The organism is Tsuneonella deserti (assembly GCF_014644315.1).
GTDB classification, from domain to species: Bacteria; Pseudomonadota; Alphaproteobacteria; order Sphingomonadales; family Sphingomonadaceae; genus Tsuneonella; species Tsuneonella deserti.
On record NZ_BMKL01000001.1, the window covers coordinates 2,231,615 to 2,284,917 of the forward strand.

Sequence of the window (53,303 nt, forward strand, 5' to 3'; positions counted from 1 at the left end):
TGTCGGCCGAATTCTGGATTTCGAACCCGCCCGGATCGCTCGCGCCCAGCATGTGCAGCTTGTCGACCACCGCCTTGGTGCGGCCGACGAGGATCGGGGTTCCGTAGCCGAAGTCGCGAAACTGGATCGCCGCCCGCAGGACCACGTCCTCCTCCGCCTCGGCGAAGACGACCCGCTTGGGGCTGGCCTTGGCGTCCTCATACACCCGGGTCAGCACGGCGGTGGTCGGGTTGAGGCGTGATTTGAGACCAAGTCTGTAGGCCGCGAAGTCCTCGATCGGCGCCTTTGCCACGCCGGTATCCATCGCCGCTTTCGCGACTGCCGAAGAGACCACTTCCATCAGCCGCGGATCGAACGGAGCCGGGATGATGTAATCGGTTCCGAACTTGTGATTGACGCCGTAAGCGGCCGCGACTTCATCGGGCACCCGCTCGCGCGCGAGGCTGGCGATCGCATGGGCAGCGGCGATCTTCATTTCCTCGTTGATCGCGGTCGCCTGCACGTCGAGCGCGCCGCGAAAAATGAAGGGAAACCCCAGGACGTTATTGACCTGATTGGGATGATCGGAACGTCCGGTGGCGATGATCGCGTCCGGACGCACTGCCTTCGCGTCCTCGGGCGTGATCTCGGGGTCGGGATTGGCCATCGCGAAGATGATCGGCTTGTCGGCCATCCGCTTGACCCATTCGGGCTTCAGCGCACCCGCGGCTGACAGGCCGAGGAACACGTCGGCGCCGACCAGGGCCTCTTCCAGCGAGCGCGCCTCCGTCTCCACCGCATGTGCGCTCTTCCACTGGTCCACCCCGTCGCGGCCGGGATAGATCGGGCCCTTGCGGTCGCAGACTATGACGTTCTCGTGCGGGACGCCCACCGACTTGATCAGCGCGGTGCATGCGAGCGCCGAGGCGCCGGCGCCGTTGACCACCATCCGCACGTCCTTGAGTTCCCGGCCGGTAAGATAGCAGGCATTGATGAGACCGGCGGTGGCGATGATCGCGGTGCCGTGCTGGTCGTCGTGCATGACCGGAATGTTCATGCGTTCGCGGAGCGCCTGCTCGATGATGAAGCACTCGGGCGCGGCGATGTCTTCGAGGTTGATGCCTCCGAAGCTGGGCTCCATCAGCGCAACCGCCTCGATGAACTTGTCGGGATCTTCGGTGGCGAGTTCGATATCGATGGCGTCGACATCGGCGAAGCGTTTGAAGAGCACGGCCTTGCCCTCCATCACCGGCTTCGAAGCCAGCGCCCCCAGGTTGCCCATGCCAAGGATCGCCGTGCCGTTGGAGATCACCGCCACCAGGTTCGAGCGCGCAGTATACCTGGCCGCATTCGCCGGGTCGTCGGCAATCGCCTGCACGGGTGCGGCGACGCCGGGGGAATAGGCGAGGCTGAGGTCCCGCTGGGTTGCCATCGGCTTGCTGGCGATGATCTCGATCTTACCGGGACGGATCGTCTCATGGTAAAACAGCGCCTCGCGCGCGGTGAAGGCGGTGGGCTTCTCGTTGGCCAATTGGCACCCTTTCTGTTCGCTTGCACGGGCGCCGTAACGGAACTCGGCGCGGTGCAACAGGGGAAAGCGGGATTGCGCGCCGTTCCGAATCACGCCGCCCCCGTCTAGGCGTCGGGCGTGGCCGGCAGCGCAACTCCGATGATGGCGCAATACCTCGCGCTCAAGGCGCAGGCCGAAGGCTGCCTGCTGTTCTATCGCATGGGCGATTTCTTCGAGCTGTTCTTCGATGACGCGCGGATCGCGGCTTCGGTTCTCGACATCGCGCTGACCAGCCGCGGAGAGCATGACGGGGCGCCCATCCCGATGTGCGGCGTGCCCGTCCATTCGGCCGAAGGTTACCTCGCCCGGCTTATCCGCGCAGGCCAGCGGGTCGCGATTGCCGAGCAGGTGGAAACGCCCGAGGAGGCGAAGAAGCGCGGCGGGTCCAAGGCACTTGTGGCCCGCGACATCGTTCGCTTCGTCACCGCCGGTACCCTTACAGAGGATGCGCTGCTCGAGCCGCGCCGCGCCAATGTCCTGGCCGCAGTGTGCGAGCTTCGCGGCGTGTGCGGCATTGCCCATGTCGACATCTCAACCGGGTACATGGAACTGGAAGAATGTCCGGCGCACGATGTTACAGCCGCCCTTGCCCGGCTTGACGCGCGCGAGGTGGTCGTCCCCGAGGACTGGCTGGAAGCGCCGACGGACGCGATTGCCCGTCCCCGGGCCGGCTTTTCGAGCGATGGAGGAGGGGAGGACCTTCGCCGCATCCACGGGGTGGCCACGCTCGACGGTTTCGGGAGCTTCGGCCGGGCGATGCTCGCGGCGGCGGGCGGCCTCATCGCATATCTCGAACATGTCGGCCGCGGCACCATGCCTCTGCTCTTGCCGCCGGTGCCGCGTGAATGCGGCGATACGCTGGCGATGGATGCCGCCACTCGGTCCAGTCTCGAAATCATCGAGAGCAGCCAGGGCGGCCGGGCAGGCTCGTTGATCGATGCGGTCGATCGCTGCGTCACCGGCGCCGGTGCGCGCCAGCTTGCCGAAGACCTCTCGGCGCCGCTGACCCGGAAGGAGCTGATCGACGAGCGCCTCGCGCTGGTTGCCTGGCTGCACGACGATGCGATCCTGCGGGGCGATATCAGAAGTGCGCTGCGAGCCTTGCCTGACATCGGCCGCGCTTTGGGACGCATAGCCGCGGGGCGCGGGAGCCCGCGCGATCTCGGGCAGGTGCGCGACGGCCTGGAACAGGCGCGGGCCCTCCGCGACCGCTTACCGGGCTCGGCGGACCGGCCAGCGTTGCTCGATCGGCTGTTGCCGGCTCTCGGCGGACACGGAGCGTTGACCGATCTCCTCGGCCGCGCGCTGGTTCCCCAGCCGCCCACCGAACGCGGCCAGGGCGGCTTCATCGCAGAAGGGTACGATGCCGCGCTGGACGATTTGCGGCGCACTTCCGGAAGCGCGCGCCGGGCGATCGCCGCTCTGGAGGCGCGCTACCGGGTCGAAACCGGCGTTGCGGCGCTCAAGATCCGCCACAACGGCGTGCTCGGCTATTTCATCGAGGTGCCGGCCCGCCACGCCGACGCGCTCATGACGCCGGACAGCGGATTCACGCATCGTCAGACCATGGCGGGCGCAGTTCGTTTCAATTCGCTCGGCCTGCATGAAGAAGCAGGCCGCATCGCAGAGGCTGGCGGTCACGCTCTCGCGGCCGAGGAAGCGCATTTCGAGGAACTGGTCGAAGCCGTTATGGCGGCGCGCATGGCGATAGCAGCGACGGCTGCAGCACTCGCGCGCATCGACGTTGCTGCCGGCCAGGCCGAGCGGGCGGTCGAAGGTGGCTGGACACGCCCCCGGATCGTACTTGAATCCGTGCTCCAGGTGCAGGCCGGCCGCCATCCGGTGGTTGAGGCCGCGCTCATGGCAAATCGACGGAGCGGCGGAGCGGAGCGTTTCGTGGCAAACGACTGCATGCTGGCCGCTAACGATCGGCTGTGGCTTATCGGCGGGCCCAACATGGGCGGCAAGTCCACCTTCCTGAGGCAGAATGCGCTCATCGTGCTGCTCGCGCAGGCGGGTGGGTTCGTGCCCGCGGCAAGCGCCGTTATCGGGCTCACCGACCGCCTTTTCAGCCGGGTGGGGGCGAGCGACAACCTGGCCCGGGGGCGTTCCACCTTCATGGTCGAAATGGTGGAGACGGCGGCGATCCTGTCGCAGGCGACCGATCGTTCCTTCGTCATCCTGGACGAGGTGGGACGGGGAACCTCGACCTACGACGGACTCGCCCTCGCCTGGGCGGTTGTCGAAGCGGTTCACGAGACTAACCGGTGCCGGTGCCTGTTCGCCACCCATTATCACGAGCTAACCCGTCTCGCCGAAAGCTGCGACGCATTGTCGCTGCACCATGTCCGGGCACGCGAATGGAAAGGGGACCTCGTCCTGTTGCACGAGCTGGCGCCCGGGCCGGCGGACCGAAGCTATGGCATCGCCGTCGCCCGTCTGGCGGGTCTTCCACCCAAGGTCATCTCCCGTGCAAAGGCAGTGCTCGACAAGCTCGAAAAGGGGCGAGCGCAGACCGGGGGGCTTGCCGCGGGCCTTGGTGACTTGCCGTTGTTCGCCGCCGCAGCGGAAGCGGAGGAAGCGCAGTGCGATATCTTGCGCGACCGGCTGCAGGCGCTTGACGTCGATGCCCTTTCACCGCGCGAGGCGCTCGAAACGCTGTACGAACTCAAGCGCGAAGCAGGCTCAAGCGAGGCTTAACCATTCCCGGCTATGCTTGGCCGATGCGCGGATATATGTTTCGCAATCGCTGGGCGGCCTTGCTGTTCGTGGGCCTTACGCTCGCGAGCGTGACGACGCTCATCGGCACCGGCAACGGCGATGGCGCCATCGACAAGGCTACCGACCAGATCGCCCGCCAGAAAGCGGAAGCGGACCGACTGACCGGCTCATCTCAGGCGCCGAAATTGCCTGAAGCTACTACCAGCATCGAGGCGCCCTTCGCCGCGGACGAGGACCTGATCGACCCGGCAACCGGATACGATCCCACTCCGCCCGAGGAAATGCCAGCGGTCGATCCTGGCGATCCGCAGGACATTGCGGACCAGGTGGTCATCGTTTCCCGCGACGAGACGGGCGAGGCTGCGGCGCAAGCGCCCCAGTCTACTGCGGAACAGCCCGGGCAATAGTCTTCAGGAACCGTCGGAGGGCAGATCCGGATCGGGATTACGTTCGGCCCCGTAGAGGTCCTCGTTGTCGTCCATGTTCTCTTCGCCCTGGTAGGCGCTCATGTCGATTCTGCCCGAACTTTCCATGTCGCGCATGTGATCGACCAGATCCTGCACATCGCCGCCGCCGACTTTCACGCTCGAGGTAGGGTCTCCCTTGCGCAATGACTGTGCCTGGTCGGCGACTGTCTGCGCCTGAGCCTGCTCGTCATCCTGTTCGGAATTGTGAGCTTCGGGGGCAAGGTTGGGGTCGGTGGCCATCGAGGTGTTCTCCTTTGCCCGATCAACCCGCGCCGTAACGCGCCGTTCCCGGGTTCCTATCGAGTAGGAACGGGCGCCTCGCCCGAGTAGTCGTAGAATCCCTTGCCAGTCTTTCGGCCGAGCCAGCCAGCCTCGACATAGCGCATCAGCAAGGGCGCCGGGCGGTACTTGCTGTCCCCGGTGGTGGTGTAGAGCACCCGCACGATGTCGAGGCAGGTGTCGAGCCCGATGAAGTCGGCCAGCTCCAGCGGGCCCATCGGATGGTTGAGGCCGATCCGGCAACCCTTGTCGATGTCCTCGATGCTGGCAGTGCCCTGCCCGAGCACGAAGGCCGCCTCATTGAGCATCGGTATCAGGATGCGGTTGACCACGAACCCCGGCTCGTCCTGCACTTCGACCACTTCCTTACCGAGAGCCTTGGCCAGCGCGCGGGTGCGCGCAATCGTGTCGGGCGAGGTAGCCAGGCCCGGAATGACCTCGATCAGCCCCATCACGGGCACAGGGTTGAAGAAGTGAAGCCCGATGAACCGCGCCGGGTCGGGCGACCAGTTGGCCATGCGGGTGATCGGGATCGAGCTGGTGTTGCTGGCCATGATCGCGTCGCCGGCCAGAACTTTGCCAACCGACTGGAAGATCGCCTGCTTGATCGCCTCGTTCTCGGTGGCCGCCTCGATCACGAAGCGCGCCCCGGCCATCGGCGCCAGGTCGCCGACGGGCCGGATGCGGGCAAGCGCCGCATCCGCCTCGGCGGCTTCGATCTTGCCGCGACCGACCAGCCGGACGAGCGCCTTGTCGATATTCGCCTTGCCCCGTCCGGCCGCGGGCAGGTCGATGTCCGACAGCAGGACGTCGAACCCGTGCTGGGCGAGGGTCTGGGCGATGCCCGAACCCATCTGACCTGCGCCGATGACCCCGATTGTCTCCATGCCCTGTTTCCCTTCGCAACTGCAGCAAAGGCGGGTTAGCGAGAGCGGGCAGCTTTGGCTAGCTGCGGTTGGCTCCGGGAATCCATCTCACGTCGGTGCGTCCTTCGTCATTGAGCAGGCGGGCAAGCTGGAAGAGGTAATCCGAGAGCCGGTTGATGAATGCGAGTGCTGCGGGATTGACCGGCTCGTCACTGGCAAGCGCCGTCATCGCTCTCTCGGCTCGCCGGACGGCGGCTCTCGCCACATGCACCCGCGCCGCGCCCTCGCTACCCCCCGGAAGGACGAAGCTGGTGAGCGGCGCCAGGACTTCCCCGGCCTGGTCGATCCGTTCCTCGAGCCAGGTCACCTGCTCGGGTATTATCCGCAAGACCATTTCGGATGGCGTGAAATCGTCTCCCGGAGTGGCGATATCGGCGCCGAGGTCGAACAGGTCGTTCTGGATCCGCATCGCGAAATCGCGCAGCGGCCCGTCCAGTTCGACGATCGCCAGGCCAAGCGCCGAATTGGCCTCATCCACCGCGCCGATCGCCTCGATCCGCGCCGAATTCTTTGGACGGCGGGTGCCGTCCACCAAGCCCGTGGTGCCGGCATCGCCGGTGCGGGTGTAGATCTTGTTGAGCTTGACCATGCAGTTCGGCGATCAGGCTCGCGGCGTGGTCAGCGCGCAATCATCATGATCAGCGCCACGACGACGATCGCCAGGGCCTGGTACTTGATGCGGTTGAACATCATCCGGTTCTGGAGGAGCTGCATGTCCTTTTGCCGCTCGCCGCCCGCGTCGATCTCCGCCCGGTGCGATTGCAGGAATGCGACGATCCCGCGCACCAGCGAGTAAACGACGAGCGCCATGAGCACGACGAGGACGATGGCAAGGAATGTGGTCATGCCCCGTAATCTAGGGAGCCGCCCAGCGAAATGCCAGTGGGGAAGCGATGCATCCGCAGGGCGTGGGCAAGAGCGTGGCCGTCGTCGCCCCGAGCCCGTCGTTCGGCCAGCCCGAAGCCCGCTTCACCCGAGCCGCGCCGTTTGGCCAGCTTGCGAAAGCCGCCCCCGTTTTCGCCTGGCTCGACCAGCAACGGATGGTGATGCCAGGTTGGAACGGGCAGGCCGAGCAGGGCCTGCAGCAGCCGATGCACGTGGGTCGCATCAAACAAGTCCTGCCCCCGGGTCACAAGGGTGACGCCATCGGCCGCATCGTCAAGCGTGGCCGCCAGGTGGTAGCTTGCGGGCGCATCCTTGCGCATGAGAACAACGTCTCCCAGCAATTCGGGCTGCGCGTGCTGCAACCCGGCGAGCTCGTCCGTCCAGGTGAGCGGGCCAGCCAGCGCCATCGCCCGCGCAACGTCGAGCCGCCACGCCGCACCCGCCGGAACGCCGGTCCGGTTGCGGCAGGTACCTGGATAGATCGGCCCTTCCGGCCCCGCCTCGATCGAGGCGGCCGCGATCTCTGCCCGGGTACAATTGCAGGGGTATAGCAGGCCCATCGCCCGCAGCCGGTCCGCCGCATCGCGGTAAGCCGGGAGCCGGTCCGACTGGGGCAGAACGTCCTCCCACTCGAGCCCCAACCATTTGAGGTCGGCACGGAATTCGCCCGCCAATTCCGGGCGGCTGCGCGCACCGTCGATATCCTCGATCCTCAGCATGAACCGGCCGTCCCTCGCCCGCGCCAGGTCGTGCGCGACGATCGCGGAAAACGCGTGACCAAGGTGCAGCGGGCCGTTGGGGCTGGGGGCGAAGCGGGTCGTTTCCACCAATCTCTTGCCGTTCGCAGAAGGCTTGGGGGTCGCGATCGTTGTGGATGGCGTGCTTGTCACAGGGTTGACGCACAAATGGGCAAATGCTTGCCTGTGGTCAATCGGAGGGCACCGCGCACGTGTTCAATGCCGAACTCATCGAGCGGACCGCCCGCTTCCGCCTTGCCGAGGACGATCCCTCGCGCGCGCTGGAGAGCTGCCCGGCGCTGGTGCTCAACGCGGATTACACCCCCCTCTCCTATTATCCGCTGAGCCTGTGGCCATGGCAGACCGCGATCAAGGCGGTGTTCCTGGAACGGGTGGACATAGTCGCCAGCTACGAACGCTGCGTGCATTCGCCCAACCTCGACATGCAGATCCCCAGCGTGATCGCGCTGCGGCAATACGTTCGCCCAAGCGAGTTTCCCGCCTTCACCCGCTTCAACCTGTTCCTGCGCGACCGGTTCGCCTGCCAGTATTGCGGGTGCGAGAAGGATCTGACGTTCGATCATGTCATCCCGCGCCGTCTCGGCGGCCGGACGACGTGGGAGAACATCATCACCGCGTGCGCCCCCTGCAACCTGAAGAAAGGCGGCCGGACGCCCGCCCAGGCGCATATGCACCCCGCCGTGCGGCCGATCCGCCCGACCAGCTGGCAGCTTCACCAGCACGGCAAGGCGTTTCCGCCCAACTACCTCCATGAAACCTGGCGCGACTGGCTCTACTGGGACATCGAGCTCGAGGCCTGAGGCAGCGCGTGGACCGCCGACCGGGGGTCGTTTAAAAACTTGGACGCCCTGGGTTCGTGCGTATTTCCAATAACTTGCAGGAAATCCGCTCGTCTCGGTCCTCACCTTCGGGATTCGCAGGAATGCGGAGCGGAAACCGGCCATGAGGGCGACATTTCCACGCCGTGCCCCTTGTAGGACAGCTGAAATTGCCAATGAGCGGTATCTCCGCCGGCGGCTAGATCGCCGTCCGCACGCTCAGTAGCTCGGGAAAGAACACCTGCTTGAGCACGCTCTCGAGGTACGGCACCCCCGCCGTTCCCCCGGTTCCGCGCTTGAAGCCGATGATCCGCTCGACCGTCTTCAGGTGGCCGAAGCGCCAGCGCTGGAAGTGATATTCGAGATCGACCAGCTTTTCCGCGAGCTCATAGAGATCCCAGTGCGCTTCCGGATCGCGGTAGATCTCGGCCCAGGCCGCTTCGACCGCCGGCGAGGCCTGCCACGGCCCGGCGTGCTCGCGCTCGATCACCTCTGACGGGATCGCGAAGCCACGCCGCGCCAAGAGTCGCACCGTTTCGTCATAGAGGCTGGGACGGCTGAGTTCGGCGCGCAGAGCCGTCGCCACTTCAGGTGTCGCCTCGTGAACGGTGACCATGTCGGGGTTGCGCCCGCCAAGGAGGAACTCCATCAGCCGGTACTGCGCGCTCTGGAACCCGCTGGAGCTGGCGAGGTGCGGACGGATCAGCGAATAATCCGCCGGGGTCATGGTCGAGAGCACGTCCCAGGAGGAAATAAGCTGGCCCTGTGCGCGGGCGACGCGGGCGAGCATCTTGAATGCCGGCCGCAGGTCGTCGGCGGCGATTTCCGTTCGGGCCGCGCTCAGTTCGTGCAGGCACAGCTTGAGCCACAGCTCGCTCGCCTGGTGGATGATGATGAACAGCATCTCGTCATGCGCGCCCGAGGCGGGATGCTGGGCCGAAAGGATCCGGCCCAGATCGAGATAGCTGGAATATGTGACTTCACTCGCCATCCGCGCCGTCTAGGCGAAAGGACTGGCACAGGAAACCACTGCTCAGAGAGCCGCCTTCACGAAATCCGCACAGCGTTCGCCGATCATGATGCTGGGCGCGTTGGTGTTGCCCGACACCAGCCGCGGCATGATCGATGCGTCGGCCACCCAGAGACCATCGACACTCCGGGCCTTGAGGGTGGGATCGACCACGCTATCCGCATCACCCCCCATCCGGCAGGTGCCCACCGGGTGATAGACGGTGTCCGCGCGGCTGCGGATCAGGTCGTCGAGTGCATCGTCGTCATTTAGGTCGATCGGGTAGCGGTCCTTCGGCGCATAGTCCGACAAGGGCGGCGATTCGACAATGCGGTGCGACAGGCGCACGCCCGCGCGAAGCACGGCCATGTCCCGATCATCGTCGAGGAAGTTTGGATCGATCACGGGCGCGTCACTCGGAAGGGCGCTGCCCAGGCGAACGGTGCCGCGGCTTTCCGGCCGCAGCACGCAGGCATGGAGCGAGAAGCCGTGCCCCTTCACTTTCTCGCGTCCGTGATTTTCGAGCATCGCCGGGACGAAGTGCCACTGCACGTCAGGCGCGGGCGAATCCGGCATGACCGTCCAGAAGCCGCCGGCTTCAGCGAAGGGAGTGGTCATGATCCCGGTGCGCCGCCGCCGATGCTCGGCGATCGCCCTGACCATGCGCCAGGTGCCTGCCAGGCTGGAACCGAAGAAGTCGGTGCTCGCCGTCTCCCAGCTCGAAACGTAGTCCGGATGATCCTGCAGGTCGCTACCGACCGCCGGGACATCGGCGACAACCTCGATACCGTGCTCCTTGAGATGCGCGGCGGGGCCAATGCCGCTGAGCATCAGGACCTGCGGGCTGCCGAAGGCGCCTGCGCTGACGATCACGCCGCCGCGCGCCCGCAGCGTTTCGCGGCCCCGCCCGCTCATCACCTGCACGCCGGTCACCCGGCCATCCTCGATCACCAGCTTCTCGACCAGGGTTCCGGTGCGAATGGAGAAGTTGGGCTTGCCGCGCAGGGGCTCGACGTAGGCGCGCGCTGCCGACCAGCGCTCCCCCTTGTACTGGGTTACCTGGTAGAGGCCGAAGCCTGACTGCTTCGCGCCGTTGAAATCGTCGTTGACCGGCAACTGCAGCGCGGCCGCACTCTCGACGAAGGCCCGGCTGCCCGGATTCGGCCAGCGCTGGTCGGACACGTGCAGAGGACCCTTCCCGCCGTGGAAGTCGTTCGCTCCCCGCTCGTTGTCTTCGGAGCGGCGGAAGTAGGGCAACACGTCTTCATACGACCAGCCGGTGCACCCCAGCTCCGCCCAGTTGTCGTAATCCCATTGGTTGCCGCGAATGTAGACCATCGCGTTGATGGCGCTCGACCCGCCCAGGCCCCGGCCGCGCGGCTGATAGCCGGTGCGTCCCTTCAGCCCGGCCTGCGGTACGGTCTCGAAGCGGTAGTTCGATCCCCGCGGGATGAACGGCATGAATCCTGGGGTCTTGACCCGGACCGTGTCATTGCTCCCGCCCGTCTCAAGCAGGCACACCGTGCGCTTGCCATCTTCGGCGAGCCGTCCGGCCGCAGCGCTTCCCCCGCTGCCGCCGCCGATCACGATGATATCGAATTCCTGCATTTGCCCTCTCCTTGCAGGAGAAGGGTTAGGCAGCCTCGCGCGGCTCGGCAATCGGGTTTTCTGCCGCAACCGATTTCCGGCGCCCTTCCCAGCGGGCGCGGATCATCCCGCTGGTCTCGCGGCTGCCGTCGTGGCTCCAGCCAGGTTCGCGCAGGAGGTACGACAGCTTGTGCCGCCAGGGAGCCGCGCGCACGTCCCGCGCGATGGCGATCCATTCGTGAAAAACGCTGTGGAGAAGGTTGAAGGTGCCCAGCTGCCTGACGATGCCGTAACGTATCCGCTCGTCATCGCACTCCGGCTCGAAAGTGCCGAACAACCTGTCCCACACGATGAAGACGCCGGCATAGTTGCGGTCGAGGTATCGCGGATTCGTCGCGTGATGGACCCGGTGGTGCGAGGGCGTGTTCATCACCGCTTCGAACCAGCGCGGCATTCGCCCGATCGCTTCTGTGTGAATCCAGAACTGGTAGATGAGATTGAAGCCGCCGCAGATGGCGATCATCACCGGATGAAAGCCGAGCAGGACCAGCGGCAGCTTGAAAGCGAAACCGAGGGTCAGGAATCCCGTCCAGGTTTGCCGGAGGGCGGTCGACAGGTTGTAGTGCTGGCTCGAGTGGTGGTTCACGTGGCTGGCCCAGAACCACCGCACCCGGTGGCCGAACCGGTGGATCCAGTAATAAGCCAGATCGTCCAGCACGAAGCAGACGGGCCAGGTCCACCATTGCCAGCCGATATCGAACAGGCGGAACTGCCAGGCCCACAGGAACAGAGCGAGGAAAACACCCCCCGTGAGCAAGCCGGCAACCGTGCTGCCGAGCCCGAAGGCGAGGCTGGTGAGCGTATCGCGAGGCTCGTATGCTTCGCGCCGCATCTTCCTGGCCCAGAGCATCTCGATTAGCACGAGCAGCACGAAGCCGGGCACTGCGTATTCGGTTGGCGAGAAATCGGGCATCGCCATGACCTTATAACCGCCGCAGGCTCGCGGCCCAAGCCGGAGCTTTGTCGCCGAGGTCGAGGATCACCGTCCCGAAGCGCGTTTCCCCGGTGCCCACCGCCAGGAGATTGCGGTCCAGCCGCACGTGCAGATGGCTGTCCAACAGGCGCGAGGCGAAGTGCGAACCGTGCCGCCGCAGCAGCATCACCCGGCCCTGCGCGTCGCGGGCGAGCGCGCCTATTCCGGAACGGTCGATGGCGACGTCCACCGGCTCGAAACCGCATAGCGCTTCTTCCGCCAGCTCGCGCAAGTGGTACTCGTCACGAATGCGGGTGTCGCCGCCGAGGCCGAGCCGGTGCGCGGCCCACGCCAGCGCGAGGATCGCGAGCAGGGAGCCCCCGAACTGGAGCAACTGCCCGGTCATCATCGTCCGGCGGCGAGCGCGTCCATGGCCGGCCGCACCGGGGAGACGTCATAACCCGCTGCCGCGGCGGCGGCGGCCAATTCATCCGGGTCGTCCCCCAGGCTGGCGCGCGCCAGGGCCCAGAGCAGGGTCGACCGCGTGCCGGACCGGCAGTAGCCGAGAACCTGGCCATCCCGGGCGCTCAAAGCTTCGGCAAGGCGCGATACCTGGGGGTGACTGAAACCTGCGCCGCTGACCGGTATCGCCATGTAGTCGATCCCCGCAGCCCGCGCCGCAGCTTCGATTTCCGACCCCGGGGCCTGATCCGCGCTTTCGCCCTCGGGGCGGTTGTTGACGATCAGGGTCACCCCTTGCGCCTTCGCTTCCGCCAGGTCGGCGACGGTGATCTGCGGACTGGCAAGCATAGTGTCGGACAGGCGCCTGAACTGGCTCATGCGTTCTTCCTCCGCTGACGGCGCTGCCGCTGGACGATATTGAGCAATTCGACACCGACCGAAAAGCCCATCGCCGCGTAGATATAGCCTTTGGGCACATGAAAGCCGAAGCCGTCGGCAATGAGAACCAGCCCGATCATCACCAGGAATGCGAGAGCGAGCATGACCAGCGTGGGGTTATGCTCGATGAAGCGAGCCAGCGGGTCCGCGGCAACCATCATGATGCCGACCGTGATCACCACCGCGGCGACCATGATCGGCACTTCGTCGGTCATGCCTACCGCTGTGAGGATTGAATCGACGGAGAACACCAGGTCGATCGCGATGATCTGGGCGATCACTGCACCGAACGCGGCCTTCGCCGCATCCGCCGCCCCTGGCGTCTTGTCGAGCAGGTCGCCCGAGTCGTCTTCCGGCTCCATCGAATGGTGGATTTCCTTGGTCGCCTTCCACAACAGGAACAGGCCGCCGGCGAGCAGGATCAGGTCCCGCCCCGAAAACGCGGTTTCGAAAGCCGGCTCGCCGTGGTTTGTGGCAGACCCCGCGAGCCCAAGGTCGAAGATCGGCTGAGTGAGCGTCACGAGCCAGCCGATCAGCATGAGCAGGCCGATCCTCATCACCAGGGCAAGGGCCAGGCCGATCCGGCGGGCCTTGCTCTGCAAGTGCTCGGGCAGCTTGTTCGACAGGATCGCAATGAAAATGAGATTGTCGACACCGAGCACCACTTCGAGCGCGATGAGCGTGAACAAGGCAAGCCAGGCTGCCGGGTCCGAAACGAGTGCCATCAGGTCCATGGGGATCCAATGCCCACAGTAAAGCGGGCAAGCAAGCTCCTCTGATCTGTCCAAAATGGCACAATCATGCGCCTTGACCGGTAGGCTTGTTAAATCATTCGCACAGGAACGAGTCTTGCGCTATGAAAGCGGCCCAATCGACGGGGTTCGGCCGCGCAAGCGTTTGCCCGCCCCGTCCCGGTGCGCCCCGTCCGCGCTCCCGGGAGAGGCGAAACGGACGGCGAGGCAGGCGAAGGTACGATCTAAGGTATGGGTTACGATAAAGGGCGTCGGCGCGGCAAGGACAAGCGCGACGGTTTCGGCGAAGACAGCTTCGATCCCTTCGGCGGCGGCGGCGGCGATTTCGCTCCCCGCGAGAGTTTTGGCGGCGGAGACCGCTACGGCGGCGGGGGCGGCTACGGCGGCAATCGCGGTGGCGGCTATAGTGGCGGCGGCGGCGGCGGCCGTCCGGGCGGCTTCGGTGGCGGCGGTGGCGGCGGAGGCGGAGGCTTCAACCGCATGCCTCCCCAGGTTGTCGGTACCGGCAAGGGCACCGTCAAGTTCTTCAACAGCCAGAAAGGCTTCGGCTTCATCGCCCAGGAAGGCGGCGGCGAGGACGTGTTCGTGCACATCAGTGCGGTCGAACGCGCGGGCCTTGCCGGGCTTGGCGAAGGGCAGGAACTGGCCTTCAACCTGGTCGATCGCGGCGGCAAGGTGTCCGCGCAGGATCTCCAGATCGTCGGCGACGTGGTTCCGGTCACGGGCGGTGGCGAACGGCCCCCGCGCGATGGCGATCGCGGCGGTTTCGGCGGCGGCGCTGGTGCTCCACGCCGCGAGCTGACGGGCGAGAAGGCGACCGGCACGGTCAAGTTCTTCAACTCGATGAAGGGCTTCGGCTTCCTGGTCCGCGACGATGGCCAGCCGGATGCGTTCGTGCACATCAGCGCGGTCGAGCGTTCGGGCCTGAGCGGCCTCAACGAAGGCGAAAAATACGAATTCGACCTCGAGGTCGATCGGCGTGGCAAGCACTCGGCGGTCAACCTGGTGCCTGTCCAGGGCTGAGTCGTCGGCGGTTCCCGGTTGTTTGACCGGGTGGCCGCACAATACTAGACGGTGCGCAACGGCGGCCTTCCTTGCTCAGGCTGGGAGGCCGCCGTTGTCGTTTACATCCACCTGATCCAGCCGAGGTTCCGCCATGTCGATCACGCCGCTTATGCCCGTCTATCCCCGGTGCGGTGTGCGGCCGGTCCGAGGCGAGCATTGCCACCTGATTGACGAGGACGGCACCAGATACCTCGATTTTGCCAGCGGCATCGCGGTCAACCTGCTCGGCCACAGTCACGAAGGCCTGATAGGCGCGATCCAGCGGCAGGCGGCGACCCTGATGCATGTGTCCAACCTGTACGGCAGCCCGCAGGGAGAAGCGCTGGCGCAGCGTCTGGTCGACCTCACTTTCGCAGATACCGTGTTCTTCACCAACTCGGGCGCCGAAGCGGTCGAGTGCGCGATCAAGACTGCTCGCTCCTACCACCAGCATGTCGGGAACGAGGACAAGTACGAACTGATCACGTTCAAGAACGCGTTCCATGGCCGCACCATGGCGACGATCAGCGCCTCCAATCAGGATAAGATGCACAAGGGCTTCATGCCCCTGCTCGCCGGGTTCAAATATGCCGAGTTCGACGATCTGGAGAGCGCGCGGGCCCTGATGGGGCCAAACACTGCCGGCTTCCTTGTGGAGCCGATCCAGGGCGAAGGCGGGATTCGGCCGGCCTCCGAGGCTTTCATGCAGGGGCTGCGCAATCTCGCCGACGAGAACGACCTGATGCTGGTGCTTGATGAAGTGCAGTGCGGCGTCGCGCGCACCGGCACGTTCTATGCCTACGAGCAGTATGGCATCGAGCCCGACATTCTTGCCACGGCAAAGGGCATCGGCGGCGGCTTCCCGCTCGGTGCCTGCCTCGCGACGGAAAAGGCCGCGCGCGGCATGGTCATCGGTGCCCACGGCTCGACTTACGGCGGCAACCCCCTCGCCATGGCTGCCGGTTCGGCGGTGCTCGACGCTGTCGCCAACGACGAGTTCCTGGCGCAAGTGCGTAAGAAGGGCGAACGCCTGCGCAGCCGGCTCGAGCAATTCATCGGCAACTATCCCGAACTGTTCGATTGCGTCCGCGGGCGCGGGCTGATGCTGGGCTTGCGCATGAAGACCGAGAGCCGGCCGTTCTACGCGCACCTGCGCGACAAGCATCACCTGTTGACGGTCGCGGCGGGCGACAACACGCTGCGCATCCTGCCACCGCTGGTCGCCGGTGATGCCGAGTTCGACGAATTCTTCGACAAGTTGTCGGCGGGCGCGGCCGATTACCAGCCGGCGGAAGCAGCCTGATGGAAACCTGCGGCGGCACTGGCTCCGCGCCGCGTCACTTCCTCGACCTGCGCGATGCGGGATCGGAAGCGCTGCGCGCGATGCTGGCCGATGCGCACACGCGAAAGGCAGGGCGCGCCGGGTGGCCCAAAGGCAAGGCGGATGCGGATGCGCCGCTAGCGGGTCACGTGCTGGCGATGATCTTCGAAAAGAATTCGACACGCACGCGAGTGAGCTTCGACATGGCCATGCGGCAGCTCGGCGGATCGGCACTGGTCATGGATGCCGGCTCCACCCAGCTCGGACGCGGCGAATCGCTGGCCGATACGGCGCGCGTCCTGAGCCGGATGGTCGACGCAATCATGATCCGCACCGACGACCACGGCAAGATCGAGGAGCTGGCGCGTCACGCGTCCGTGCCGGTAATCAACGGCCTGACCGACCGGTCCCATCCGTGCCAGATCGTCGCCGACTTGTTGACGATCGAGGAGGGCGGCAAGCCGCTGAAAGGGCTTGAGCTTGCCTGGCTGGGGGATGGCAACAACGTCCTCAACTCGATTCTCGAGGCCGCCGGCCTGCTTGGCTTCAATGTCCGCGTCGGTACTGCGCGCGGTTATGAGCCGGCCGCCGCTTTCGTCGATCAGGCCCGGGCAGCTGGATCGACGGTCACGCTGACGCACGACGCGGCCACTGCCGTCCGCGATGCCGACGTCGTCGTCACCGACACCTGGATTTCGATGGGCCAGGACCATGCCGCCGAAAAGATGGCCGCCATGATGCCGTATCAGGTCAATGCCGACCTCATGTCACTCGCCAGGCCGGACGCCCGCTTTCTCCACTGCTTGCCTGCCCATGTGGGCGAGGAGGTCAGCGAAGAAGTGTTCGAAAGCCCGGCTTCGGTGGTTTTCGATGAAGCCGAGAACCGTATTCACGCGCAAAAGTCGGTGCTGCTCTGGAGCTTCGGCGCCATCTGAAGCATGCGATTGCGCTGCGCCGTGGCAACCCCATATGGCGCGCGATGAACCATCCGCTAGAAACCTATTCCGATCGACTTCTTGGCTTTTCGATCCCGTCACGTCATGCGCGCGGCCGCGCCGTGCGCCTGGACGGGGCGATCCATGAGATTCTTTCCGCCCATTCCTATCCGCCGGCGATCACTCATCTGCTCGCTGAGGCACTCGTCCTCACCACGCTGATCGGCGGTCTTCTGAAAGAGGATTCCGACCAATTAACGTTGCAAGCCCAGACCGAAGGCGGTGTGGTGCGCCTTCTGGTGTGCGACTGGCGGGGAGGCGAGCTTCGCGGCTACGTCGATTTCGACGCTGATCGCCTTGCCGCACTCGGCGCCAATCCTTCGCTGTTCGCGCTGTTTGGCAAAGGGTATCTCGCAATGACGTTCGATCTCTCGGGCGGGCGCGGCCGCTATCAGGGGATCGTCCCTCTCGAAGGCGAGTCGCTCGCCGAGGCATGCGAAAGCTATTTCACCCAGTCGGAACAGCTGCCCACCCTGATCCGGACCGCCGTGAGATCGGGTGGTGCCGGCACCGTCGCAGGTGGAATCCTGCTCCAGCACCTCGCCGAAGGCGAGGAAGGCCGCGAGCGTCTTCACGTCCGCATGGACCATCCCGAATGGGAGCACGTGGCTATCCTTGCCGGGAGTACGCGCCATGAAGAACTTGTCGGCTACGAGCTGTCGCTGGAGGCACTCATCTGGCGCCTGTTTCACGAGGAACGCGAAGTGCGCGTTGAGCCCGGTCCCGCTGTCAGACGCGGGTGTCGCTGCTCGATCGAGCATTATCAGGCCGTCCTGGACCGTTTCCCGGAAGACGAGCGGGTCGCCATGCGCAATGAAGACGGGCTCATCGTGGTCGACTGCGCATTTTGCTCCCGGGAATTCGCCATTGCGAGCTAACGCTTCATCCCGCGAACGGAACAGTTTATCGTGCAGTGCATTTATGCTAGAACGTGGCCAGGTCGACTTCGCGGGCGCACGCTGGAGTTTTCACACATGCGACTGAAGAAGCTTGCCGGCAAGCGGCCGGCGCGCATTGCCGCTGGTTTCATCGCGATGGGGCTGCTCAGTCCGGTGGCTGCGCAGGCCCCCTCGTTGGCGATGTTGGGGACGCTGGACGACGGCCAGTGGGAAGTCCGCCCGCGTGACGGTGGCTCGGTGCGGCGCCTCTGCGTACGCTCGGGAATGGAACTCATCCAGTTGCAGCACGGGAACAGCAACTGCAGCCGCTTCGTCGTCGAGGACGCGGCCAATGCGGTCACTGTTCAGTATACCTGCCGGGGGAATGGCTATGGCCGCACCAGCATCCGGCGGGAAACGACCAATCTCGTCCAGATCGACAGCCAGGGGATCGCCGGGGGCCTTCCCTTCCAGTTTTCCGCCGAAGCGCGCCGGGTGGGAGCGTGCCGCTGACACGATTGCCGCGCGGCTCCTGAACGCCTAGCGCGTTCGGATGGTCGCCGAACCCAAGATCGCCGTCGTACTGCTTTCGGGCGGGCTCGATTCCATGGTCGTCGCGGCAATTGCGCGCGAGCAAGGGTTTACGGTGCACGCGCTCACGGTCGACTACGGACAGCGGCATCGCTGCGAGCTGGAAGCGGCGCGCGCGATCGTTGAGGCGCAAGGGATCGCACATCACGTGGTGCTCCCGCTCGACCTGCGCGCATTCGGCGGCTCCGCGCTTACGGCGGACATTCCGGTGCCGAAATACGATGGTGGCGCGGGAATTCCCGTGACCTACGTCCCGGCGCGAAACCTGGTGTTCCTTGCCCTGACGGTCGCCTTCGCCGAGTCCGCGGGCGCGCACGATGTATTCATCGGGGTGAACGCGCTCGATTATTCGGGCTATCCTGATTGCCGACCGGAATTCATTGCCAGTTTCGCAGAGACGGCGCGGCTCGGCACGCGCGAAGGGGTCGAGGGCCGAGGGTTCCGGATCCATGCCCCGCTTCAGTATCTGAGCAAGGCGGATATAGCGCGCGAAGCAGTCCGCCTGGGTCTCGATACCGGGCTTTCCTGGTCCTGCTACGACCCAACGCCGGACGGACGCGCGTGCGGTGTGTGCGACAGTTGTGCGCTCCGGCGAAAGGGCTTCGCGGACGCGGGCTTGATGGATAGGGTGGATTATGCCGGCGCATGACCGGTTGGTGCTGGGAGAGACCTGTTGACTGAACTGAGCGGGTCCGACCCCGTCGCAACGCCGGAGGCACGCGTGCCGGCGTACAGCTGGTACGTTCTGGGCGTCCTTGTGCTGGTCTACATCCTCAACTTCATCGATCGGCAGATCGTCAGCATCCTGGCGGTCGATATCAAGGCCGACTTGAATCTGACTGACAGCGACATGGGCTTTCTTGGGGGAGCCGCATTTGCGGTCTTTTACGCGCTGTTCGGTATCCCCCTTGGGCGGCTGGCCGATAACTGGAACAGGGTGCGATTGTTGACGGTGGGGCTGGCGATCTGGTCGGTCATGACTGCGTTGTCCGGGCTGGCGCGGAACCAGGTTTCACTGTCGCTTGCCCGGATGGGCGTCGGCGTCGGAGAGGCGACCGCATCTCCCACTGCCTATTCACTCATTTCCGATTATTTTCCCAAGCGCCAGAGGGCGACCGCGATCGCAATCTACTCGTCGGGCTTGTACCTCGGGGGGGGCGTCTCCCTGTTTATCGGCGCTCTCATCGTTAAAGGCTGGAACAGCGCTTATCCAGACGGAGGCCCATTCGGACTGGTCGGCTGGCAAGCCGCCTTTCTTGTCGTGGGCATCCCGGGTCTCCTGCTCGCCCTGTGGGTTGCAACTCTTCGTGAGCCCGTGCGCGGAGCCATGGACGGGGCCCCGGCCGCACCGCGAAGCCCGAATCCGCTTCGCGCCTTCTTCTCCGATCTTTCTACGATCGTCCCGCCGTTCACCCTCATCGGTGCGTGGCAGCGCGGTCCTGCCGCTCTTGCGATCAACGTGGCTGTTGCCGCTGCAGTGATGGCCTTCACCTGGGCCATGATCCGCGTGACGGGAAACGTGCCGCAATGGTCCGCGGTCGGCTTGGGATATTACGCCGTGTTTTCCTGGGCCTCCACCTTGCGGGCGCGTGATCCGGCGACTTATCGGCTGATCTGGGGCACGCCGGCCTTCATCTGCACAACGCTCGGCTACGGGCTGGTGTCCCTCGCCGCCTACGCCTTGGCGTTCTGGTCGGCTCCTTACGCAGAAACCGTTCTCCGCCTCCCGAAACAGGAGTTGGCATTCATCCTTGGGGCCAACGGCGCACTGTCCGGTTTTCTCGGAGTGATTATCGGCGGTCGTCTGGCTGACTGGCTGCGGGCGCGTGACCCGGCTGGCCGAATACTCGTCATCATTTTCGGAGTGGTCGCACCGATCATCCCGATCTGGATTGGCTACACGACCGAGAATAGTACCCTGTTCTACGCCATGAATTTCCTCGCCGGGATGTTCGGAGCGACCGCCTTGGGCGCCGCAGCCGCGACTACCCAGGACCTCGTCCTGCCACCGATGCGGGGAACGGCCACCGCTGCGTTCTTCCTCGGCACCACGTTGGTCGGGCTTTCTTTCGGCCCGTACATGGTCGGTCTCATTTCGGACCTCTCGGGGACGGTGACGAACGGTAAGCTCGTCGGCGACTTGAGGACGGGCATCCTGTCGCTAATCGCGGTCGCACCGGTGGCTCTTGCGCTGCTGATCTACGCCTACCGCGCGCTGCCAGATGCCGAAGCATCCGTCGCGCAGCGCGCGGCTGGAGAGCGCTAGCCGCTGGTCAGAACTCCGCACGCTATCCGCGCGCCAGAGTTTCCTGAAGGATCGGTGCGATAATCGTCCGCATCGGCGTGAAGGACGATCGCCGTTCCGTCACGGTCGAACAGCCATTCCTGTACCTGTTCGGGTGTGCCCTGGAGTTCGGCCGTCAGCGCCCCGCTGCCGCCGGGCTGGACAACTAAGTTGGGCAGGTCGCCTTCATGCTTGCCGTCGGGCGCCAGAGAACCGTGACGCTTGCCAAGCGGATTTAGATGTCCGCCTGCCGTGGTGAAATCCGGGCCATTGCACTGCCCGGTCGTATGGAGGTGAATGCCGTGGGGCCCCGGCGCCACGCCGGTGACGCCGATTGCCAGCGTAACCGAATCGCCCATAGCCACCAGTTGCGCTGTTCCTGCGGGCTGCCCGTTCGCCAGCGTCAGGGAAGCGGCGCCAAGGCGCTGCGCAGGCAACTGGGAAACCGTGCTGCAACTGGCGAGAGCAGCGCATGAACCAGCAAGAAGTGCGGCAGCTAGTCTGAGGTGCATGACAGGTTTCCTCGTCGAGAAATGGAACGTCGCATAATTCAAAAAAAAGGGGCCGGATTTCTCCGGCCCCTCCATCGTGTATCGGCTGAGGCCGAAGCTTAGTAGCCCGAACCCGGACCGTAGGTGATTTCCACCCGGCGGTTCTGGAGTTCGCGTACGCCGTCGGCGGTCGGAACGCGCGGCTGCGTTTCGCCGAACGCTTCCGTCGAGATCCGGGTGTCCGGAATGCCGCGGGCGGTCATGTAGGAACGCACCGCATCGGCACGACGCTGCGAAAGACCGACGTTGTACTGGGCCGAACCCGAACGGTCCGCGTGGCCGGCAAGCATGACGGCCGCAGCACCGCAGTTGGCATAAGCCGACGCTGCGTTGTTGAGGATGGTCGCAGCTTCCGGAGTGATGTCCGAACGATCCCACTCGAAGAAGACGATGTACGGACCCTTGTTGCACTGGACAACCGGAGCCGGCGGCGGCGGCGGCGGCGGCGGCGGCACCGGACGAGCCGGGCAAGTCGCATCCATCGGCAGCTGCGTGCCGTCCCAGCAGGTCTGCATCGGAGCAGGCGCACCGCCGAAGTTGAAGGCGATGGTGCCGAGCAGCGAATGCGAACGCCACTTGCCGTTCACGTCGCGGCCGACGGTGTCGACCAGGTCGAGCGTGTCGGTGTTGAAGAAGCGATACTTCAGGCCAACATCGATGTTGTCGGTAAGCGGGGCGCGCACACCGGCGAGCAGCTGCCAGGCGAAACCGCTGTCGGAATCGTCCAGGAAGCCGGGGCCCGCGGTGTTCACCGTCACGCCGTCGAACTTGGTGCGGGCAACACCTACACCGCCGCCGACGAAGCCCTGGAGGCCATCATCGGGACCGAAGTCGGCCAATGCGTTGACCATGAAGCTGAGGACGCTGGCATCGCCGATCGCATCGTAAGTGTCGTTGCGAGCGAAGAAACCGGTGCGCGAAGTGACACCGGCCGAGCCGACCTGGATCTGGTCGAGGTCGGCAGCGCGATAGCTGCCTTCCGCCTCAAGGCGGATGAAGCCGAAATCGTAACCCACGATACCACCGAAGTCGTATCCGTAGTGGGTGTCGACGATGACATCGTTAGGCGCATTCGGAAGGTCGAATTCGATATCTTCGACAATCATCGGACCGCCGTCGAGTTCAACGTACCACGCGCCGTCGCGGGCGAGGACAGGCGATGCAATGGCCGTGGAGGCCAGCGCCATGCCAATGACGAGTTTCCGCATTATGTTATTCCCCTTTTTAAGCGAATTTCTTGAGCCATCGAGCGGCCCGATTTGTAACTTTTCCCTACCACGGAGGCAAGCAGGCTTTGACTCCAAACTGTTGCAGTTGGGCACCGGTTCGGCGGCAACATCAAAAAATCTTTGTTTCCAACCCTCCTGGTTCCCGCCGAACGAGGGCCTAGAGGATATGTTCCCGTCACTCCGGCGGAAGAATACCCATTCGGCTCAACAATTCCACAAGTGTTGCAATTGTGGCACGCGCTTCGACATCGACGACGTCTCCACCCTGCGGCTGCGCCGGCGCAGTTTCGCGTTGCCAGCCGCCCAGATAAGGCAGGAACTGGCTGGTCTGGCGGTCGAAAATGACCATCCCGTCGCAAGGTTTCGCGAAGACCCATGTGCCAGCCTGGTAGGAAGCGAGGCATTGCTCGCGACCCTCGAAAGCTCCCGATGCGCCGGTTCCCACAAGCCAGCATTGGCCGTCTGCAGGATCCGCAGGTGGGTCGGCCAGCTCACCTTCCACGGAAGGATGAAGCAGGATGTCGGCAAGCGCATGTGCGTCGTTCACCGAGGCCTCTTTCTGGGCTTGCCCAACGAACAGCAGGGGCAGGGAATGCCGCGGGGTTGCCGAGGTGTAGATGAGCGGGTCGGTCACCGGTTAACTCCTTCGATTGTCGAGAAACATCGTCAGGCGAGAAGCCCGAGGAACAGCGGAGGGGATTGCGCGAAGCGGCCGATCTGGCGAACCCACAGCGGCTCGCCATCATGGTCCGCTAGGAGCGCGGAGCGGGTCGCCCGGTCGATGAGAAGTTGCGGGGAACCCGTCTGCCATTCCATCGCTGGCGCGTCCCCGGTTCCGACTCCGACCCGGTAGGCCTCGGTTTCCTCGACGAGGGGCACCTCGACACCATCGCGCCAGGTCCAGGCGCCGCGCGCGCGGCGAACCCACCCAACCTCCAGCCCCCCGTCGCTTCGCGGTTGCCACCGCGGATGCACGGGAGAAAGCGGCGCACGGGAAAGACCGGGGTTAGCGAGCCCGGCGTAAACCGGTTCGGAATCGCCCACACCGATGGCGGCGATCGTCGAAGCGGCTTCGCCCGGTACCAGAGCGGGATTCAGGCCCACTATGCTGTCATCGATCAGGATCGCATCGGCCCCCGCGGCGTGACCCGCAAGGGCGGCCGCTTCGGTGCCGCCTCGGCCGCGCAACAGACCGGTCAGCCTCCAGGTCGTCGGACCGAGTTGCTGGACGCGTGCGAACTGCAGCACCTCACCGCCCACGAGGAGCCTGTTGGCGCCCATGAGGAGGCTCGACAGACCGACTGTGGGGAGCGACCCGCCGTCCGGAAGTTCGATGTCGATACAGGCTGTCGGCTCGAACAGCATCGCGGCGGATGGAGCCAGGGAGGCAGCAAGCCGGCCGATGGTGGCCGGCGTCCTTCCCGTGTGGCCGATCGGGACGAGTTCCCCCGCCCTGTCGAGAAAGAGCGCGGCCCCGTTCCAGTGGCCCCGACCAGCGGCGGCGGCGAAGGAGGTCGCCAGGCCTTCGGTCGTGTCGGCTGCCGGGAGTTCGAACGCGCGCAGGACAGTCGGGCCCAACATCAGGTCCGCCGGCGGCTGGCTGGCCCCCGGATCGCCCGGCGCGGTCAGCATGCCAGCGGGACTGCGGCGGACCAATTCCAGCTCGACGCCGCGCTCGCGCCATTCCCATGCCTGGATTATCCAGGTGCCAGGCTTGCCAGGCACCCGCACATGACTCCCCGGACCCAGCAGCGGATCCAGTTCGGCCACCCGCCATTGGAGCGCGTCCCGGCGCCAGCCGCTGCGGCGGTCAGCGGATTCGGTCAGCGAACGGGCATCGTCGGCAGACAAGGCACCGGGAAATTCGATGGTTTGCCCCCGCCCCTCCGCTCTGCTGCGGGATCGCTGGACACCCGCCTGGAAATCGCGCGCCACGTCGTAGTACCGCAGGGCCGCGATCCTTTCGCGCTTGCCTGCATCGCGGTCCTCCCGGCCCCCTCCATTCGCGCCAAAGTCATTTTCTTCCCAGCCTCGCGCCGGGGGTGGAAGCAGCGCAGCTGTGCCACCAGGGTCCTCGGCGGGCCTGATGACGAGGCCTTCTTCCCCCGTCGTTACGGACAGCGGAAAAAGGGTGCCGATTACCTCGATCGTCCCTCCAAGCGGGCCGCCTTCGTTGGCGAATCCTGCCAGCGGTCCGAGGTCTGCTGGCGTGGCTCCATCCGCTCCGGTAGGACCGACAAGGTCGGCCAGTGCTATGGCGCCATCATCGGCGATGATCTCGAAAGTCAGCGCGGGAACGCGGTTGCCGAAGTTCTCCAGCGCCAGATCCTCGAAAACGACGTACGCGCAGTCACGGAATGCGGGGCAGGACGCGCCTTCGGCAGCCGCAACGAGCGGGTCTGGCGACTGGTCACCATGCCCGGTGTGGACGCGAAGCACACCGCCCGCCTTCATGTCGCCCGCCGCGCCCCTGAGCAAGTTCCCGTCCGCCCAGATGCGCCCCACGCCGCGGATCGGACGGCTCGACAGCGCCACGGCAAACGAAGTGGTGTAGGCATAACTGGTTACGGAAGGCTGCCCCTTGCTTCCACCACTGCGATCCTTGTGTTCGACGAGATCGGTCGCCCAGATGACCGTCCCGGCCGCGCGCATGCGGCCGTGATGCCGGGGGATCGGCTGACCGTAGCTCGAGGTGGTGACGGCGAGGTCGCGCAGGCGAGGCCCTTCGCGCTTGCCTCCGCCGATGATCTGCGCATCGAGCGAGCGGCCCGCGAACGCGCCGATCGCGCCTCCCAGCGGCCCCCCGATCATCGTACCCACCGCGGTAAGGAGTAAGGTGGCCATAATCAGGACTCCTTGCTTGCAAGACGCCAGCGGCGCTCGAACCGCCAGGGCAGCGGGCCGGGCTGGAGGACCACCCGCCGCAGCCCCGCGTGGGCGTGCACGAACCGGTCTTCCCCGATCGCCACGAGAAGGTGGTGCTGCGCCGGACCTGGCCGGACGAGCAGTATGTCGCCGGCAATCAGGCTTCCGGTGGCGTCGGCGAGGCCGTTTTCCTGCGCGAGGGGGAGCCACCGATCGATGAAGCGATTGCGCAGGCCATAGCTCGACGGGGCGCTGACCCGGCGTCCGCAGGCGGCCAGTGCAGCGAGCACCACGCCTATGCAGTCAAGCCCGGTGGCAGGATCGCGGCCGTGGAGCCGGTAAGGGGCACCGACCAGGCCGCGGGCGGCGTTTGCGAGGTCAAGTCCGGTCACGCCGGGCTCGGATAACGGGTGAGGAGGTCGTTACCTGGAAGAAACGGCTCGCCGCGGAAGTTGACCGCGTTCCCGAACCGGGCCGCGCAGGTGGCCAGCGTATGATCGCATCCTTCGCGCAGGAGCACTTTGGTCCCGGGACGCAGCCCGTCGGGCAGCATTCCGTCCAGGATGACGGCGCCTTCCTCCGCCGCGAGGATGTCCATCAAGCCCCCGGCTGGTCCCTCGAGCCAGCGCACGGTCCCTCCGGCCAGCAGTTCAGCGTCCGGCCCGTCGAACGATGCCCGATTGGTTTCCGGATCGGCCCACAGGAGAGCGGCACGGTGGATGAAGCGCGCGGCGGACAACCCGCATCCCGGTCCGCAGAAGCGTGCCCGGCAGGTTGGGCTGGTGCGCGGGACCGGATCGTCCTCGAGCGCTGCCTTGGCCGAGCGCAACTCGGCGCTGAAGGCGCCGTCCTCACGCGCTACCGAACCGATCGTGCCGCTGTAGAGCGCGGCGTTTTCGCACGATTCCCAATCGACCGCCCCTACTTCGACGCGGGCCCCGTCGAAACGTCCGCTCGCCAGGTCGTCCTCCGCGATCGAGTCGTGCGCAAGCGCTCCATGCATCTCGGCGCTGTCGCCCGTTATCCCGGCGCTTCGCCGGACCGCGCTCGGCAAGACGCCCGGGGCGGCGCGGTGGAGCACGCCGCCGAAGAACAGGTCGCGGTCGTGGCTGGTGAAGCCCAGGGTGACCCCGTCGCGGCGGTGGATGCGCCAGAAGGTGGCGACACCCTCCAGCTCATTGGTGAAGAAAACCCTGCTCATACCGCCTCGCGCACTTCGATGAGGGGCACCGAGGGCGCCTCGCCGGCTGCGAAGGCTGCACCGGTCACGTCGAGCCGGTCTTCGGCAAAGCGCACGGGCACGTCGAACAGGAAACCTGCCCGCACCTCCGCGCCTTCGGGCGGGGCGACGGCCAGGGCGATCGTTCCGCCGGGCTCCAGCCTGAAATCGCCGGTTTCGGTTCCATCGACGCTGACCCGCAGGGTCTCGGGGCGCGGACGGGTGATCGGGCGCACTTGGGGTTCTTCCCCATCGCCGTAGATCTTTATGAGCCGAAACCGCGCGGTCAGCCCGTCGCCCACGCCGATCTTCTGGTCGAGCGGCCCGGGCAGGCCGGTCATCCCGTTCGAACTGTGATCGAACGGATCGCTCAGGCGGAACCCGCGCGCGGCGCCGCGGCGGGCGCGGAAGAAGGCGATCAGGGTGCCGAGCTCGGCTTCGGAACGGATACCCGGGCCGACATCGAACCGCAGCCGCGAATCGGACCACAACGAGTTGCGCCGTTCGTGGCCGGAAGCGGTGACCGCCACGCTGGTCGAGAATTCCGGCGAAACGCCGGCATCGCGCCCCAGCGCGAGCGGGTAGAGCACGTCGTCGAAAGCCTGCATGGTTTCCTCCTGGGGGGATGGGAGCCGGGTGTATCCGTCGCGCGAGACTTGCGGGCTCGCCCAGACGAATGTCCTCGCCACGCCGCGGGCGATGGCCTCGTCGATCCCGGCGTCGATCCGCGGCCACATCTGTTCGGCATCGGCGGGATCGAGCACGAATCCGGCCAGGTAATCCTGCGCATCCGGCGGATATCCCAGCCGCTCGTCGACCGTCTGATCCGCTTCTCGCGGATGATGGCGTGTTCCATCGTTGCGTGGGGTTCGAACCACACGAGGGCCGCGGTGCCATACTTGGCACTGAAGCCGCCGAGGGTGCCTTCCCGGTGCTGCGCGATGCGCTGCAGCAGGTTCGAGGTGACCCCGACATACAGGGTGCCGTTGCGCGCCCACGCCATAATCTAGACCATCGGGGAGATTTCGCGCGGCACAGCGGTGTCGCTACTGGATTGCCGCCTGCGCGGGAATGAAGAAGAGTTGTTCGCACACCTTTCAACTGCCGTGATCTCCGCGCAGGCGGCGATCCAGCGAACGCAAGATTCCCTCCATCACAACCCTCGTACCCGCGGCCCGGCCTTCCTCCCCAGCATCAACTCGCTCAGCGCCCATACGAGCGCGTCGGCCCGGTCGGGCGATCTTCCCGGCCCTTCGTAGCGCCCTGCCGCCATCAGGCCGCACATCTGGTCCTCCAGTATCGCGAACATCCCGGCGTGGCGCACGCGGCCGCTTTCGTAGAGCGCGGCGACGGGTTCGGCGCGGGCGGCCTTGCCCTTGCTCGCGTGGACCAGCGTCACCGGCAGCGCGTGGTCGGCGGCGTGGAGCACCGCTTTGACCATCGCGCCGCCCTGGTTGGCTTCGGCCACCACGCGGTCGGCACCCCAGTCGCGGGCCGCGCCGGCCACCGCGCGGGCCCAGCGTTCGGGGCTGGCTTTCTCGATACTGGCGTCGGCCAGGACCACCGCGTTGCCGTCTTCCAGCAGCGCGGCCACGACGATTCCGCAAGCATCGCCCCTTTCGCCCGCCGGCGGATCGACCGCGACTACCGTGCGCAACCTCTGGCAGCGCGGCATGACTTCCCGGCATCGTTCCAGCAGCGCCCGAGTCCACAGCGCGCCTTCGACATCCTCGACCAGCTCGCCGTCGAGCTCCTGCCGCCCGAAGCCCGAGCCCGCGAATTGCTCGATCATCGAGGCGAGGTAGTCCGCCGGCAGCACATCGGAATTGTCGGTCGTCCGCCCCCGCGCGACCACCACCTTGCCGCGCTTGGCCTCCAGCATCAGGCGATGCATCAGCGGCGCAAGGCGCGGCGTGGTGGTGGCGAGCACGCGGGGCACGTCACCCAGCCGCATCGTCAGCTGAAGGTTGTTCCAGGCCGCCATCGCCCGTTCATTGGCGTTGTCCCACTTGGCGATTTCGTCGCACCAGGCGTGGCTGTGCTGGGGTCCACGAAGGCTCTCAGGTTCGCCCGCCGAATAAAGCCAGGCGATCGCGCCGTTTTCCCACGTCAGCTTGCGCAAGCTCGGCTCGAATACCGGTGCCAGCGCCCCGGGCGCGGCTGCGAGCACGCCGCTATCGCCTTCGACCATGACATTGCGCACTTCGTTCAGGCTTGCGCCGACCAGCGCGATCCTCGCGTTTCCATCGTTGCGAGCGACATCGCGCACCCATTCGGCCCCGGCACGGGTCTTGCCGAACCCGCGCCCGGCGCAGATCAGCCAGGTGCGCCACGCCTCGCGCGGGGGCAGCTGGGCATCGCGGGCCCAGCCTTCCCAGTAATAGCTGCCGAGGGCGGCGAGCTCGTGCGGGGCGAGCTGGCGGGCCAGCTCCTCGCGCTCCGCGTCGGCCTGCGGTCCCGGGCGGCGAAGCCACGCACCGCGGGAGGGCTCGCGCTTGGTCCTACCCATCGGTGCCGCCCCCCGGCGCCCCGGCCTTGTTGGCAACGACCTTATCCGAAACCGGCTTATCCGCGATGACCCTGTCCGCGATGGCCCGGCGCGCCGCGCGGATCGCGGCGTCGCTTTCCTTCGCCCGGGCGCGCATCGCATCGATCTTGGCGTTGATCGCCGCGATCGTCGCCGCCTCGTCGGCCAGGGTGCGGCGGCCTTTCTCGCGGGCCACGCTTTCGCGGTGAGCGGTCAGGCAGCGCAGCGCGGCGGCCGTGTCGAACTTGGCCTTGCCCGTTTCGGCAGACCCGGCGGACTCTCCTCCCGCGCTGGCCGAACGCAAGTGGCGGAGCAGCTCCATCTCGAGGTTGTCGTATCCTTCGGCCAGCGCGGCGTACCATCGGCGCGCAAAATCCGGGTCGGTACGGCGCAGCCGGTAGATCCGGCTCACCGGCAGGTCGGCGACCGCGGCTGCGGCAGCGACATTGGAGGTTGCGGCGAGCTCGTCGAGGAAGCGTTCAACTCGGGTTGCGTCGCGTTGGGGAGCCGGCCCCTGGCGGCGCTTCCGGCGTGCGTCGACCGGCTGGATCGCGTCCCACGCCTCGCGGAAGTCTTCGTGCTTGTCGCGCCGGTTGTAGGGGGTGGAACTGGTTACTCCCGCGATGCGCGATGCTTCGCGCACGCCTTCCCCGGAGCGCAGAGCTTCGAGGAAACGCGCCACCCAGGCGGGCGCGGGCTTTCCTTTCGTGTCGGTCATGTGGCTTCCCCGTCCCCGGCGACAGCGGACGCAAGAACGGGCGGCGCCGGAAAAAACCGGCCCGCCCGTTTCGAATCACACTTTCGCGATGTTCCGCTTCTCTAACCAGAGAGCGTCACGATGTCAACCAGAAATAACCGTATTGGTTAGAAACTGCTGTTAGCTGGGGTCGTGTCCATGATCGCTAACAAGACGCGGATGCCGTTCGCCGCGGCAGTCAGAAGAACGAGTGCAATCCCCCAAGCCTCCCACGAAGTACCGCGCCGGGTAGTCTCCCCATTCAGTCCAGAGCGCAGCAAGTCTTATTCGCAGGAAAAACGGACCGGGCCGATTTCCATCAGGTCCGGCGGCGTGTTCGTCCAGCCGATCGCTTCAAGCGGATTGGCAAATGCAATCGATAGATCCTCGTCCGCACGGCTGATCTTGATCTGCTCTGTCGACATCCGACAACCCCCCTATCTTTAGTAAGCGAGGGGCAGGCGGTGCGGCAATTATTCGAACTGGGGACGCCAATCGCTTTTTCCGGCGCCATTGTGCCGGGGCCCGCTCTCCCCTAGACGCGCGGCGCCTTGCGGGAGGATGCGCATGCTGCGCCGGCTGTACGAATGGACGATGGAAAAGGCCGCGCACCGGCATGCGGTGTGGTGGCTGGCGCTGTTCGCTTTCGTCGAGGCGAGCTTCTTCCCGATACCGCCCCACCCCCTTCTCGGCCTGATGTGCCTGGCCGAACCGAAGAAGGCGCTGCGCTTCGCCGCGGTCGCCACCATCGCATCGGTGCTCGGCGGGCTGCTCGGCTATGCGATCGGGTGGGGACTGTACGATAGCGTCGGCACCCAGCTCCTCGCCGCGCTCGGGATGACCGAGAGCTTCCCGGTCGCGGCGTGCTACCTGCGCGAATACGGGGCCGAGATCATCATGATCAAGGGCGCGACCCCGATCCCGTTCAAGCTTTTGACGATCACCGCCGGATTCATCCACATGAACCTGGTCAGCTTCGTGCTCGCCAGCATCGTGAGCCGCGCGATCAGCTTCATGATCGTGGGCGTCCTGTTCCGCCTGTTCGGCGCGCCGATCAAGCGCTTCATTGACAAGTACCTTGGCCTTGTCACGATCGGCTTCGTGGTGCTGGTGGTCGGCGGGTTCATCGCCATCACCATGCTCTCGGGCGGCGGCGACAAGGCGAGCGACAAGTGCTCGGCGGCGGCAGTCCAGGCCGCCTAGAGCGAGCTGTAGACCACGAACAGGCCAACCCCGATCACGACCGCGGCGAACCCGCGCTCGAGCAGTTTCTTGCGGCTTGCCAGACGTTTACCCAGCAGCAGGCCGATCGCGCTGCCCATCGCGCCGCCGGCGACCAGCCAGGCGACCAGCACCCAGTCGACATAGCCCGACAGCGCGTATGATGCCGCGGTCGTCGCGCCCAGTGCGGTGACTACCACCAGCGAACTTCCGATGGCCATGCCGATCGGCATCGCGGTCGCCGCGATCATCCCCGGCACGATCAGGAACCCGCCGCCGATCCCGAAGAAACCCGCGAGCAGACCGACGCCGAGCCCGTACGCCGCGAGGCGGGGGAGCAGGTGGCGCGCGCTCTCGGTATTGAGGCGCACGTCGGGATTGCCGCCGGTCTTGCGCCCGCGCAGCATGAGCGCGCCGACGACGACCATCAGCCCGCCGAACGCGGCGAGCAGCGCCTGCCCGTCGACCGCCTTGCCGATCTCCGCCCCGATCGCTGCGCCGAGCACGCCGGCCCCGCCGAATGTCAGCGCGCAGGGCCACTTCACGTTTCGGTTGCGGGCGTGTCCAGCCAGTCCCGTCGCGGCATTGAGCGCGACCGCCACCGCCGCGGTGCCGATCGCGGCGTGCGCGCTCTCGACACCGACGACATAGACGAGCAGCGGCACCGCCACGATCGACCCGCCCCCTCCGACAAGGCCGAGGACGAAGCCGATCAGCGCGCCGCTCAGCAGCGCCAGTGCGATGGTGGCCGGATCCATGGTCTCAGCTCGCTACAGGTTGGCGGTGATTCCACGGCATGAGCGCGAGGAGTCGCGCCATCCCGCACCAGCCGCTGACCCCGGCAAATGTAAGCCCCGCGCCGACGAAGCCCGACAGCGCGAACCACGCGGGTGCCACGGTGAAGCCAAGCAGAACGCCCACAAGAACGAGCGAGCCCGCGACGATCTGCACTTGGCGCATTATCTCGAGCGGGGCACCCTTGTCCTCCTCGACCGCGAGGCCGGCCTTGCGCCAGGCATCGATCCCGCCATCGAGCACGTAAGCCTCGCCATCGCAGCATGCGGCGAGCCGCGCGGCGTTGGCGCTGGTGCGCATGCCGGATCGGCAGTGGAACACGATCGGGCCGGGAGCCTCGATCTTAGACAGAGAGTCGAGCGGGCGGTTGTCCGCCCCGGGGATGCGCACCCGCGCGAATTCGTCTGGTGAGCGCACATCGACGATGCGGCCGCCAGCGCGGGCGAGGCGGCTCGCCTCGGCAGGGGAGACGGTGGGAAGGGTCATTGGCCTTGGTCCTTGTCTGAGCAGTAAAGTTGATAGAGCGTCGCCAGCAAGGTCTCGCAGCGCGGATCGGCAACCCGGTACCACGCGGCCTGCGCCTCGCGCCGGGCGGCGACGAGTCCCTCGGCCCGCAGCTTCGCGAGGTGCTGCGAGAGCGCCGACTGCGAGAGGCCGACGTCTTCCGCGAGATCGCCAACCATCATCTCACCATGCTCGGTGAGCTTGCACATGATCATCAGCCGCCGCCCGTTGCCGAGTGCGCGCAGCAGGTCGGCCACCGCGTCGGCGTTGGCGGAGAAGGTTGCGAGGTCCATCTGGTGAAGCTGTTTCATTAGGACTTGCTAAATAAGCAAACCGTGATATATGTCAAGCACGAAAAGGAGAGCAGCGATGCCGACCCCCACGATCCGTGCTTTTTTCGACGAGCCGACCAACACAGTCAGCTACCTCGTCTCGGACCCCGCAACCCGCCGCGCCGCGGTGATCGACCCGGTTCTCGACTTCGACCTTCCCAGCGGGGAGGCCGACGTCCGTTCCGCGCAGGCGATCCTTGCCGCCGCGAAGGATGATGGCCTGACGATCGACTGGGTGCTCGAAACTCACGCCCACGCCGATCACCTCTCGGCCGCGCCGTTCATCAAGGCCGAGACCGGCGCCAGGATCGGCATCGGAGAGCACATCCGCGACGTGCAAAAGATCTTTCGCCCGATGTTCCACGCCGACGACCTCAAGACCGACGGGTCGGACTTCGATCACCTCTTCGCCGACGGCGAGACCTTCACGTTGGGCGAGCTGACGGTCGAGGTCATCCACGTCCCCGGCCACACCCCGGCGGATGTCGCGTTCCGCATCGGCGACGCGGTGTTTGTCGGCGACACGCTGTTCATGCCCGACTACGGCACCGCGCGCGCCGACTTTCCGGGCGGAGACGCGCGCCAGCTCTACCGCTCGATCCGCAAGCTGCTTACGCTCCCTGAAGACACCCGCCTGTTCCTGTGCCACGACTACAAGGCGCCCGGCCGCGACCAGTTCGCGTGGGAGACGACGGTTGCCGAGCAGCGAACCAATTCGGTTCACGTTCACGATGGAGTGAGCGAAGAAGAGTTCGTCGCCATGCGCGAAGCACGCGACGCCACGCTGGCCGTGCCGCGCCTCCTTCTTCCGTCGGTGCAGGTCAACATCCGAGCCGGCCGCATGCCTCCGGCCGAGGACAACGGCGTCAGCTACCTGCGCATTCCGGTGAAACCGGTGGCCCGCCCGGTGGGCTGATCAGCCGATAATTCCGATTGCCTTGCCCGCACGCTCGAACATGCCGAGGATGGTCTGGACCTCCTCGGCAGAGTGTTCGGCGCACAGCGAGCAGCGCAGCAGCGTCATGTTGGCGGGCGTCGCCGGCGGACGGGCGAGGTTGACGTAGAGCCCTTCCTTGAGAAGCGCCTCCCACATGGCCGCGCCGCGTTCCAGGTCGGGCATGATGACCGCCACGATCGCGCTCTGCGGCTCCGCCGTGCCGAGCTGGAAGCCTAGGCCGGTCAGACCCTGGTGCAGCGTCTTCGAATTTTCCCACAAGTGCGCGCGCTTGTTGGAGCCGTGCATCAGCTTGCGGATCGAGGTTGCAGCGGTCGCCACCACGCTCGGCGGGAGCGAGGCCGTAAACACGTAGGGGCGGCAGACCAGGCGAAGGATTTCGAACTTGGGGTGGTTGGAGACGCAGAAACCCCCGACCGTGCCGACCGACTTCGAGAACGTGCCGATCACGAAGTCGACGTCGTCAAGCACGCCCTGCGCCTCGGCCACGCCGCGTCCGTGCTCGCCGATGAAGCCCATGGAATGCGCCTCGTCCACCAGCACCATCGCGCCGTGCTTCTTGGCGACCGCGATCATCTCCTTGAGCGGCGCGATGTCGCCGAGCATCGAATAGACGCCCTCGAGCACGACCAGCTTGCCCGCGCCTTCGGGAATGCGGCCGAGCCGCTTGTCCATCGCCTCGATATCGTTGTGCTTGAACGGCACGATCTCGGCGTCGCCCAGCTTGCAGCCGTCCCAGATGCTCGCGTGGCTGTCGATGTCGAGCACGATGTAATCGCCCTTGCCGGCGATCGTGCTGATGATGCCGAGGTTGGCCTGGTAGCCGGTCGAAAACACCATGGCATGGTCCATGCCGTAGAATTCCCGGAGCGCATTCTCGCACTCCTTGTGGCCGCGATAGGTCCCGTTGAGCACGCGGCTGCCGGTAGTGCCGCTGCCGAATTGGTCGAGCGCCTGCTTGCCCGCGGCGATGACGTCTTCGTCGAACGTCATGCCCATGTAGTTGTAAGTGCCGAGCAGGATCGTGTCGCGCCCGTTGCAGATCGCCCGGGTCGGAGAGAGCACTTTCTCCATCACGAGGTTGAACGGATCCTCCTGCCCGCCCGCGAGCAAGCCTTCGCGCATTGCGATCAGCGGATCGAACTTGGCGAACAGGTCCGGCGTGTCGCCGGTGCGGATGACCGGCTTGTCCGGCTCGTCGATGCCTTCGCTCATGCGCCCTGCGTCTCGTGCACGGCGTCGATGAGGTTGCCCCAGGTCTCGATCTCGGCCTGCTGGTTCATCGAGATGATGATGTCGAATTCGTCCTCGATCGCGGCGACGAAGTCCATCACCGTCAGGCTGTCGAATTCGAGGTCGCCGGCAAATGTGGTGTCCTCGTCGATAGCGACGTTCTTCTTGTTGAACGGTTCGACGATGGCACGGATGCGGGCGTCGACTTCATCGCGGTTCATGGTTCGGTCGGTATCCTTTTTGGCCCGGCGGGCGCTGCCACGGCAATGCGGCGGAAAAGCGGCTCCGGGCCGCGCTTGTCAAGCTCCTCGCGCGCTGGCAAGCCCTCAGGGTCGAGGAATGCGAGGGGGAGGTACGCATGGCGGACAACTCCGGAACCGGCGCCGAAGCCATGCCCCCGGCGCGCCCTTCGGCGTATTCGCAACACGCGATCCACCTTGTTCGCACGACCCAGCAGCAGACGCTCCAGCTTTCGCAGATGGCCGACCAGAAGGCTTCGATCCTGATGGGCGCGAGCTTCCTGGTCTTTTCCATCGCCGTTAGCCGCGCCTTCGCCGGACACCTGCCGATAAGCCTCGCTATCCTGGCTTGCTTCGCGTTCCTCAGTTCGCTGTGCGCGGTGATCGCGGTGCTGCCCTCCGTCTCGCGCAGCAAGGGTCCGCAAAGCCCCAACCGGCTCTTCTTCGGTCATTTCGCGGGGCGCGACGAGGCCGAATGGACGGCCGACGTACTCGATCAGTTGAAGGACGACGAAACGGTGTTCCGCACGATGCTGCACGACATCTACCAGAACGGGCAGGTGCTCCAGCGAAAGAAATACCGGTTCATGGGCCTGGCTTATCGCATTTTCGTGGCCGGACTCGTCGTCACGCTCGTCTCGTTCGCGATCGAGCTGGTCCTGAATTAGCTGGTATTCGGTTATCCCGGCAGTAGCCCGCGCACGGCGGCCATGAACGGCCCGATCGATACCGGTTTCGAAAGATAGCCAGTCGCGCCCGCGTCGCGGATCCTGTCTTCGTCGCCCTTCCCGGCATACGCGGTGACCGCGAGAACCGGGGTGTCGCCCAGCGTGGCATCCCGGCGCATGGCGCTGATGAGATCGACGCCCGAGACATTGGGCAACTGGATATCCATGATCACGAGATCGGGCGCAAAAGCGCGCGCGGCGTTGAGCACCAGCTCGCCATCGGCGACCGGCTCGACCTCGAATCCGCTGGTGCGCAGCACGTCGCAGAACAGCTTGCGGTTGAGGTCGTTGTCCTCGACAACCATAATTCTCTTTGCCACTGAGGCGCCCACTCCCATATCGCCCGCTTACCGGCCTGCCCCACCGCTTAGGGCCCATAAAGGACGCTGACAATTACCGCCGAAACGCCTTCACACCACCATCCGGGCGACGCCGATACGCTGGCGCTATCGGCGCTTGGCTGGGTGCTTGCCGATCAGGACCGCGCCGACCGGCTGCTGGCGCTGACCGGACTTACGCCGGAGGTGCTGCGCGAGAACCTGACCGACCGGGCCGTGCTCGGCGCCGTTCTCGATTACCTTGCATCGCACGAGCCCGACATGGTCCTGGCTGCCGACGCGCTCAATGTTGCGCCGGAACGGCTGGCGCAGGCGCGCACGGAGCTTTCGGGCGGGGCGCTGCCCGAATGAGCCGCCCGCTCGTCATCTCCGACTGCGACGAAGTGCTGCTCTACATGATCACGCACTTCAAGGACTGGCTGGAGGAAGGCCAGGGCGTGAACTTCAGCCTCGTCGGCAACGACTTCGGCGAATCGATGCGCTGGCAGGAAAGTGGCGAACTGGTCGAGCAGGCTGACATCTGGCGCTTTCTGCGGACCTTCTTTGATACCGAGATGCACCGCCAGCTTCCCATCCCCGGCGCGGTGGCGGGGATCAACGCGCTGGCTGAGCATGCGGACGTCGTCATCCTCACCAACCTGACCGACCGGCACCGCGACATGCGCGCCGCACAGCTCGCAAATCACGGCATCCACGCGCGGGTGTTCACTAACCAGGGACCCAAGGGTCCGGCACTCAAGGCGATCATGGACGAATTCGCGCCCAGCCGCGCGGTGTTCATCGACGACCTGGCGCAGCATCACAAATCCGCTGCCGACACCGTGCCGCACCTGCGGCGCCTGCACTTGTGCGGCGAACCGACCCTCGCCTCGCGCATCGCCTGCGCGCACAAGGCGGGCGACGCGCATGCCCGGATCGACACGTGGGACGAAGCGCTGCCTTGGCTCATGGGCGAACTGGCCGAAGACACCGAAACCCCGCTTCAAGCAGCGAAGCGGTAGGGCTAGTAAGGAAGAAAGCATGACTATCGATGAACGCCTGAGCGAACTCGGGATCACCTTGCCCCAGGCTGCCGCGCCGGTGGCAGCCTACGTTCCGGTGGTGATTGACGGTCGCCGGGCTTACGTCTCAGGCCAGCTTCCGTTCGTGAACGGTGAGCTGGTCAAGGGCCGCCTCGGCGAAAGCGTGCCGCTGGACGACGGCATCGCAGCGGCACGCGCGTGCGGACTGATGATCCTGGCGCAGCTGAAAGCAGCGCTTGGCTCGCTCGACCGAGTGGAGCGGGTCGTCAAACTCGGCGCATTCATCAATTCGACCGGTGAGTTCCAGGACCAGCCGCGTATCGCCAACGGGGCGAGCGAGCTGATGGTCGAGGTGTTCGGCGACGCCGGCAAGCATGCCCGCAGCGCGGTCGGCGTGCCCGTCCTGCCGCTCGGCGCTGCAGTCGAGGTCGATGCGATTGTCGCCGTTCGGGTGGATTGACGCCGCTCTCGCGCCGGCTCCCGATCCGGCGCGGGTCTCCTGGCTTGGCGGTCAGACTTACGCCCACCGCGGCGTTCATGACGAGCGCGTCGCGGAAAACTCTCCGTCGGCCTTCGCCGAAGCGATCCGTCGCGGGCTGGGCATCGAGTGCGATGTGCAGAAAAGCCGCGACGGGCGGGCGATGGTCTTCCACGATTGGCAACTGGACAGGCTGACCGCGCAGTCAGGGCCCGTTGCCCGGCGGCTCTCGAGCGAGCTGGAGCAGGTCGCCTTACTATCCGGCGACCGCATCCCCACGCTCGAAAAGCTGCTCGAGCAGGTGGCTGGCCGGGTGCCACTGCTGATCGAGATCAAATCGAAGAAGGACCGCAACCCGATACCGCTATGCCTGGCGGTGAATCGCGCGCTCGACGGATATCGTGGTCCCTGCGCGGTGATGAGCTTCGATGCGCGCGTGCCGCGCTGGTTCGGGACGCACGCGCCCGCGGTAGTTCGCGGTCTGGTAGTGACCGAAGAAAACTCCCGCGGCGTCGGCGGCTGGTTCAAGCGCCAGCTATCGCTGTGGGCGGGCAAGCCTGACTTCCTGGCCTACGACGTGCGCGACTTGCCGAGCAGCTTCGCTGCCGCCCAGCGCGCGCGTGGCCTGCCAGTCCTCACCTGGACCGTGCGGTCGGCCCTGCTCCGCGAACGCGCAGCCATCTTTGCCGATGCGCCGATTGCCGAAGGGGCGGGTTTGGCGTGAGCAATGGTGAACTGATCGCCCGCATGGCCGGTTCGGTGGGAGAATTGCCGGCCGCAGAATGGGACGCGCTTACCAATGGCGGCAACCCGTTTGTCAGCCATGCCTTTCTCTCGGCACTGGAGGATTCTGGCAGCGTCGGCGAAGGCACCGGCTGGCTTCCCGCCCCGCTCGTCATCGAAGGCGCGGGGCGGCTGGTTGCAGCGCTCCCAGCCTACCTGAAGGGTCACAGCCAGGGCGAGTACGTGTTCGATCACTCTTGGGCCGACGCATGGGAGCGGGCTGGCGGGCGCTATTACCCCAAGCTCCAGATTGCCGTCCCGTTCACTCCGGCCACGGGGCCGCGCGTTCTGACGCGCTTGCCCTCGCTCACTGCGCCGCTCCTGGGGTTCGCCCAGCAGTTCGCCGAGGCCAACCACCTGTCTTCGGCGCATGCGACTTTCATCGAGCCGGCGCAGGTGCCGCTGTTCGAGCAGGCAGGCTGGCTGTTGCGGCGCGATCTCCAGTTCCACTGGGAGAACCGCGGTTATGGTTCTTTCGACGATTTCCTCGACCAGCTCGCCAGCCGCAAGCGCAAGGCGATCCGCAAGGAGCGCGCAGCGGCGCACGACGGAGTGTCAATCAAGCGCTTCATCGGAGCCGAACTGCGCCCCGAACACTGGGATGCGTTCTGGATATTCTATCAGGACACGGGCGCGAGGAAGTGGGGCAGCCCCTACCTGACGCGCGAAGCGTTCGACCTGCTCGGTGAACGCATGGCCGACCGGATCCTGCTGGTCCTTGCGTTCGCTGGCGACCGTCCGATTGCGGGGGCACTCAACTTCATTGGCAACGATGCGCTTTACGGCCGGTACTGGGGCTGCACCGAAGACCGGCGCTTCCTTCACTTCGAACTGTGCTACTACCAGGCAATCGACGCGGCGATCGAAATGGGACTTGGCCGGGTCGAAGCCGGCGCCCAGGGACAGCACAAGATCGCCCGAGGGTACGAGCCGGTGCGGACGACCTCTGCGCACTGGATCGCCGATCCCGGTTTCCGCGGCGCGGTGGCCGATTTCCTGCGCCGCGAGCGCGAAGGCGTCGCGATCGACGCCGAATGGCTGGGCGAGCGCACGCCCTTCCGCAAGAGCTAGCGGCCTGTCAGGCCGCGCGCCGCTCGCTGGAAAGCCATTCGCGGGCACGGCGCTGTGCTTCGGCGATTTCACGCGCGGTCATCTCGTCGGAGATGTCGGCCCGGCACCAGGCGGCCTCTTCGTGTCCGCGCGCCGCGGCGAGGTTGAACCACTTGTGCGCCTCGATCAGATCGCACGACACGCCGTGGCTGCCGGTCGAGAATGCCACGCCCAGGTCGTACAGAGCCGAGATGTCTCCCTGCGCCGCTGCTGCCAGGCAGCGCGCCACCAGTATTTCGGGCGAACTGTCGGCTGAAGCAAACGCACCGCCTTCGATCTTGACCAGTTCCATTCTTATCCCCCCAAGCGGCGCTCCCCTGCGCCGACGGACGGAAATTCGCTTCAACATGGTCAACAACTGGTTAACGGCGCGCGCGAAATCTTCGCAGAGTTACCAATCGTTCGGCGGCGCTTAAGTATTCCGGGTGCAATAGCGGGCGAGGAAAGCGTGCTTGTGCAGGGCGGTAGCCGCCACTATAGGCCCGCCAAGACTGAAAAGCAGGCGGCACGGCTCACGGGCGAAGACCCTTGGCCGGACCAGCCGGGAACCCGGTTTGAGAGGACATCGATGGCCACTGCGGCTTCCGACATCGAGGTGCTGGAAAAGGCCAGGAGAGCGCTTGCGCACGACTACGTCCCGAGCGAGGACGAAGAGTACATGGGCCAGGCGCAGCAGGATTACTTCCGGCTGCTGCTTCTCGAATGGAAGCGGTCGATCCTCTCGGCTGCCAACGCAACTCTCCAGTCGCTTCAGGATGGCCCGATCCGGGAACCCGATCTGAACGATCGAGCCTCGAGTGAAACGGATTGGAGCATCGAGCTCCGCACGCGCGACCGGCAGCGCAAGCTGATCGCCAAGATCGATGCCGCCCTGCGGAGGATCGATGCCGGGGAATACGGTTATTGCGAAGTCACCGGCGACCCGATCGGCCTGAAGCGCCTGATTGCCCGGCCTGTTGCGACGATGACCGTCGAGGCTCAGGAAGCCCACGAGCGGCGCGAGAAAATTTCGCGCGACGACTGACGCGTAGCCGGCGTTTAAGCATTCCTTAGCGCACGTCGCCTAACCTCGTCGGCAGCCTCGCTGAGGCAATGTTCTCGGTTCGCTATCTTGAAGGGAATGCCCCAGTAGATGTCCGGCGTCGACACCCGACATATCAACCGGGACAGCCTGTTCCTCATGGCCGAAGTAAGCCTCGAGGGTGATTCCGCGCGTCACAAGGTGAAGGTACGGAATCTTTCCGCCGGCGGCATGATGGCCGAAGGCGACCTGAAGGTCATGCGCGGCGCCCGGATCAACGTCGCGTTGCGCAACGTCTCTCCGGTCGAGGGCAGTGTCGCCTGGGTACAGGACAATCGCTTCGGAGTGGCTTTTGCGCAGGAGATCGATCCGCGCGCACCGCGCACTCCGGTCGGCAACGGAGATCTCGCCAGCCCGCGCTTCGTGCGCCCGGCGACGGTTCTGCCGAACGGCCTGCCGCTCGAAACCGGCCCACTGCGCAAGCTCTGAACGCAGCGCGCCTCTTGCCATCGCGCATAACCCGCGCTGGCGCGGGCCGCGGGACCTGCTAGCAGGGGCGAGATGCTTCGCCGACCGCGCCTCATCGTCACCCTCGCCGCTCTCGCCCTGCTGGCGTCCTGCGGGTCGAAGGACGCGAGCGAGGACTTGGGGATCGCATTCATCGGCACCCCAGATGCCCTGTTCGAGAACGGCCTGCGCCTGCCGGCCCCCGCGCAGCAGGTTCGCGGCGCAACCGCCGAGGGTCTTGTCTCGCTCAACGCGCAGGGAGAGGTAGTCCCGGCCCTGGCCGAACGGTGGATCGTCACCGAGGACGGCTTGAGCTACATTTTCCGTCTGCGCAATTCGGACTGGCCGGACGGGCGCCCGATTTCCGCCGAAGAAGTGCGCGACGCGCTCAAACGCACCATCCGGGCGCTTTCCGGCACCTCGCTGGGCCTCGATTTCGCGCCGGTTTCCGAAGTGCGCGCCATGACTGGCCGGGTCATCGAGGTCCGGCTGGCCAGCCCGATGCCTGAATTCCTCCAGTTGCTCGCCCAGCCCGAACTGGGAGTCCTACACCGGGGAAGCGGGGCGGGCCCTATGTCGCTCAAGAAAGACGGCCTCGTTGCGCGCCTTTCGCTTCTCCCGCCCGAGGAGCGCGGCCTGCCGACGAGCCCTCACTGGCGCACGGGCACCCGCGTGCTGCGGGTCCAGGCATTGCCGGCCGAAAAGGCCGTCGCCGCTTTTCGCGATGGTGCCATCGATCTGGTTCTCGACGGGCGCCTCGCCCATTTGCCGCTGGCCGACACGGGGCCTTTGTCCCGTGGGACCGTGCGGCTGGACGCGGCGCAAGGCTTGATGGGCTTGCGCGTGGTCAGGGCCGAAGGGCTGCTTGCCGAGCCGGAGCGGCGCGCGGCGTTGTCGATGGCGATCGAGCGCGAGACGCTGCTTGCCCCGTTCAACATCGCCGGATGGATGGCGAGCACGCGGCTGGTGCCCTCGGCTGTCGCAGGCAACGCGCCCGAGCGGTGGGCCGATCTGACGATCGAGCAGCGCCGCGCCCGTGCCCGCCGCATCCTTTCGGGATACGCGGACTCCGATAATTCGCGGCTGCGGATCGCCCTGCCGCCGGGCCCGGGATCGACCTTGCTCTTCCGCGAACTGGCGGCCGACTGGGCAGAAATCGGCGTCACCGCCGTCCGGGTCGGACAGGATGAGCCGGCGGACCTTGAATTCGTCGACTCGCTCGCACGGCTCGGAGGTCGGCGCTGGTACCTCGACCAGTTCGCCTGCACGGTACGCCGCACACTCTGCTCGCCTGAGGCCGACGAGTTGGTGAAGAAGTCCGCGCGCGAGCCGGACCCGGTCGCGCGGACAGCGATGCTGGCGGAAGCGGAAGAGCGCCTGGCCGCAATCAACGGGTTCATCCCTCTTGGCGCGCCCGTCAGATGGTCCCTCGTGCGCGGCGATATCGACGGGTTTGCCGAGAACCGCTGGGGCTTGCATCCCTTGTTGCCGCTCGCGCTGGGCACCACATAGGTGGCAAAGGAGAGTGCCGTTGGAACAACCAGAGAGCGCCCGGCCGATGGGCATCCAGCTTCCCGTCGGCACTGATGCCGTTTCGGTCCGCCGCCGGATCGAAGCGATGGAAAAGCTGCTCGAGAACAGCTTCACCCTGCCCGGCGTGAATTACCGGATCGGGCTCGATTCGGTGGCTGGCCTTGTTCCCGTGGTCGGCGACCTCATCACGGCGGCGATGGGCATGTGGCTGGTGTGGGAAGCGAAAAACCTCGGGCTGCCGAGGTGGAAGCTGTGGCGAATGACCGGCAACGTGGCATTCGACACGGCAGTCGGCGCGATCCCGGTGGTGGGCGACGCCTTCGACTTCCTGTTCCGCTCGAACACCCGGAACCTCAAGGTGATCAAGCGTCACCTCGACAAGCATTACCCGGCGACCCAGACCATCGGCTGAAGACAAGGCTCTCGTCGTCAGTCGATCTGGACAAGTTAGCGCGCAAAAAAATGGGCCGGAAGCGGCGGCTTCCGGCCCGAAGGCGGTGTTCGCAGGAGGAACCCCGTGTGGCGGGATCGCGGGGAGGGAGAGAAGCCCGCGATCCGTGCCAAGCCGATTGATCAGTTGTAGGCGCGTTCCCCGTGCTCTCCGATGTCGAGCCCGTCGTATTCGACTTCGGGGGTGACGCGCAGGCCGGTGACGAATCTGGCGACAGTGAGCGCGATCGCGGTGCCCGCGGCGGCCCACAGGATGGTCACCGCCACGGCCTGCACCTGCACGAGAGTCTGTGAGCCGATGGAGACGGACCCGTCGCCTGGCCCTCCGAACAGGGGATCGTGCAGGATGCCGGTGCCCACGGCCCCGATCATACCGCCGATGCCGTGGATCCCGAACGCGTCGAGCGCATCGTCATAGCCCATGCGCGGCTTGAGCTTCGATACGGCGAAGAAACACACAACCGAAGCGACGGCTCCCAGTACGACGGCACCGAACACGCCGACGTTGCCCGCGGCGGGAGTCACCGCGACGAGACCGGCCACGACGCCCGAGCAGAAGCCCAGCGCCGATCCCTTGTGCCCCATCGCGCGCTCGGTCAGCATCCAGAACAATGCGGCCGAGGCGGTGGCGACGAAAGTGTTGATCATCGCAAGGCCGGCGGTCCCGTCTGCCTCGAGTTCGGACCCTGCATTGAAGCCGAACCAGCCCACCCACAGCAGGCCGGTGCCGACCATCGTCAGGGTCAGGCTGTGCGGCGGCATCGGCTCGGCCGGATAGCCCCTGCGCCGGCCCAGCATCAGCGCCGCGACCAGCGCCGAGACGCCGGCGTTGATGTGCACCACGGTACCGCCGGCAAAATCGAGCGCGCCCATCTCGAAGAACAGGCCGCCGCCAGCCCACACCATGTGCGCTACCGGGAAATAGACGATCGTCAGCCAGATCAGCGCGAACACCATCACCGCGGAGAACTTCATCCGCTCGACCGTCGAGCCGAGCACCAGTGCGGCGGTGATCGCGGCAAAGGTCATCTGGAAGGAGATGAACACGTATTCGCTGATCACCTCGTCGGAAAAAGTGGCGGCGGTGGAGTCCGAAGTCACTCCGGCGAGGAAGAACTTGCCCCACGAAACGAAGGCGTTGCCCTCCGGCCCGAAGGCCATGCCATAGCCCCACATGACCCATACGAGCATGGCGAGGCACGCCACGGCGCCGATCTGGGTCATCGTCGAGAGCATGTTCTTCGAGCGGGTCAGACCCCCGTAGAATAGCGCCAGTCCAGGGAGGATCATCATCAGGACGAGGATCGTCGATGTCATCATCCAGGCGTTGTTGCCCGGATCGGCCACCTTCGCGGCCGCTTCCTGCGCAAGTGCGGGTGAAGCTGCCGACAGTGAGAGCGTGGCGACGAGCGCGCCGGCGAAAGCTTTGCGGATCATCTGGATTTCCCTCGAGAAGAACAGGCGGGTCACAGGGCGATGTCGCCGGTTTCGCCGGTGCGGATGCGGGTGGCGGAAACGAGATCGAGGACGAAGATCTTGCCGTCGCCGATGGCCTCGGTGCGGGCTACCTGCTGGATCGCCTCGACGACCTGGAGGGCGAGCGCATCGCTGGTGGCGACCTCGATCTTCACCTTCGGGAGCATGTTGGTAGAATACTCGGCGCCGCGGTAGATCTCGGTCTGGCCCTTCTGCCTCCCGAAACCCTTGACCTCGGTCACCGTCATTCCGGCGACGCCCAGCGAGGAGAGCGCCTCCCGCACTTCGTCGAGCTTGAACGGCTTGATCACAGCGATGATGAATTTCATGGCCCGGCTCCCGCGACGCCGGAAGGTTTCCGGCCAACCCGGTTAAGCAAGGGGCGTGCCAAGTTGAAGCCTAGAGGCGGCTTGGCCGTTATGCCGTATTTTTGCGCAAGAAAGTGCGCCTTCGCTCGAGTGCCTGCTCAAATAATAGGCACTAACTCTCTCGTCAGGCGAGTTCCAGCCGTGCCCAGACCGGCAAGTGGTCGGAAGCCTGGGCCGCCAAGGCGCTGTGATGCACCCCGTGCTCTACGACCCGCCAGCGGTGGCAAGCGGCGATGCGGTCGAGCTGGGCAACCGGATTGTGGCTCGGGAAGCTCCGGCCGGGAGCGAGCGAGTGCCAGCCGTGCGCCAGTTCGCGCATTGCTCCAGTGCTCACTCCCCACTGGTTGAAATCGCCCATCAGTACTGTCGGACAGGCATCGTCGCATCCGTCCACGTGCTTGAGGACCGTCCGGATCTGGTCGCGGCGGCGCAGCCCCGACAGATCGAGGTGGACCCCTACCGCGCGCATGCGCACGCCATCGACCATGAAGTCTCCCCGAACCGCGCCGCGGGGCTCCAGTCGGGGAAGATCGACGGCATGGGCTTCCAGGTGCTCGAACTCCTTGCGCACCAGGAGAGCATTGCCGTGCCATCCGAGGCTGTGAGGGCGTCGGGCGACAGGGAGCGCGTGCCAGGGAGTTTCGTCCAGCGCCCCGCGAGAGATTACGCTTTCCCGCGCGCCAAACCGACGGTCGCATTCCTGCAGCGCGATAACGTCCGCATCGAGTTCGCGCAGGACCGAAAGGATGCGATCAGGATCGAGCCGGCCGTCGACGCCGACAGCCTTGTGGATGTTGTAACTGGCGAAAGTCAGCTGCACGCGAGGACTTAACTCCGTTCGGTCTCGATCGGTCCCGGATCGCTCCGGAACAGGATGGCCTTCCGACGGCCCCGATTCAACGCATCAACCCGCCGACGAGGTTACGCACGAAGCGCCCGATGTATGGGCCGGCTATGTCGGTCGCGATGGAGCCGGCGGCCGAGCTTGCCGCGCTCTTCACGGGGTTGGCGCGCGAGCGCTTGCCCAGCACCGCCCCGGCGGCGATGGATGCGCCCGACCCCATTGCCGCCCCGGCTGCGCGCTTCATCGCCTTGCCCCAGATGCCCGTGTGCAGTCGCTCGCGCTTGCTGACCTCCTCGATCCCGCTGGCCTCTACTTCCTCGGCGGTGGCCGCCGCGTCGGCAGCTTTCTGGGCCAGGACTTCGGCTGCGCTGTCACGGTCGACGCGCTCGTCGTATTTGCCCGAGTATGGGCTGACCGACTGGATGATCGCCCGCTCCTTCGCGTCGATCGGACCGATGCGGCTGCGTGGCGGCTTGATCATCGTGCGCTGGACGATGGACGGCGCGCCATCCTGCATCAGCGTAGAGACCAGCGCCTCGCCGGTCTTCAGTTCGGTAATCGCCGTCTCGACGTCGAGCGCCGGATTGATGCGGAAGGTTTCGGCCGCCGCCCGGATCGCCCGCTGGTCGCGCGGGGTATAGGCGCGCAGCGCGTGCTGGACTCGGTTGCCAAGTTGCCCTGCGACCTTTTCCGGAATGTCGATCGGGTTCTGGGTGATGAAATAGACGCCGACGCCCTTGGATCGCACCAGCCGGACGACCTGCTCGATCTTGTCCTGCAGCGCATCGGGCGCCTCGTCGAACAGGAGGTGAGCCTCGTCGAAGAAGAAAACCAGCTTCGGCTTTTCCGGATCGCCCACTTCGGGCAGCGTCTCAAACAGTTCGGCGAGCAGCCACAGCAGGAAAGTGGCATAAAGCTTGGGGCTCTGCATCAGCCGATCGGCCGCGAGCACGTTGACGATCCCCCGCCCTTTCTCGTCGGTGCGAATGAAGTCGGCGATCTCGAGCGCCGGCTCGCCGAAAAACTCCGCCCCGCCCTGGCTGTCGAGGCTCAAAACCTGGCGCTGGATGGTGCCGACGCTGGGCTTGGTGACGTTGCCGTATCGCGCCGAAAGCTCGCTCGAGTTCTCGCTGACGTGGGCCAGCATGGCCTGCAGATCCTCGAGGTCGAGCAGGAGCAGGCCCTGCTCGTCAGCAAACCGGAAGGCGATATCGAGCACGCCCTGCTGGGTGTCGTTGAGATCGAGCAGGCGGCCCAGCAGCAATGGTCCCATTTCCGAGATTGTCGTCCGGATGGGATGGCCCTGCTGACCGTAGAGGTCCCAGAACACCACCGGGTTATCGCTATAGGCGTAATCAGCCATGCCGAGGTCACGCGCGCGCTGTTCCAGCGCGGTCGCATTCTTGAAGGTGGGCGAGCCGGGCATCGCGATGCCCGAAAGGTCCCCCTTCACGTCGGCCAGGAAAACCGGGACGCCTTCGGCCGAAAAGCTTTCGGCAAGGTCCTGCAACGTCACTGTCTTGCCGGTGCCCGTGGCGCCCGCGATCAACCCGTGACGGTTGGCCCGCGAGAGTTCGAGAAATTGCCGCTCACCGTTGTCGGCGAGGCCGATGAAGATTTGACCCATGTTCTTCCACTCTCCGTCCAACCAGGCCGCTGTGGTGCAAACCGGCCGCCTGCGGGTCAAGCTCACTCGACACGAGGATGCAAGCCGCTAAGGCATGGGATGATGGCGCAGCGTCTTCCATTCGTACTGCTCGACGATGCGAGAGAGGACGGCGCGGCCGATGCGCACCTGTTCGAAAATCCGACCCGCATTTTCGTCGCGCGGCGGCCCGAAGAGGTTTCGGCCGTGCTGGAGGCGGCGGACGCGGCCCGGCGCCAGGGTGGGACGCTGGCCGGATACATCGCCTACGAAGCGGGTCTCGCGCTTGAGCCTAGGCTTTCCTCGGCAGCGGGCGGGCGCACCGGGGCTGCCGGCCCGCTGGTCTGGCTCGGCCTGTTCGATCAACCCGAGCTGCTGCCGCCAGGCGAGGTGCCCCGATGGCTGTCCGAACGGGCCAGCGGCGACGCTTCACTCGGCCCGCTGGTGCCGCAGGTTTCGCCGGGCGGATACGACGAGGCATTCGCCGCGCTGCAGGATGCGATCCGGGACGGTGATATCTACCAGGCCAACCTGACCTTCCCGATTACCGGCAGTTTTCGCGGCGAGCCGCTGGCGCTCTATTCCGCGCTGCGCCGGCAGGCCCGTGCCGGTTATGGCGGAATAGTGTTCGACGGCCAGCACTGGCTCCTCAGTCTATCGCCCGAACTGTTCGTGAGCCTCAAGGGTAGCGAGGCCAAGGCCATGCCCATGAAGGGCACTCGCCCACGTGCCGCCGATCCGGCCGAGGACCAGGCTCTCGCCGCCGAGCTGGCGTCGTCGGCCAAGGACCGGGCCGAAAACCTCATGATCGTCGATCTGATGCGCAACGACCTGTCGCGGGTGGCCGAAGCCGGCAGCGTTCGTGTGGAAGCGCCATTCGCGGTCGAGAGCTATCCGACCGTGCACCAGATGGTCACGACGGTGCGCGCGCGGCTCGCCCGCGGCCAGGGTGCGATGGACCTCGTCCGCGCGATGTTCCCCTGCGGCTCGATTACCGGCGCGCCGAAAATCCGCGCAATGGAGCTGATTGGCGAAGTCGAACGCGATGCCAGGGGGCCGTATTGCGGCGCCATCGGCCGGATCGACGCTCCACGCGATGGGCACGACGGCGACGCTGCCTTCAACGTGGCGATCCGCACCCTGCGCCTGACCGAGATCGAAAACGGGCAAGGCACCGCCACGCTCGGGGTCGGGTCCGCGATCGTCGCCGACAGCGATGTGCTCGATGAACGGCGCGAGAGCCTGCTCAAGGCCGATTTCGCTCGTCTGGCCGCACCCGGCTTCGACCTGATCGAAACGATGCGCTTCGATCCCGAAGAAGGCATCCCGCTTCTCGAACAGCACCTCGAACGCATGAAGCGGAGCGCCGAAACCCTGTGTTTCGCCTTCGACCGGCACGCTGCGCGAAACCGCATCCAGGCCCTGTGCTTCGACCTCGACGCGCCGGCCCGCTTGCGCTTGCTGGCGTCCAGCCGCGGCGAGATCGCGCTGGAGGCAGCGCCTCTTCCCCCGGTCTTGGAAGAACCAGCAAGGTGCATCGCGTTGCCTCTGCCGGTCCATCCACGCGACTGGCGCCTTCGGCACAAGACGACCGACCGGGATTTCTACGACGACGCCCGCAGGGTTGCTTTGGACGCCGGGAGCAGCGAGGCGTTGTTCGTGCGGGACGACGGGCTGGTGACGGAAGGAAGCTTTACCAACGTGTTCGTCGAGCGGGATGGAGTGATGCTGACGCCGCCGGCCAGTCTGGGCCTGTTGCCCGGCGTTCTCCGCGGTCGGCTGCTGGAACAGGGACGTGCGCGCGAAGCCGAATTGACGCTTGATGATCTCGAGCAGGGGTTTTTCATCGGCAATGCGCTGCGCGGACTGATGCGGGCAACTCTCGCATGATCGACATCCTCTTCGAAGACGGCGAGGCGCTGGTGATTGACAAGCCGGCCGGACTTCCCATCGACCCGCCGCGGGCAGGGGGACCTTCGCTGGCCAACCACCTCGAGGACCTGCGCCTCGGCTTCCAGCGTAACCCGGTACCCGTCCATCGCCTGGACACCGATACATCCGGATGCCTCCTGCTGGCGCGCAATCCGAAAGCCCTGGTCCGTTTCGCGCGCGCTTTCGAGGAGCGCGCGGTGGAGAAACGCTATCTCGGCATCCTCGCGGGCGAGTTGGCGCAGGAAGAGGGGACCATTTCGCTCTCGCTGTCGAAAATCAGCTCGGCCGAGAAGGGCTGGCGGATGATCGCGGCGAGGAAGGGCAAGCCCTCGATCACCCATTGGCGGCGACTGGCCGTGTCCGGCGGACGCACCCTGGTCGAATTCCGCCCGGAGACGGGCCGGACTCACCAGATCCGCGTCCATGCCCTGGCAGGTCTGGGAATCCCCTTGGCCGGAGACCCGGTCTACGGCGACCGGGCAACCGGGCCGCGCACCATGCTGCACGCCGCCGAACTGTCGGTTCCTCGCCCCGGCAAGCCGGCCGTAGCCGCAATCGCACCCCTGCCCGCCGATTTCGCGCAGCTCGGCTTCGGCGATGGCTGAGGCAGACCCGCGGGCGGAAGCGGCGGTCGAGCGCGCGCTTGCCAATGCCCGCGAGAGCTTCCTGGCGGCCACCGGACCGGGCGGACAGAACGTCAACAAAGTCGCCAGCGCGGTGCAACTGCGGGTGGATGTGTACGCACTGGGCCTTTCGCCCGAGGCATTCACCCGTCTGAAGAGCCTTGCCGGAAGCAGGATGACCTCCGCTGGCGAGATCATTCTCGCGGCGCGCCGGTTCCGGACCCAGGAGGCCAATCGCGCAGATGCACGCGAACGGCTCGCCGCGCTGATCCGCCAGGCGCACGTTGCCCCTGCCGCGCGCGCCCGGTCACGCCTCAACCGGGTCGGCAAGGAGGCTCGCATAAAGCAGAAGAAATCGCGTGGCGCGATCAAGGCCGGGCGCGGCAAAATCGACTGGTAGCGCCCTTCCGCCGAGCTTGACTTTCGGCCATCGTTGCATCAATGGCCGCGCCTGACGGGCGGCGCGCGTGTGCCGCCCTTGGTATTTCGGGCCTCGATTCGCGCAATCGGGCGGGGCCGAACAGCGAATCAGGAAACCGCCATGGCGAAGCCCGCAACCGTCAAGATCCGGCTGGTCTCGACCGCCGACACCGGCTTCTTCTACGTGACGAAGAAGAATCCGCGCAACCACTCCGAGAAGTTCACCTTCCGCAAGTATGATCCGGTGGCGCGCAAGCACGTCGAGTTCAAGGAAGCCAAGATCAAGTGATCTTCCTGAACCGCTGGAACCGTGAGGGTTCAGTGGCGGTTCAACGCTCCGACAATAACTCCCGGAGCATGCAGACCTTGAAAAAGTTCCCGAAGATCACCCTGCGCGCCGCTATTGCCGGCGCGCTTTCCATGTCCGTGCCGGCCGCAATGCTGGCGGTTCCGGCGGCACCCGTGGCCGCGCAGGCCAGCCAGCTCGACCAGGCGGTAGCGGCACTGCGCGGCATCAGCACGATGCGGGCGAACTTCACCCAGACCGACCGCAAAGGGCAGACACTGTCGGGCGTCCTGTCGCTCAAGCGCCCTGGCAAGATCCGGTTCGAATACCAGAAGAGCGCCAACATGCTGGTCGTCTCGAACGGCAAGTCGCTCTATCTTGTCGATTATGACGTGAACCAGGTGCAGCGCTGGCCGATCGGCAACTCGCCGCTGGGCGCGCTGCTGGATCCCAGCCGCGACGTGAAGAAGTATGGCAAGCTGATCCCCTCGGGGAATGACAATGTCGTCACCGTGGAGGTTCGCGACAGCAAGCACCCCGAATACGGCGTCATCACGCTTATCTTCGTGCGCGATGCGAAGGCCCCGGGCGGCCTCGAACTGACCAACTGGGTGGCGCTCGACGCGCAGAACGGGCGGACGACGGTGCGGCTGAGCAACCAGGCATACGGGATCTCGATCCCCGACAGCACATTCACCTTCAAGGATCCGAGGCGCTCGGGCGGTCGCCGCTAGGCAACGTTTCGGCTGACCCACGTTGCCCCGGTGCGACAAACTGCGACGGGGCGTTCATGCAGCCGAAAGCCCGCAGCACGTAAACCATCTTTTGCAGGATGGTCTTGAGGCGGGTTTCCCCCCTGTTGCCCTGACCTCGACAAGGGCCGCCCTGCACAAGCGTGACGAACGCTAACAAGGAACCCTCGCGCCATATGCCCCCGGCGCGAGGGTTTTTTGCCGCCTACGTGTTGTAGTTGCCGCGCGCGGCTGCGCTCCCTATCCGCAGACCCATGATCTCGATCGCTTCCTGGAACATCAACTCGGTGCGCCTCCGCATTGATCAGGTCGCGCGCATGCTCCGCGAGCAGGCGGTTGACGTGCTTTGCCTCCAAGAGATCAAGTGCCAGGAGCACCAGTTTCCCGCGCAGACGCTGGCGGACCTGGGCTACGTCCATCAGGCCGTCCATGGACAGAAGGGTTATCACGGCGTCGCGACGGTCAGCCGGCTGCCGTTTCGCGAACTTCACCGCCACGACTGGCAGGACAACGGAGAGGCGCGCCATGTCGGCGTCGAGCTCACCGGGCGCGGCGCGGGCCTCATCATCGAGAATGTCTACATCCCGGCCGGCGGCGATACGCCCGACCGCGAGGTAAACCCCAAGTTCGGCCAGAAGCTGGACTTCCTGCAACGGATGACGCGATGGGCCGAAGCGCTTCGCCATCCCACCCTGATCGTCGGCGACTTCAACGTCGCCCCGCTGGAATGCGACGTCTACGATCACAAGGCGCTGCTCAAGGTGGTCAGCCACACTCCCGTCGAAGTCGAGGCGCTCGGCCGCTTCAATGCGGCGCACGAATGGGTGGACCTCGGCCGCCGATTCATCCCGGCGCCGCAGCGCAATTATTCGTGGTGGTCCTATCGCAGCTTCTGGCGGCAGAAGGACCAGGGTCGCCGCCTGGATCACATGTGGGCTAGCCCCGATCTGGCGCACCACGCCGCCAGTCACCGGCTGGTGGAGGAGACGCGGAACTGGGATAGCCCGAGCGATCATATTCCGCTGGTAACGGAGTTCGATCTCTGACCTCGCCGTCCCCATCCAGGCGCGCTGCCCAGGCGCTCGACGCGCTGCGGCACGGCTGGCCAATCGCGCTGATCGGCGGTCCGGTGCTCCTGCCGGCGGAGACTGGGGTCTCGCCCGATGCCTCGTCCGTGCGCATGCTGATATCGGCGGCCCGCGCGGAAACACTCAAACTGGTCAATCAGCGCGAGGCTGCCGAACCGCACGCGCCAGTGCTGGTACGAGGCGCCGAACCTTTCGATCTCGCCGCCGCGCGCGCGCTTGCCGATCCGTCGCTCGATCTCGCCTATCCCCTCAAGGGACCTTTCAGGGCAGAGCCGCTCGAATGGCCCGATGCGGCCGCCGCCGCGCTGGAGCTGGCGCGTCTGGCGGGAATCCTGCCCGCCTTCCTCGTCGATCCGGCAAGCGCTGGCGAAGCGCAGCCGTTTGACCCGGCCGACCTCGCGGCGCTCGCTGATCCGAACCGGCTCATCGTCGCGGCGCGTGCGAAGCTTCCGGTAAGCGCAAGCGAGGATTGCCAGATCGTGGCGTTTCGCAGCACGGATGACTTACGTGAGCATGTCGCGCTGGTGTTCGGCGATCCCCGCTCGGACCGGGCCCCGCTGGTGCGGCTGCATTCGGAATGCCTGACCGGCGACGTGCTCGGCAGCCTCAAGTGCGATTGCGGACCGCAGCTCGACGCTGCCCTTCATGCCGCCGCCTCCGAAGCGCAGGCGGGCGGTTGGGGCGTGGTCCTCTACTTGCGCCAGGAGGGGCGCGGCATCGGCCTGATCAACAAGCTGCGCGCCTATCGCCTGCAGG

Annotated in this window: 61 protein-coding genes and 2 pseudogenes (2 of these 63 running past the window's edge); 29 read left to right on the forward strand and 34 right to left on the reverse strand. The window is 65.9% G+C overall.

The window, feature by feature from the left end:
• Nucleotides 1-1,510, reverse strand: partial view of an NADP-dependent malic enzyme gene (locus IEW58_RS11000; protein ID WP_188645158.1) — the 5' portion only. 752 nt of this gene lie to the left of the window's left edge; the window shows 1,510 of its 2,262 coding nt (coding positions 1-1,510); it begins with the start codon at nt 1,508-1,510; the stop codon falls past the left edge of the window.
• A gap of 138 nt (nt 1,511-1,648) precedes the next feature.
• Between IEW58_RS11000 and mutS the strand changes: the two genes are divergently transcribed.
• Complete coding sequence (gene mutS, locus IEW58_RS11005; RefSeq protein ID WP_188645782.1) at nt 1,649-4,249, forward strand: DNA mismatch repair protein MutS; 2,601 nt, start codon at nt 1,649-1,651, stop codon at nt 4,247-4,249.
• A gap of 23 nt (nt 4,250-4,272) precedes the next feature.
• Nucleotides 4,273-4,677: a hypothetical protein gene (locus tag IEW58_RS11010; protein ID WP_188645159.1), complete on the forward strand. Its 405-nt coding sequence runs from the start codon at nt 4,273-4,275 to the stop codon at nt 4,675-4,677.
• A 3-nt stretch (nt 4,678-4,680) separates the two neighbouring features.
• On the opposite strand, the gene IEW58_RS11015 is transcribed toward IEW58_RS11010, so the two are convergent.
• From IEW58_RS11015 to gluQRS, 5 genes are read right to left on the reverse strand one after another with little or no spacing between them, the layout of a single operon-like run.
• Complete coding sequence (locus tag IEW58_RS11015; protein ID WP_188645160.1) at nt 4,681-4,977, reverse strand: hypothetical protein; 297 nt, start codon at nt 4,975-4,977, stop codon at nt 4,681-4,683.
• Between the two features lie 56 nt (nt 4,978-5,033).
• Nucleotides 5,034-5,903 (reverse strand): 3-hydroxyacyl-CoA dehydrogenase family protein, encoded by an 870-nt coding sequence (locus tag IEW58_RS11020; RefSeq protein ID WP_188645161.1) that lies wholly within the window; start codon nt 5,901-5,903, stop codon nt 5,034-5,036.
• A 58-nt stretch (nt 5,904-5,961) separates the two neighbouring features.
• Nucleotides 5,962-6,531: a cob(I)yrinic acid a,c-diamide adenosyltransferase gene (locus IEW58_RS11025; RefSeq protein ID WP_188645162.1), complete on the reverse strand. Its 570-nt coding sequence runs from the start codon at nt 6,529-6,531 to the stop codon at nt 5,962-5,964.
• A gap of 29 nt (nt 6,532-6,560) precedes the next feature.
• Complete coding sequence (locus IEW58_RS11030; RefSeq protein ID WP_188645163.1) at nt 6,561-6,788, reverse strand: HIG1 domain-containing protein; 228 nt, start codon at nt 6,786-6,788, stop codon at nt 6,561-6,563.
• On the reverse strand, nt 6,785-7,654 hold the full coding sequence (gene gluQRS, locus IEW58_RS11035) for a tRNA glutamyl-Q(34) synthetase GluQRS (protein WP_188645164.1): 870 nt from the start codon (nt 7,652-7,654) through the stop codon (nt 6,785-6,787). The genes IEW58_RS11030 and gluQRS overlap by 4 nt, the downstream gene beginning before the upstream one ends.
• A 122-nt stretch (nt 7,655-7,776) precedes the next feature.
• On the opposite strand from gluQRS, the gene IEW58_RS11040 reads away from it, so the two are divergent.
• Nucleotides 7,777-8,385 (forward strand): HNH endonuclease, encoded by a 609-nt coding sequence (locus tag IEW58_RS11040; RefSeq protein ID WP_229658553.1) that lies wholly within the window; start codon nt 7,777-7,779, stop codon nt 8,383-8,385.
• Nucleotides 8,386-8,602: 217 nt separating this feature from the next.
• Here the strand turns inward: IEW58_RS11040 and IEW58_RS11045 are convergent, their stop codons facing one another.
• The 6 genes from IEW58_RS11045 to IEW58_RS11070 are packed head-to-tail and all read right to left on the reverse strand — an operon-like array spanning nt 8,603 to nt 13,606.
• Complete coding sequence (locus tag IEW58_RS11045; RefSeq protein WP_188645166.1) at nt 8,603-9,394, reverse strand: tryptophan 2,3-dioxygenase; 792 nt, start codon at nt 9,392-9,394, stop codon at nt 8,603-8,605.
• Between the two features lie 42 nt (nt 9,395-9,436).
• Complete coding sequence (locus IEW58_RS11050; RefSeq protein ID WP_188645167.1) at nt 9,437-11,020, reverse strand: GMC family oxidoreductase; 1,584 nt, start codon at nt 11,018-11,020, stop codon at nt 9,437-9,439.
• Between the two features lie 25 nt (nt 11,021-11,045).
• Nucleotides 11,046-11,972: a sterol desaturase family protein gene (locus IEW58_RS11055; protein ID WP_188645783.1), complete on the reverse strand. Its 927-nt coding sequence runs from the start codon at nt 11,970-11,972 to the stop codon at nt 11,046-11,048.
• Between the two features lie 10 nt (nt 11,973-11,982).
• On the reverse strand, nt 11,983-12,381 hold the full coding sequence (locus IEW58_RS11060) for a hypothetical protein (protein ID WP_229658554.1): 399 nt from the start codon (nt 12,379-12,381) through the stop codon (nt 11,983-11,985).
• The gene (locus IEW58_RS11065) at nt 12,378-12,812 is read right to left on the reverse strand and encodes a protein tyrosine phosphatase family protein (RefSeq protein ID WP_188645168.1); all 435 of its coding nucleotides are present in this window, start codon (nt 12,810-12,812) and stop codon (nt 12,378-12,380) included. Before IEW58_RS11065 ends, IEW58_RS11060 begins: the two co-directional genes overlap by 4 nt.
• Entirely contained in the window at nt 12,809-13,606 is a 798-nt protein-coding gene (locus IEW58_RS11070) for a TerC family protein (protein WP_188645169.1), read from the reverse strand. Before IEW58_RS11070 ends, IEW58_RS11065 begins: the two co-directional genes overlap by 4 nt.
• Before the next feature lie 249 nt (nt 13,607-13,855).
• On the opposite strand from IEW58_RS11070, the gene IEW58_RS14040 reads away from it, so the two are divergent.
• From IEW58_RS14040 to IEW58_RS11105, 7 genes are all read left to right on the forward strand, one after another.
• Complete coding sequence (locus tag IEW58_RS14040) at nt 13,856-14,647, forward strand: cold-shock protein (protein WP_188645170.1); 792 nt, start codon at nt 13,856-13,858, stop codon at nt 14,645-14,647.
• Nucleotides 14,648-14,780: 133 nt separating this feature from the next.
• The gene (locus IEW58_RS11080; protein WP_188645171.1) at nt 14,781-15,971 is read left to right on the forward strand and encodes an aspartate aminotransferase family protein; all 1,191 of its coding nucleotides are present in this window, start codon (nt 14,781-14,783) and stop codon (nt 15,969-15,971) included.
• Entirely contained in the window at nt 15,971-16,924 is a 954-nt protein-coding gene (gene argF / locus IEW58_RS11085; RefSeq protein ID WP_188645172.1) for an ornithine carbamoyltransferase, read from the forward strand. Before IEW58_RS11080 ends, argF begins: the two co-directional genes overlap by 1 nt.
• Before the next feature lie 44 nt (nt 16,925-16,968).
• Nucleotides 16,969-17,862: an Hsp33 family molecular chaperone HslO gene (gene hslO / locus IEW58_RS11090; protein ID WP_188645173.1), complete on the forward strand. Its 894-nt coding sequence runs from the start codon at nt 16,969-16,971 to the stop codon at nt 17,860-17,862.
• A gap of 96 nt (nt 17,863-17,958) precedes the next feature.
• Nucleotides 17,959-18,375 (forward strand): DUF3617 domain-containing protein, encoded by a 417-nt coding sequence (locus tag IEW58_RS11095; protein WP_229658555.1) that lies wholly within the window; start codon nt 17,959-17,961, stop codon nt 18,373-18,375.
• A 40-nt stretch (nt 18,376-18,415) separates the two neighbouring features.
• Nucleotides 18,416-19,102, forward strand: a complete 687-nt coding sequence (gene queC / locus IEW58_RS11100) for a 7-cyano-7-deazaguanine synthase QueC (RefSeq protein ID WP_188645174.1) — start codon at nt 18,416-18,418, stop codon at nt 19,100-19,102.
• Between the two features lie 21 nt (nt 19,103-19,123).
• Nucleotides 19,124-20,719 (forward strand): spinster family MFS transporter, encoded by a 1,596-nt coding sequence (locus IEW58_RS11105; protein ID WP_444545769.1) that lies wholly within the window; start codon nt 19,124-19,126, stop codon nt 20,717-20,719.
• Here IEW58_RS11105 and IEW58_RS11110 read toward each other — a convergent pair.
• From IEW58_RS11110 to IEW58_RS11160, 11 genes and pseudogenes are all read right to left on the reverse strand, one after another.
• Nucleotides 20,716-21,249 (reverse strand): superoxide dismutase family protein, encoded by a 534-nt coding sequence (locus tag IEW58_RS11110; RefSeq protein ID WP_188645175.1) that lies wholly within the window; start codon nt 21,247-21,249, stop codon nt 20,716-20,718. The two genes, IEW58_RS11105 and IEW58_RS11110, sit on opposite strands and share 4 nt — an antisense overlap.
• 98 nt (nt 21,250-21,347) lie before the next feature.
• On the reverse strand, nt 21,348-22,496 hold the full coding sequence (locus tag IEW58_RS11115; protein ID WP_188645176.1) for an OmpA family protein: 1,149 nt from the start codon (nt 22,494-22,496) through the stop codon (nt 21,348-21,350).
• 196 nt (nt 22,497-22,692) lie between these two features.
• Complete coding sequence (locus tag IEW58_RS11120) at nt 22,693-23,151, reverse strand: DUF2793 domain-containing protein (RefSeq protein ID WP_188645177.1); 459 nt, start codon at nt 23,149-23,151, stop codon at nt 22,693-22,695.
• Nucleotides 23,152-23,183: 32 nt separating this feature from the next.
• The gene (locus IEW58_RS11125) at nt 23,184-25,361 is read right to left on the reverse strand and encodes a phage tail protein (protein WP_188645178.1); all 2,178 of its coding nucleotides are present in this window, start codon (nt 25,359-25,361) and stop codon (nt 23,184-23,186) included.
• Nucleotides 25,362-25,363: 2 nt separating this feature from the next.
• Entirely contained in the window at nt 25,364-25,774 is a 411-nt protein-coding gene (locus IEW58_RS11130) for an NlpC/P60 family protein (RefSeq protein WP_188645179.1), read from the reverse strand.
• Complete coding sequence (locus IEW58_RS11135) at nt 25,771-26,583, reverse strand: phage/gene transfer agent baseplate hub protein (RefSeq protein WP_188645180.1); 813 nt, start codon at nt 26,581-26,583, stop codon at nt 25,771-25,773. The genes IEW58_RS11130 and IEW58_RS11135 overlap by 4 nt, the downstream gene beginning before the upstream one ends.
• A pseudogene (locus IEW58_RS11140) lies at nt 26,580-27,437 on the reverse strand (DUF2460 domain-containing protein); the annotation flags it as partial. The pseudogene IEW58_RS11140 and the gene IEW58_RS11135, both read right to left, overlap by 4 nt.
• A 41-nt stretch (nt 27,438-27,478) precedes the next feature.
• Nucleotides 27,479-27,604: pseudogene (locus tag IEW58_RS11145) on the reverse strand (GIY-YIG nuclease family protein); the annotation flags it as partial.
• Between the two features lie 150 nt (nt 27,605-27,754).
• Nucleotides 27,755-29,110, reverse strand: a complete 1,356-nt coding sequence (locus IEW58_RS11150; protein ID WP_188645182.1) for a DNA-packaging protein — start codon at nt 29,108-29,110, stop codon at nt 27,755-27,757.
• Complete coding sequence (locus IEW58_RS11155; protein ID WP_188645183.1) at nt 29,103-29,846, reverse strand: hypothetical protein; 744 nt, start codon at nt 29,844-29,846, stop codon at nt 29,103-29,105. Before IEW58_RS11155 ends, IEW58_RS11150 begins: the two co-directional genes overlap by 8 nt.
• 302 nt (nt 29,847-30,148) lie before the next feature.
• The gene (locus IEW58_RS11160) at nt 30,149-30,289 is read right to left on the reverse strand and encodes a hypothetical protein (RefSeq protein ID WP_188645184.1); all 141 of its coding nucleotides are present in this window, start codon (nt 30,287-30,289) and stop codon (nt 30,149-30,151) included.
• A gap of 142 nt (nt 30,290-30,431) precedes the next feature.
• Between IEW58_RS11160 and IEW58_RS11165 the strand changes: the two genes are divergently transcribed.
• Nucleotides 30,432-31,067 (forward strand): YqaA family protein, encoded by a 636-nt coding sequence (locus IEW58_RS11165; protein WP_188645185.1) that lies wholly within the window; start codon nt 30,432-30,434, stop codon nt 31,065-31,067.
• Here IEW58_RS11165 and IEW58_RS11170 read toward each other — a convergent pair.
• The 3 genes from IEW58_RS11170 to IEW58_RS11180 are packed head-to-tail and all read right to left on the reverse strand — an operon-like array spanning nt 31,064 to nt 32,695.
• Nucleotides 31,064-31,843 carry a sulfite exporter TauE/SafE family protein gene (locus tag IEW58_RS11170; RefSeq protein WP_188645186.1) on the reverse strand — a complete coding sequence of 260 codons (780 nt, stop codon included), beginning with the start codon at nt 31,841-31,843 and terminating at the stop codon, nt 31,064-31,066. The two genes, IEW58_RS11165 and IEW58_RS11170, sit on opposite strands and share 4 nt — an antisense overlap.
• Nucleotides 31,844-31,847: 4 nt before the next feature.
• Nucleotides 31,848-32,366, reverse strand: coding sequence for a rhodanese family protein (locus IEW58_RS11175; RefSeq protein ID WP_188645187.1), 519 nt, complete (start codon nt 32,364-32,366; stop codon nt 31,848-31,850).
• Nucleotides 32,363-32,695, reverse strand: coding sequence for an ArsR/SmtB family transcription factor (locus tag IEW58_RS11180; protein ID WP_229658557.1), 333 nt, complete (start codon nt 32,693-32,695; stop codon nt 32,363-32,365). The genes IEW58_RS11175 and IEW58_RS11180 overlap by 4 nt, the downstream gene beginning before the upstream one ends.
• Nucleotides 32,696-32,753: 58 nt before the next feature.
• On the opposite strand from IEW58_RS11180, the gene IEW58_RS11185 reads away from it, so the two are divergent.
• Nucleotides 32,754-33,632, forward strand: a complete 879-nt coding sequence (locus IEW58_RS11185; RefSeq protein WP_188645188.1) for an MBL fold metallo-hydrolase — start codon at nt 32,754-32,756, stop codon at nt 33,630-33,632.
• Here IEW58_RS11185 and spt read toward each other — a convergent pair whose 3' ends face one another.
• Together spt and IEW58_RS11195 are read right to left on the reverse strand one after the other, a co-directional pair.
• Nucleotides 33,633-34,886, reverse strand: coding sequence for a serine palmitoyltransferase (spt, locus tag IEW58_RS11190; RefSeq protein WP_188645189.1), 1,254 nt, complete (start codon nt 34,884-34,886; stop codon nt 33,633-33,635).
• Entirely contained in the window at nt 34,883-35,125 is a 243-nt protein-coding gene (locus tag IEW58_RS11195) for an acyl carrier protein (protein ID WP_188645190.1), read from the reverse strand. Before IEW58_RS11195 ends, spt begins: the two co-directional genes overlap by 4 nt.
• A 137-nt stretch (nt 35,126-35,262) precedes the next feature.
• Between IEW58_RS11195 and IEW58_RS11200 the strand changes: the two genes are divergently transcribed.
• Nucleotides 35,263-35,811: a Pycsar system effector family protein gene (locus IEW58_RS11200; RefSeq protein WP_229658558.1), complete on the forward strand. Its 549-nt coding sequence runs from the start codon at nt 35,263-35,265 to the stop codon at nt 35,809-35,811.
• An 11-nt stretch (nt 35,812-35,822) separates the two neighbouring features.
• On the opposite strand, the gene IEW58_RS11205 is transcribed toward IEW58_RS11200, so the two are convergent.
• Complete coding sequence (locus IEW58_RS11205) at nt 35,823-36,191, reverse strand: response regulator (protein ID WP_188645191.1); 369 nt, start codon at nt 36,189-36,191, stop codon at nt 35,823-35,825.
• Between the two features lie 120 nt (nt 36,192-36,311).
• Here IEW58_RS11205 and IEW58_RS11210 point away from each other — a divergent pair, with 120 nt between their 5' ends.
• The 5 genes from IEW58_RS11210 to IEW58_RS11230 are packed head-to-tail and all read left to right on the forward strand — an operon-like array spanning nt 36,312 to nt 39,563.
• Nucleotides 36,312-36,560, forward strand: a complete 249-nt coding sequence (locus IEW58_RS11210; protein WP_188645789.1) for a DUF3572 family protein — start codon at nt 36,312-36,314, stop codon at nt 36,558-36,560.
• On the forward strand, nt 36,557-37,210 hold the full coding sequence (locus IEW58_RS11215) for an HAD family hydrolase (RefSeq protein WP_188645192.1): 654 nt from the start codon (nt 36,557-36,559) through the stop codon (nt 37,208-37,210). Before IEW58_RS11210 ends, IEW58_RS11215 begins: the two co-directional genes overlap by 4 nt.
• A gap of 19 nt (nt 37,211-37,229) precedes the next feature.
• On the forward strand, nt 37,230-37,691 hold the full coding sequence (locus IEW58_RS11220) for a RidA family protein (protein WP_188645193.1): 462 nt from the start codon (nt 37,230-37,232) through the stop codon (nt 37,689-37,691).
• Entirely contained in the window at nt 37,663-38,433 is a 771-nt protein-coding gene (locus tag IEW58_RS11225; RefSeq protein WP_188645194.1) for a glycerophosphodiester phosphodiesterase family protein, read from the forward strand. The genes IEW58_RS11220 and IEW58_RS11225 overlap by 29 nt, the downstream gene beginning before the upstream one ends.
• Nucleotides 38,430-39,563 (forward strand): GNAT family N-acetyltransferase, encoded by a 1,134-nt coding sequence (locus IEW58_RS11230; RefSeq protein ID WP_229658559.1) that lies wholly within the window; start codon nt 38,430-38,432, stop codon nt 39,561-39,563. Before IEW58_RS11225 ends, IEW58_RS11230 begins: the two co-directional genes overlap by 4 nt.
• 7 nt (nt 39,564-39,570) lie before the next feature.
• Here the strand turns inward: IEW58_RS11230 and IEW58_RS11235 are convergent, their stop codons facing one another.
• On the reverse strand, nt 39,571-39,894 hold the full coding sequence (locus IEW58_RS11235) for an SEL1-like repeat protein (RefSeq protein ID WP_188645195.1): 324 nt from the start codon (nt 39,892-39,894) through the stop codon (nt 39,571-39,573).
• A 276-nt stretch (nt 39,895-40,170) separates the two neighbouring features.
• Here IEW58_RS11235 and dksA point away from each other — a divergent pair, with 276 nt between their 5' ends.
• The 4 genes from dksA to IEW58_RS11255 all read left to right on the forward strand — a co-directional run bounded on the left by dksA (nt 40,171) and on the right by IEW58_RS11255 (nt 43,075).
• Nucleotides 40,171-40,626, forward strand: coding sequence for an RNA polymerase-binding protein DksA (gene dksA, locus IEW58_RS11240; RefSeq protein WP_188645196.1), 456 nt, complete (start codon nt 40,171-40,173; stop codon nt 40,624-40,626).
• A 108-nt stretch (nt 40,627-40,734) separates the two neighbouring features.
• Nucleotides 40,735-41,112 carry a PilZ domain-containing protein gene (locus IEW58_RS11245; RefSeq protein ID WP_188645197.1) on the forward strand — a complete coding sequence of 126 codons (378 nt, stop codon included), beginning with the start codon at nt 40,735-40,737 and terminating at the stop codon, nt 41,110-41,112.
• 72 nt (nt 41,113-41,184) lie between these two features.
• Nucleotides 41,185-42,642, forward strand: a complete 1,458-nt coding sequence (locus tag IEW58_RS11250; protein ID WP_188645198.1) for an ABC transporter substrate-binding protein — start codon at nt 41,185-41,187, stop codon at nt 42,640-42,642.
• Nucleotides 42,643-42,688: 46 nt separating this feature from the next.
• A complete protein-coding gene (locus tag IEW58_RS11255; RefSeq protein WP_188645791.1) occupies nt 42,689-43,075 on the forward strand; it encodes a DUF4112 domain-containing protein in 387 nt (128 codons plus the stop codon).
• Between the two features lie 161 nt (nt 43,076-43,236).
• On the opposite strand, the gene IEW58_RS11260 is transcribed toward IEW58_RS11255, so the two are convergent.
• The 4 genes from IEW58_RS11260 to IEW58_RS11275 all read right to left on the reverse strand — a co-directional run bounded on the left by IEW58_RS11260 (nt 43,237) and on the right by IEW58_RS11275 (nt 47,428).
• On the reverse strand, nt 43,237-44,550 hold the full coding sequence (locus IEW58_RS11260; RefSeq protein WP_188645199.1) for an ammonium transporter: 1,314 nt from the start codon (nt 44,548-44,550) through the stop codon (nt 43,237-43,239).
• 29 nt (nt 44,551-44,579) lie between these two features.
• Nucleotides 44,580-44,918 carry a P-II family nitrogen regulator gene (locus IEW58_RS11265; protein ID WP_188645200.1) on the reverse strand — a complete coding sequence of 113 codons (339 nt, stop codon included), beginning with the start codon at nt 44,916-44,918 and terminating at the stop codon, nt 44,580-44,582.
• 163 nt (nt 44,919-45,081) lie between these two features.
• On the reverse strand, nt 45,082-45,777 hold the full coding sequence (locus IEW58_RS11270; RefSeq protein WP_188645201.1) for an endonuclease/exonuclease/phosphatase family protein: 696 nt from the start codon (nt 45,775-45,777) through the stop codon (nt 45,082-45,084).
• 76 nt (nt 45,778-45,853) lie between these two features.
• On the reverse strand, nt 45,854-47,428 hold the full coding sequence (locus tag IEW58_RS11275; protein ID WP_188645202.1) for a helicase HerA-like domain-containing protein: 1,575 nt from the start codon (nt 47,426-47,428) through the stop codon (nt 45,854-45,856).
• A gap of 102 nt (nt 47,429-47,530) precedes the next feature.
• On the opposite strand from IEW58_RS11275, the gene pabB reads away from it, so the two are divergent.
• The 7 genes from pabB to ribA form a co-directional block, all read left to right on the forward strand.
• On the forward strand, nt 47,531-49,336 hold the full coding sequence (pabB, locus tag IEW58_RS11280) for an aminodeoxychorismate synthase component I (protein ID WP_188645203.1): 1,806 nt from the start codon (nt 47,531-47,533) through the stop codon (nt 49,334-49,336).
• Nucleotides 49,333-49,983, forward strand: a complete 651-nt coding sequence (locus tag IEW58_RS11285) for an RluA family pseudouridine synthase (RefSeq protein ID WP_188645204.1) — start codon at nt 49,333-49,335, stop codon at nt 49,981-49,983. Before pabB ends, IEW58_RS11285 begins: the two co-directional genes overlap by 4 nt.
• Nucleotides 49,976-50,401, forward strand: coding sequence for an alternative ribosome rescue aminoacyl-tRNA hydrolase ArfB (gene arfB / locus IEW58_RS11290; RefSeq protein WP_188645205.1), 426 nt, complete (start codon nt 49,976-49,978; stop codon nt 50,399-50,401). Before IEW58_RS11285 ends, arfB begins: the two co-directional genes overlap by 8 nt.
• Nucleotides 50,402-50,542: 141 nt before the next feature.
• Nucleotides 50,543-50,710: a 50S ribosomal protein L33 gene (rpmG, locus tag IEW58_RS11295; RefSeq protein WP_126176095.1), complete on the forward strand. Its 168-nt coding sequence runs from the start codon at nt 50,543-50,545 to the stop codon at nt 50,708-50,710.
• Nucleotides 50,711-50,778: 68 nt separating this feature from the next.
• Nucleotides 50,779-51,441, forward strand: coding sequence for a LolA family protein (locus tag IEW58_RS11300; protein ID WP_188645206.1), 663 nt, complete (start codon nt 50,779-50,781; stop codon nt 51,439-51,441).
• A 272-nt stretch (nt 51,442-51,713) separates the two neighbouring features.
• Entirely contained in the window at nt 51,714-52,505 is a 792-nt protein-coding gene (locus IEW58_RS11305) for an exodeoxyribonuclease III (RefSeq protein ID WP_188645207.1), read from the forward strand.
• A protein-coding gene (gene ribA / locus IEW58_RS11310; RefSeq protein ID WP_188645792.1) for a GTP cyclohydrolase II crosses the window boundary here: on the forward strand, nt 52,502-53,303 show its 5' portion. It continues 263 nt past the right edge of the window; the window shows 802 of its 1,065 coding nt (coding positions 1-802); the start codon lies at nt 52,502-52,504; the stop codon falls past the right edge of the window. Before IEW58_RS11305 ends, ribA begins: the two co-directional genes overlap by 4 nt.

What these genes read in the sequence shown, in the direction of transcription:
- mutS (WP_188645782.1), top strand. Translation starts at nt 1,649, where the DNA reads ATGATGGCGCAATACCTCGCGCTCAAGGCGCAGGCCGAAGGCTGCCTG.
- IEW58_RS11010 (WP_188645159.1), top strand. Translation starts at nt 4,273, where the DNA reads ATGCGCGGATATATGTTTCGCAATCGCTGGGCGGCCTTGCTGTTCGTG.
- IEW58_RS11015 (WP_188645160.1), bottom strand. Translation starts at nt 4,977, where the DNA reads ATGGCCACCGACCCCAACCTTGCCCCCGAAGCTCACAATTCCGAACAG.
- IEW58_RS11020 (WP_188645161.1), bottom strand. Translation starts at nt 5,903, where the DNA reads ATGGAGACAATCGGGGTCATCGGCGCAGGTCAGATGGGTTCGGGCATC.
- IEW58_RS11025 (WP_188645162.1), bottom strand. Translation starts at nt 6,531, where the DNA reads ATGGTCAAGCTCAACAAGATCTACACCCGCACCGGCGATGCCGGCACC.
- IEW58_RS11030 (WP_188645163.1), bottom strand. Translation starts at nt 6,788, where the DNA reads ATGACCACATTCCTTGCCATCGTCCTCGTCGTGCTCATGGCGCTCGTC.
- IEW58_RS11045 (WP_188645166.1), bottom strand. Translation starts at nt 9,394, where the DNA reads ATGGCGAGTGAAGTCACATATTCCAGCTATCTCGATCTGGGCCGGATC.
- IEW58_RS11050 (WP_188645167.1), bottom strand. Translation starts at nt 11,020, where the DNA reads ATGCAGGAATTCGATATCATCGTGATCGGCGGCGGCAGCGGGGGAAGC.
- IEW58_RS11055 (WP_188645783.1), bottom strand. Translation starts at nt 11,972, where the DNA reads ATGCCCGATTTCTCGCCAACCGAATACGCAGTGCCCGGCTTCGTGCTG.
- IEW58_RS11060 (WP_229658554.1), bottom strand. Translation starts at nt 12,381, where the DNA reads ATGATGACCGGGCAGTTGCTCCAGTTCGGGGGCTCCCTGCTCGCGATC.
- IEW58_RS11065 (WP_188645168.1), bottom strand. Translation starts at nt 12,812, where the DNA reads ATGAGCCAGTTCAGGCGCCTGTCCGACACTATGCTTGCCAGTCCGCAG.
- IEW58_RS11070 (WP_188645169.1), bottom strand. Translation starts at nt 13,606, where the DNA reads ATGGACCTGATGGCACTCGTTTCGGACCCGGCAGCCTGGCTTGCCTTG.
- IEW58_RS14040 (WP_188645170.1), top strand. Translation starts at nt 13,856, where the DNA reads ATGGGTTACGATAAAGGGCGTCGGCGCGGCAAGGACAAGCGCGACGGT.
- IEW58_RS11080 (WP_188645171.1), top strand. Translation starts at nt 14,781, where the DNA reads ATGTCGATCACGCCGCTTATGCCCGTCTATCCCCGGTGCGGTGTGCGG.
- argF (WP_188645172.1), top strand. Translation starts at nt 15,971, where the DNA reads ATGGAAACCTGCGGCGGCACTGGCTCCGCGCCGCGTCACTTCCTCGAC.
- hslO (WP_188645173.1), top strand. Translation starts at nt 16,969, where the DNA reads ATGAACCATCCGCTAGAAACCTATTCCGATCGACTTCTTGGCTTTTCG.
- IEW58_RS11095 (WP_229658555.1), top strand. Translation starts at nt 17,959, where the DNA reads ATGCGACTGAAGAAGCTTGCCGGCAAGCGGCCGGCGCGCATTGCCGCT.
- queC (WP_188645174.1), top strand. Translation starts at nt 18,416, where the DNA reads ATGGTCGCCGAACCCAAGATCGCCGTCGTACTGCTTTCGGGCGGGCTC.
- IEW58_RS11110 (WP_188645175.1), bottom strand. Translation starts at nt 21,249, where the DNA reads ATGCACCTCAGACTAGCTGCCGCACTTCTTGCTGGTTCATGCGCTGCT.
- IEW58_RS11115 (WP_188645176.1), bottom strand. Translation starts at nt 22,496, where the DNA reads ATGCGGAAACTCGTCATTGGCATGGCGCTGGCCTCCACGGCCATTGCA.
- IEW58_RS11125 (WP_188645178.1), bottom strand. Translation starts at nt 25,361, where the DNA reads ATGGCCACCTTACTCCTTACCGCGGTGGGTACGATGATCGGGGGGCCG.
- IEW58_RS11135 (WP_188645180.1), bottom strand. Translation starts at nt 26,583, where the DNA reads ATGAGCAGGGTTTTCTTCACCAATGAGCTGGAGGGTGTCGCCACCTTC.
- IEW58_RS11150 (WP_188645182.1), bottom strand. Translation starts at nt 29,110, where the DNA reads ATGGGTAGGACCAAGCGCGAGCCCTCCCGCGGTGCGTGGCTTCGCCGC.
- IEW58_RS11155 (WP_188645183.1), bottom strand. Translation starts at nt 29,846, where the DNA reads ATGACCGACACGAAAGGAAAGCCCGCGCCCGCCTGGGTGGCGCGTTTC.
- IEW58_RS11160 (WP_188645184.1), bottom strand. Translation starts at nt 30,289, where the DNA reads ATGTCGACAGAGCAGATCAAGATCAGCCGTGCGGACGAGGATCTATCG.
- IEW58_RS11165 (WP_188645185.1), top strand. Translation starts at nt 30,432, where the DNA reads ATGCTGCGCCGGCTGTACGAATGGACGATGGAAAAGGCCGCGCACCGG.
- IEW58_RS11170 (WP_188645186.1), bottom strand. Translation starts at nt 31,843, where the DNA reads ATGGATCCGGCCACCATCGCACTGGCGCTGCTGAGCGGCGCGCTGATC.
- IEW58_RS11175 (WP_188645187.1), bottom strand. Translation starts at nt 32,366, where the DNA reads ATGACCCTTCCCACCGTCTCCCCTGCCGAGGCGAGCCGCCTCGCCCGC.
- IEW58_RS11180 (WP_229658557.1), bottom strand. Translation starts at nt 32,695, where the DNA reads ATGAAACAGCTTCACCAGATGGACCTCGCAACCTTCTCCGCCAACGCC.
- IEW58_RS11185 (WP_188645188.1), top strand. Translation starts at nt 32,754, where the DNA reads ATGCCGACCCCCACGATCCGTGCTTTTTTCGACGAGCCGACCAACACA.
- spt (WP_188645189.1), bottom strand. Translation starts at nt 34,886, where the DNA reads ATGAGCGAAGGCATCGACGAGCCGGACAAGCCGGTCATCCGCACCGGC.
- IEW58_RS11195 (WP_188645190.1), bottom strand. Translation starts at nt 35,125, where the DNA reads ATGAACCGCGATGAAGTCGACGCCCGCATCCGTGCCATCGTCGAACCG.
- IEW58_RS11200 (WP_229658558.1), top strand. Translation starts at nt 35,263, where the DNA reads ATGGCGGACAACTCCGGAACCGGCGCCGAAGCCATGCCCCCGGCGCGC.
- IEW58_RS11215 (WP_188645192.1), top strand. Translation starts at nt 36,557, where the DNA reads ATGAGCCGCCCGCTCGTCATCTCCGACTGCGACGAAGTGCTGCTCTAC.
- IEW58_RS11220 (WP_188645193.1), top strand. Translation starts at nt 37,230, where the DNA reads ATGACTATCGATGAACGCCTGAGCGAACTCGGGATCACCTTGCCCCAG.
- IEW58_RS11225 (WP_188645194.1), top strand. Translation starts at nt 37,663, where the DNA reads ATGCGATTGTCGCCGTTCGGGTGGATTGACGCCGCTCTCGCGCCGGCT.
- IEW58_RS11235 (WP_188645195.1), bottom strand. Translation starts at nt 39,894, where the DNA reads ATGGAACTGGTCAAGATCGAAGGCGGTGCGTTTGCTTCAGCCGACAGT.
- dksA (WP_188645196.1), top strand. Translation starts at nt 40,171, where the DNA reads ATGGCCACTGCGGCTTCCGACATCGAGGTGCTGGAAAAGGCCAGGAGA.
- IEW58_RS11245 (WP_188645197.1), top strand. Translation starts at nt 40,735, where the DNA reads ATGTCCGGCGTCGACACCCGACATATCAACCGGGACAGCCTGTTCCTC.
- IEW58_RS11250 (WP_188645198.1), top strand. Translation starts at nt 41,185, where the DNA reads ATGCTTCGCCGACCGCGCCTCATCGTCACCCTCGCCGCTCTCGCCCTG.
- IEW58_RS11255 (WP_188645791.1), top strand. Translation starts at nt 42,689, where the DNA reads ATGGGCATCCAGCTTCCCGTCGGCACTGATGCCGTTTCGGTCCGCCGC.
- IEW58_RS11260 (WP_188645199.1), bottom strand. Translation starts at nt 44,550, where the DNA reads ATGATCCGCAAAGCTTTCGCCGGCGCGCTCGTCGCCACGCTCTCACTG.
- IEW58_RS11265 (WP_188645200.1), bottom strand. Translation starts at nt 44,918, where the DNA reads ATGAAATTCATCATCGCTGTGATCAAGCCGTTCAAGCTCGACGAAGTG.
- IEW58_RS11275 (WP_188645202.1), bottom strand. Translation starts at nt 47,428, where the DNA reads ATGGGTCAAATCTTCATCGGCCTCGCCGACAACGGTGAGCGGCAATTT.
- pabB (WP_188645203.1), top strand. Translation starts at nt 47,531, where the DNA reads ATGGCGCAGCGTCTTCCATTCGTACTGCTCGACGATGCGAGAGAGGAC.
- IEW58_RS11285 (WP_188645204.1), top strand. Translation starts at nt 49,333, where the DNA reads ATGATCGACATCCTCTTCGAAGACGGCGAGGCGCTGGTGATTGACAAG.
- arfB (WP_188645205.1), top strand. Translation starts at nt 49,976, where the DNA reads ATGGCTGAGGCAGACCCGCGGGCGGAAGCGGCGGTCGAGCGCGCGCTT.
- rpmG (WP_126176095.1), top strand. Translation starts at nt 50,543, where the DNA reads ATGGCGAAGCCCGCAACCGTCAAGATCCGGCTGGTCTCGACCGCCGAC.
- IEW58_RS11300 (WP_188645206.1), top strand. Translation starts at nt 50,779, where the DNA reads ATGCAGACCTTGAAAAAGTTCCCGAAGATCACCCTGCGCGCCGCTATT.
- IEW58_RS11305 (WP_188645207.1), top strand. Translation starts at nt 51,714, where the DNA reads ATGATCTCGATCGCTTCCTGGAACATCAACTCGGTGCGCCTCCGCATT.